We start from the raw sequence: 55,403 nt of genomic DNA on the forward strand, positions 1-55,403 counted from the left end.
ATGGCGTGACGCCGACGGCCTGGGCCAGCACCTGTCCTGCCCGGGTATCGACCGCGTTGTTTTGACCGCTCCGGGTAAAGGCAAGCTGAAGAACATCGTTCACGGCATCAACCACGGTGAAATCACCGCTGATGACAAGATCGTATCCGCCGCTTCCTGCACCACCAACGCCATCGTGCCGGTGCTGAAAGCAGTCAACGACAAGTTCGGCATCGTCAACGGTCACGTTGAAACGGTTCACTCGTACACCAACGACCAGAACCTGATCGACAACTTCCACAAGGGCGATCGCCGTGGCCGTAGCGCCGCGCTGAACATGGTTATCACCGAGACCGGTGCTGCCACCGCTGCTGCCAAGGCCCTGCCTGAGCTGGCCGGCAAGCTGACCGGTAACGCGATCCGCGTTCCGACGCCAAACGTGTCGATGGCCATTCTCAACCTGAACCTTGAGAAAGCCGCCACCCGTGAAGAGATGAACGAGTACCTGCGCTACATGGCGCTGCACTCCGATCTGCACAAGCAAATCGATTTCGTCAATTCGCAGGAAGTGGTGTCCACCGACTTCGTTGGCTCGCGCCACGCAGGCGTTGTCGATGCTGAAGCGACCATCTGCCAGGAAAACCGCGTTGTTCTGTACGTCTGGTACGACAACGAGTTCGGTTACAGCTGCCAGGTTGTTCGCGTGATGGAAGACATGGCTGGTGTAAACCCGCCAGCGTTCCCGCGCTAAGCCTTAGCTGCAAATGAAAACGCCCCGACTTTGGTCGGGGCGTTTTTGTTTGTGCGGTTGCTCAGTTCCAGATGGCGGGCTTCTTCGTCGGATCGCCGCCCGGAGCAGGCCCGCTCCCACATTGGATCTGTGGCGTTCACAAATCCCTGTGGGAGCCGGCTTGCCCGCGAAGGCGGTTTACCGGGTGCCGCCTACGACCGATGCTTGCGCGGTCCGCAGCTCATGACGATTACCTTTGAACAACACCAGCGTCGCAATCAACCCCAGCACTGCCGCACCACTGAGCCAGATCCCCGGCGCAGCCTTGTTGTCCAGCACGTGAATCAGGTAGGTGCAGGCCGCTGGCGTGAAGCCGCCAAAGGTCGCCGTCGCCAGGCTATAGGCCAGAGAGAAACCGGTGGTGCGCACTTCAACCGGCATGATCTCGGTCAGCGCCACGACCATCGCGCCGTTGTACGAGCCATACAGGAACGACAGCCACAACTCGACGATCAGCAGATGGCTGAAGCTCGGGTTTGCCACCAGCCACGACAGCGCAGGATAGGCTGTGAGGATGGCCAGAATGGTCGCGCCCAGCAGCAGGGGTTTACGACCGATCCTGTCGGATAGCGCGCCCATGACCGGCAGCCAGAAGAAGTTCGACAGGCCGATGCACACGGTGACCAGCAATGCGTCCAGGTCCGACAAGTGCAGCTCGGCTTTGCCGAAGGTCGGGGTGTAGGCGGTGATCAGGTAGAAGGACACGGTGGTCATGACCACCAGCGCCATGCCGGCGATGACGACTCCAAAGTTCTGACCGATCGAACGGACGATTTCCTGCAGGGTAGGGCGGTGTTTGCGCGCCTGGAACTCAGGCGTTTCTTCCAGCGAACGGCGAATCACGAAGATCACCGGCACGATCATGCAGCCGATCAGAAACGGCACACGCCAGCCCCAGTCACCCATTTGTTCCGGGCTGAGCCAGTGGTTCAGGCCCACGCCCAGCAAACCGGCGAACACCACGGCGGCTTGTTGGCTGGCGGACTGCCAACTGACGAAGAAACCCTTGCGGCCCGGGGTGGCGATCTCGGCCAGATAGACCGAGACACCGCCCAGCTCCACGCCTGCCGAGAAGCCCTGCAAGAGGCGTCCGAACAGCACGATCAGCGGCGCGGCGACACCCAGCGTGGCATAACCCGGCACACAGGCAATCAACACGGTGCCGGCGGCCATCAACGCAAGGGTGATGATCAGCCCTTTGCGGCGGCCATGACGGTCGATGTAGGCGCCGAGGAAAATCGCACCCAGCGGACGCATCAGGAAGCCGGCACCAAAGGTGGCCAGCGACAGCATCAGAGAGGCGAAAGCGCTGTCGGCCGGGAAGAAGGTCTTCGCAATGGCCGTGGCGTAAAAGCCATAGACCATGAAGTCGAACATCTCGAGAAAGTTACCGCTGACAACGCGAAATATCGCCTTGCCTTTGCCCGTATTCGAGGACATTTGTACGCACTCACTTTGGCTGTCTTATTGGAATTCCCTGCTCATCACGCTTCCTCGCTGTCGGCCTCAAGCACGCAGGCACGCGCCGAACAGTTTTGTAACGATATGTGTATGGGTTAGCGTAGGCAACAATTAGTTGGCTGGCTGCTTAAACGTTATAGCCATTAGCCAGTGCGAATTGCGGTTTGGAGTGAATTAGAAGGGCTGACACGGTGATCTCATGTGGGGCTTGCTCGCGAAAGCGGTGCATCAGGCGACATTGATGTTGAATGGCACGCCGCTTCTGTGAGCAAGCCCACTCCCACATTTGTATCGCATAATGGCCAGCCCTGGCGCTTTGCCAGGGGATTTTCAGGGGATGGACGATTGTTGAACGGGCGGTTGATGAGTCTCGCAATATTGGCCAGCGCCTTGCTTGGCTGCGGCAACGGCGACTCGATGGAGAGCTTCGGCGGCCCGACCATGGGCAGCACCTATTCGATCAAGTACGTGCGCAACAAGGGCCTGCCGGGGCCGAAAGAAGTACAAGTCGAGGTCGAAAAAATCCTCGCCGACGTTGACCGGCAAATGTCCACCTACCGCAGTGACTCGGACATCGAGCATTTCAACGATTTACCCGCCAACCGCTGTCAGACCCTGCCTGCGCCGGTCCTCGAACTGGTTCGCCTCGGTGAGCAGTTGTCAGAACAAAGCGAAGGCTCCTACGACCTGACGGTGGAACCGCTGATGAACCTGTGGGGCTTCGGTCCACAAGGTCGCGAGGAAAAAGTCCCCACCGCTCAGGCTCTGGCCGAGGTGATGCGGCGAGTCGGTTACCACCACTTGCGCATCGACGGCGATCAACTGTGCAAGGACGCCGCCGTCGAAGTTGATTTCAATAGCATCGCCGCCGGCTACACCGTGGACACGATTGCCGCAAAACTGGAAGCCATGGGCATCCACAACTACCTCGCCGAAGCAACCGGCGAGCTCAAGGCTGCCGGCAAAAAACTTGATGGCTCAGCCTGGAAAATCGCTCTGGAAGAACCGCGCGACGACCAGCAAGTCGCCCAGCGCATCATTGATGTCGACGGCTACGGCGTGTCCACTTCCGGCGATTACCGGAATTATTTCGAGCAGGGCGGTCAGCGGTATTCCCACACCTTCGATGCCCGCACCGGCGCGCCGATTACCCACAACCTGGCGTCGGTCACGGTGATTCATCCTTCAACGCTGATGGCCGATGGCTTATCGACGCTGTTACTGATTCTCGGCCCGGAACGGGGTTGGGACTACGCCGAAAAACACGGCATCGGTGCATTCTTCGTGATTCGTGCCGATACAGGTTTCGTCACACGGACCAATCAGGCTTTTGAGCGCCTCAGTGGCGGCAAAACCGAATGATTACGGCGATTCGAGCATAGAAGACTGGCGTTGTAGCGCAGGCAAAAGTAGCCTGTGACGCGACCAAGGGTTAATGTGCGCGACGTTGACGCTTCTATAGACTGTGTCCGGGCGCTGCACTGGCCCAAAATTGTTCCTTCACGCCGCCAATCGACGTGATTTAGCCGCAGGTGCCGAGGGCGCCGCGGCCTGTTCTGAGGAGTATGCATGGCTGTCTACAACTACGACGTGGTGGTACTGGGTTCCGGCCCGGCGGGAGAAGGCGCGGCAATGAACGCCGCCAAGGCAGGACGCAAAGTGGCAATGGTCGACAGCCGTCGCCAGGTCGGCGGCAACTGCACCCACTTGGGCACCATCCCGTCCAAGGCACTGCGTCACTCGGTCCGGCAGATCATGCAGTTCAACACCAACCCGATGTTTCGGGCCATTGGTGAGCCGCGCTGGTTCTCGTTTCCGGACGTGCTGAAAAGCGCGGAAAAAGTCATCTCCAAACAAGTTGCTTCGCGTACCGGCTACTACGCCCGTAACCGCGTCGACGTGTTCTTCGGCACCGGCAGCTTCGCCGACGAACAAACCATCGAAGTGGTCTGCGCCAACGGCGTGGTCGAAAAACTGGTGGCCAAGCACATCATCATTGCCACCGGTTCGCGTCCTTATCGCCCGGCGGACATCGATTTCCATCACCCGCGTATCTACGATAGCGACACCATCCTCAGCCTCGGCCACACCCCGCGCAAACTCATCGTTTACGGTGCCGGCGTGATCGGTTGCGAATACGCGTCGATCTTCAGTGGCCTGGGTGTATTGGTCGAGCTGGTGGATAACCGCGGTCAGTTGCTGAGCTTCCTGGACTCGGAAATTTCCCAGGCGCTGAGTTACCACTTCAGCAACAACAACATCACGGTTCGTCACAACGAAGACTATGACCGCGTCGAAGGCGTGGACAACGGGGTGATCCTGCACCTGAAGTCCGGCAAGAAGATCAAGGCCGACGCCTTGCTCTGGTGCAACGGCCGTACTGGCAACACTGACGCACTGGGTCTGGAAAACATCGGGGTCAAAGTCAACAGCCGTGGCCAGATCGAAGTCGACGAGAACTACCGCACCTGTGTGCCGAACATCTACGGTGCCGGTGATGTGATCGGCTGGCCAAGCCTGGCCAGCGCTGCTCATGACCAGGGTCGTTCGGCCGCTGGCAGCATTGTCGACAACGGCAGTTGGCGTTTCGTCAATGACGTGCCAACCGGTATCTACACGATTCCGGAGATCAGCTCGATCGGCAAGAACGAGCAGGAGCTGACCCAGGCCAAGGTGCCGTACGAAGTGGGCAAGGCGTTTTTCAAGAGCATGGCGCGGGCGCAGATTGCCGGCGAGCCGCAGGGCATGCTGAAGATTCTGTTCCACCGCGAGACGCTGGAAGTGCTGGGCGTTCACTGCTTCGGTTATCAAGCGTCGGAGATCGTGCACATCGGTCAGGCGATCATGAGCCAGCCGGGCGAACTGAACACCCTGAAGTACTTCGTCAACACCACGTTCAACTACCCGACCATGGCTGAAGCCTATCGGGTAGCGGCGTACGATGGCCTCAACCGGCTTTTTTGAGCGGCTCCGGCCGGTGGCCTGAGCCGGCCGGGGAGACCGATTTCAGCAATTCTCGAGGGTGGCAGTGGCCAAACCGGGAAAGTCTGTAATCAGGCTGTCAACGCCGAAGTCGGCGAGTCTGCGCATCAGCGCGGGCTCGTTGACTGTCCACACCGACACATGCAGCCCCTGACGCTGCGCCTTCTGCAGGCGTTCCGGCGTACACAGGGTCCAGTTCAGCGCCAGAATCTCACAGCCATAGCTTTGCGCGACTTTCAGCGGGTCGAGCCAGGCGTATTCGGCCACCAGTCCGCGAGACACGTCCGGCACCAGGTCCAGCGCCGCTTTCAGCACTTCCCGTGAGCTTGAGGTGATGGTCACTTTGTCGAGCAGGCCGAAACGCTGAGCCATTTCACGAATCGCCAGCACGGTGGTCGCGGCGCGGGTGCGTGAAGCGCTTTTGACTTCCAGCTGCCAGTGCTCGAAATCACATTTCTCGAACAATTCTTCCAGCGTCGGAATCGGGCACGGCTTGATCCAGCCCGGGCCGCCCTTGCGTGCGTCGTAGGTCACCAGGTCCCTGGCGGCGTGTTCGACCACCTTGCCGCGCCGGTCGGTGGTGCGCTTGAGGGTCGGGTCGTGAATGACCATCAACTCGCCGTCCATGGACAGGTGCAGGTCCAGTTCGCAGCGGCGAACGCCGTGCTTGAGGCACTCCTGGAAGCTGGTCAGGGTGTTTTCCGGTGCTTCGCCTTTCGCGCCGCGGTGGCCGTAGATAAGGGTCACGGTTCTTCCTTAATTAAATGCCTGATTCGTTTTGTTCGCGGGCCAGGCGTCGTTCCTGGGCCTGCTTCTGCAAGATGTAGCGAGCCAGCAACTGACGCTGGGCGTCGGTCGGGTATTCGAATTCGGTACCGACGTCATAGCCATCGCCCTTGCGGTCGCAATGGGTGACTCTTGCCCGCAGCAGCAAGCCCAGGGCCTGCGGCATCAATACCATTTTGACTGACAGGTGCGCGCCCGGCGAAAAGGCGGTCTGCGACTGGAAATCGATACCCCCCTCGGAAATGATCACCGGTTGCGGCTCGCCAATATGTCCCAGCACCGTCAGCGCGATCACCTGGCTGAGCAGGTCGATGCGTTTGTTCTGGGATTTCAGGAACGCGGCAATGCTGCGGTCGCGCTCACTGATCTGGCGCAGCAAGTGTTGCGACTCGAATTCGCTCAGGTGCAGTTCGCTGAGCAGGTTGAACAGCGGGGAAGCATCCTGCAACACTTCCTGGCCAGCGGCTTCGGGAGCGGACAGGGGCCGAATTTCCAGTGCGATCGTGTCCTCGATACGGTAGTATTCGCGGCGATCTTCTTCATCTAATGTCGACATGGCGAACCCATGGTAGCGGCGGTGGTCTGAGTGTAAAGCTGGTTATCGACCCCCGCCACAAGGACGTTCCTTTTCCCTCCGAACAAGCCCCGACATGTTCAGACCTCTCTTCGTATTTATTGGCACGCGTTATACCCGTGCAAAGCGTCGCAATCATTTTGTGTCGTTCATTTCCCTGACTTCGATGATCGGGCTCGCCTTGGGCGTGGTCGTGATGATCGTGGTGTTGTCGGTGATGAACGGCTTCGATCATGAGATGCGCACCCGCGTGCTGGGCATGGTGCCCCACGCGACCATCGAGTCCGGTGAAGCGATCAGTGACTGGCAAAGCCTGGCCGCCAAGGTCAAGCAGAACCCGCAGGTGATGGCGGTTGCGCCGTTCACCCAGATGCAGGGGCTGCTGACCAACAACGGCAAGGTGTCCAAGGTGCTGCTCAATGGCATCGACCCTGCGCTGGAGCGCAAGGTATCGATCATTGATAACTTCATGCTGCAGGGCAAACTCGACGACCTGGCCCCGGGCAGTTTCGGCATCGTCATTGGCGACAAGGCGGCGGCCAAGCTCGGCGCGGCCATCGGCGACAAGCTGACCTTCGTCGCGCCGGAAGTCACCGTGACCCCGGCCGGGATGTTCCCGCGCATGAAACGCTTCACCGTGGTTGGCATCTTCCATGTCGGCGCCGGCGAGATCGACGGTTACCTGGGCGTCACCAACCTGCAGGATCTGGCTCGGCTGCACCGCTGGAAACCGGATCAGGTGCAGGGCCTGCGCCTGAAGTTCGACGACCTGTTCCAGGCGCCGCGCACCGCGTGGAATATCGCCCAGCAGCTCGGCGAAGACCATTACTACGCCCGCGACTGGACCCGGACCCACGGCAACCTGTATCAGGCCATCCGCATGGAGAAAGCCATGATCGGCCTGCTGTTGTTGCTGATCGTTGCCGTTGCGGCCTTCAACATCATCTCCACACTGGTGATGGTGGTGAACGACAAGAAGGGCGACATCGCGATCCTGCGCACCCTTGGTGCCACGCCGCGCACGATCATGGCGATCTTCATGGTCCAGGGCACGGTCATCGGCGTGGTCGGGACACTGATCGGCGCCGTGGTCGGGATTTTCGCCGCGCTGAACGTCAGCGCCGCGATCTCGGCCCTCGAAGGCGTAATCGGGCATAAATTCCTGAACGCCGACGTATATTTCATCGATTACCTGCCGTCGCAGGTGCAGAGCCAGGACGTGATCATGGTCTGCGCCGCGGCGTTGGTTCTGAGTTTTCTCGCCACCCTGTATCCAGCCTGGCGTGCCGCGCGCACCCAGCCTGCGGAGGCGCTACGTTATGAGTGAGTCGGGCATGAGTGAACAAGCAATCTTGAGCTGCCGTAACCTGGGCAAATCCTACGAGGAAGGCCCGGAGTCGGTAGAAGTGCTGGCCGGTCTGCAACTGGAGTTGCATCCGGGTGAGCGCGTGGCCATCGTCGGCACTTCGGGTTCGGGCAAAAGTACCTTGCTCAACCTGCTGGGCGGCCTCGATACGCCGACCAAGGGCAGCGTCTGGCTGGCCGGTGAAGAGCTGTCGGCACTGAACGAAAAAGCCCGCGGCCAACTGCGTAACCGTTCCCTCGGGTTCGTGTACCAGTTCCACCACTTGCTGGCGGAGTTTACCGCGCTGGAAAACGTCTGCATGCCGCTGTTGATCGGCAAGACCTCCATCCCGGAGGCGCGCCAGCGTGCCACTGCATTGCTGGAGCGGGTCGGGCTGGGCCATCGCCTGGAGCACAAGCCGGCCGAGCTGTCCGGTGGCGAACGTCAGCGCGTGGCCATTGCCCGTGCGCTGGTGAACAAGCCGGGCCTGGTGATGCTCGACGAGCCGACCGGCAACCTCGACTCCCACACCGCGCAAGGCATTCAGGACTTGATGCTGGAACTCAGCACCTCGATGCGCACCGCGTTCCTGGTGGTGACCCACGACATGAACCTGGCTCGCCAGATGGATCGCGTCCTGCACTTGCAGGAAGGTCGCCTGACGCCCATCTGATTGGCCGAAACCCGGTGCCTGAAAAGGCGCCGGGCTTTTTATTTTTTTACGGTGCCCCAGCGAATGTTCAGACCGTTATCGATCTTTATCGGCACGCGCTATACCCGCGCCAAGCGCCGCAATCGCTTTGTTTCCTTCATCTCGATGACCTCGATGATCGGCCTCGCCCTGGGCGTATTGGCGATGATCGTGGTGCTGTCGGTGATGAACGGCTTCCAGCGCGAAATGAGCTCGCGCATCCTCGGCATGGTGCCCCACGCGACTATCGTCGGCGTCAAGCCGATCGACGATTGGCAGCCAGTGGCTGCTGCCGCGTTGAAAAATCCGGAAGTGACCGCCGCCGTGCCGTTCACCGAGATGGAAGGCATGCTGTCTTATAAAGGCGCCATGCAGCCGATCCAGATCAGCGGTATCGATCCGGCTCAGGAGGGCAAAGTCTCCATCGTCGCCCAGCATATCGTTCAGGGCAAACTCGAGGATCTGAAACCCGGCGAGTTCGGCGTGGTGGTCGGCGAGATCACCGCGCGGCGCTTCCGTCTGAACGTTGGCGACAAGATCACCCTGATCGTGCCGGAAGTCAGCACCGCGCCGGGCGGCATCACCCCGCGCATGCAGCGGCTGAACGTGGTGGGCGTGTTCAAGGTCGGTGCCGAGCTGGACGGTTCGATGGCGCTGATTCACATGGCCGATGCGGCGCAGATGCAGCACTGGCAGCCCAATCAGGTGCAGAGCGTGCGTCTGGCGGTGAAGGACTTGTATGCCGCGCCAAAGGTGTCGAACGACATTGCTACCGGGTTGGGCGCCGCTTATACGGCTGACGACTGGACCCACACCCAGGGCAGCCTGTTCAGCGCGATGAAAATGGAAAAAACCATGATCGGCCTGCTGTTGCTGATGATCGTCGCGGTAGCGGCGTTCAACATCATCGCAACCTTGATCATGGTGGTGAACGACAAGGGCGCGGACATCGCGATCCTGCGTACCATCGGCGCTACGCCCCGGCAGATCATGGCGATCTTCATGGTCCAGGGCACCGTGATCGGTATTGTCGGCACCTTGATTGGCGGTGTGCTTGGCGTGATTGCCGCGCTGAATGTCAGTGAACTGGTCGGTTGGCTGGAGCGGGTTACCGGCCAGCATATCTTCAGTTCCGATGTGTATTTTGTCAGCAACCTGCCCTCCGAGTTGCAGGGCGGGGATGTGCTGTTGATCTGCTCCGCCGGATTCATCCTGAGCTTCCTGGCGACGGTGTACCCGGCGTGGCGGGCGGCGAAGATCGAACCGGCGCATGCGTTGCGCTATTCGTAACCGGGTAGACCGCGTTCGCTAGCAGGCTCGCTCCCACAGTTGATTGAGTTGAATCACACATTTGTGAACGACTACGAACCCTGTGGGAGCGGGCTTGCTCGCGAAGAGGCCGCTACTGCTGGCCCCCATCTCCCTGAGGCAACTCGATCACAAACCGCGTCCACCCATCACTCGATTCGCAACGAATCTGCCCGCCATGGGCCCGAATGATCGACTGGGTAATCGCCAGCCCCAACCCCGCATGCTCACTGCTGCCTTCTTGCCGTGCCGGGTCCGCCCGGTAGAAACGGTCGAATAATCGAGGCAGCAAGCCCTCGGCAATCCCGTTCCCTGTATTTTCCACGATCACTTTCAGTCCTTTGGACTGCTCGACAATGCGCACCCGAACCTCGCCATCGACCGGCGCAAAACGCAGCGCATTGTCCAGCAAGTTGGAAAGTGCCCGCCGCAACATGTTGCGATCGCCCTCCATCCGAGCGTTGCCCTCGCGGGTCAATGTCACCTGCGCGTCTTCAGCCAGCGGCGCGAAGAACTCCAGCAACAGATCCACTTCCTCCGCCAGTTCCAGGCGTTCGCGCTTGGGCATCAGCAAGCCGTGATCAGCCTTGGCCAGGTACAGCATGTCGTTGACCAGTTGCGCCATCCATTGCAGCTCTTCGAGGTTGCTGTGCAGCGCCTCGCGATAATCCTCGATGGGCCGTGGCCGGGTGAGGGTGACCTGGGTGTGGGTCAGCAGGTTCGACAGCGGTGTGCGCAGTTCATGGGCGATGTCGGCGGAGAACGCCGAAAGCCGTTGAAAAGAGTCGTCGAGCCGTCCGAGCATGGCATTGAAGCTGTGGGCCAATTCCGCAAGTTCTGGAGGCATTTTCTCTTCAGGCAGCCGCGCATTAAGCGATTGTGCCGACACCCCACGGGCCACCGCGCTCATGCGCCGTAACGGGCGCAAACCACTGCGCGCCGCCCAGGCACCGAGCAGGGCGGTGGCCAGAGCGGACAGGCCGACGGTCAGCCAGATCAGGTGCTGCATGCGTTGCAGAAAGTGTTGGTGATGGGTGATGTCCAGCAGCAAGGTCAGTTGTGGTGAATCGGGTTTATCGGCAAACAGCGGGGCGTTCAGCACGCGGTAGTCCGTGCCGTTCTCGCTGATCGTCGACAGGCCCGGCGCACGAGGTAAATCACTGGGCAGGCGAGTGGCGCTGTCAAACCAGCGCACGCCATCGCTGCCGCTGATGCGCAAAGACAGATCGGCCTGACGGCTCAGCTCATCCTGCAGTTTGACCTCGCTGCCACTGGACTGAATGTCATGCAGGGCCCGGCGCAAACCGATCAGCTTGCTGTCCAGCAATTGCTGATCCAGTTCAATGAAGTGCGCTTCACTGGCGCGGTTGAACAACACCCCGGCGAACAGCGAAACCACGGCGGTGCAGGCTGCAAACAGCAATGCCAGACGATTGCTTAAAGAAAGTCGGCGCATCAGGCGGGGCGCTCTTCGAGGACGTAGCCCATGCCGCGCACCGTATGGATCAATTTGTTGGGGAAATCATCGTCGACTTTCAGGCGCAATCGGCGAATCGCCACTTCGATGACATTGGTGTCGCTGTCGAAATTCATGTCCCAGACCTGGGAGGCGATGAGCGACTTGGGCAGCACTTCACCTTGCCTGCGCAGAAACATTTCCAGCAGGGCGAACTCCTTGGCGGTCAGGTCGATACGTTGACCATCACGCTCGACCCGGCGGCGAATGAGGTCCAGGCGCAGGTCCGCCAGTTGCAGGCTGGTTTCCTGTGGTGAAGTGCTGCCGCGACGTAACAGGCTGCGGACCCTGGCCAGCAGTTCGGAAAAGGCGAATGGCTTGACCAGGTAGTCGTCGGCGCCCAGTTCCAGGCCGTGGACTCTGTCCTCCACCGCGTCGCGCGCGGTCAGAAAAAGTACCGGCACAGTAAGCCCTGCACTGCGCACCGCTTGCAGGATTTGCCAGCCGTCCCGGCCGGGCAACATGACGTCGAGGATCAGCAGCGAGTAATCGCCACTCAGTGCCAGTTGTTGTCCGGTGCTGCCATCGGCCACCAGTTCGGTGTTAAAGCCGGCCTCAGTCAAGCCCTGGCGCAGGTAGTGGCCGGTTTTGGCCTGGTCTTCGACAATCAACAGTTTCATGGATGACTCTGGGTAAATGGAGCGAACGCTTTATACCGTGGCCAGCTGTGGTGCAGGCCAACCTGACAAAGTTGTAATCTGACTGTCAGGTTAAGGGCAGGGATGTCAGTTTAGAGTTTTCCACAGGCTGAACCTCATCTTGTTGGAGTGCGACTATGTTTTTGCGAAATCGTCTGGTATTGGCGGCCTGTTTGCTGGCGCTGAACTCGTCTGTGTGGGCGTCCCCGGCGCAAACCTACAACTTCGGTCAACCTGCTCCGGCAGCGAAGGCAAGCCGCAGCGTTGAAGTGGTGATGGGCGACATGTCCTTCACGCCCAAGGCGATTGATATCAAGGCCGGTGAGACGATTCGTTTTGTGCTGGTGAACAAGGGACAGCTGCTGCACGAATTCAACCTCGGCGACGCGGCGATGCATGCCGAGCATCAGCAGGAAATGTTGAAGATGCAGCAAAGCGGGATGCTGACGCCTACAGCCATGAAGGAAATGGACCACGGTTCGATGGCGGGTATGGAGGACTCATCACAAGGGCATGGCATGAAGCACGATGACCCCAACAGCGTGTTGGTGCCACCGGGCAAAACCGCCGAGCTGACCTGGACTTTCACCAAGGCCGCCAATCTGGAATTTGCCTGCAACATTCCAGGGCACTATGAGGCTGGTATGGTTGGCAAATTGACAGTCAGTCAGTAAGCATTCAAAGGCAGGCGCAAAGGCTGATAGAATCCGCTGATTATTCAGTCAGGTTTCCGCCATGCATCCCGCAGCCGAACACTCGCCGCTGGGCAAATCCAGCGAATACATCGCCACTTACACGCCGTCCTTGCTGTTCCCGATCCCGCGCACCGCGAAATGGGCCGAACTGGGCCTTACAGCGGACACGCTGCCGTACAAGGGCGTGGACTTCTGGAATTGCTTCGAGCTGTCGTGGTTGCTGCCTTCGGGCAAGCCAGTGGTGGCGATCGGTGAGTTCTGCATCCCGGCGGACTCGCCGAACATCATCGAGTCCAAGTCGTTCAAGCTGTACCTCAACTCTTTGAACCAGACGGCATTTGTCGATACGGCAAGCCTCGAAGCGACGCTGGTCAAAGACCTGTCGGCGGCAGCCGGCAAGCCGGTGGGCGTGCGGGTTCGCAGCCTTAAAGATGTGGAAGCCGAAGGCGTCGTGGCCTTGCCGGGTGTGTGCATCGATGATCTGGAGATCAGTGTCAGCAACTACGAGCATCCGCGCCCGGAACTGCTGCGTTGCGATGATTCGCGCATTGTCGAAGAGAGCGTGCACAGCCATTTGCTCAAATCCAATTGCCCGGTGACCAGCCAGCCGGACTGGGGCAGCGTGACGGTCCAATACCGTGGCGCGGCGCTCGATCACGCGAGTTTGCTGGCGTACATCGTCAGCTTCCGCCAGCACTCGGACTTTCATGAACAGTGCGTGGAGCGGATCTTCCTCGACCTGCAACGGTTGCTGAAACCCGAGAAGTTGACCGTGTTTGCGCGGTATGTACGGCGGGGTGGGTTGGATATCAACCCGTATCGCAGTACCGAAGACGCTCAACTGCCGAACCACCGCTTGGTCCGTCAATAAAAATCCAATGTGGAAGCGGGCTTGCTCGCGAAGAGGCCAGCACATTCAATATCAATGCTGACTGACACACCGCTTTCGCGAGCAAGCCCGCTCCCACAGTGGAATGCATTTCAAATCGAAGCTATTAAAAAGCCCCGCTATCACGAGCAGGGCTTTTTTGTATCTGGCTGATTCAGATCCCGATGTTGCCCAGCGTCTGCACAATGTTGCGCAAAGTGCCGGCAATGGCGGGGTGTTCGAGTTCGAAGCGTTCGACGGCCAGGTTTACACCGTCGGCGAGGTTGGAGTCTTTGGTTTTGGTTTCCAGTTCAAGCTCAAGTTCGATCTGTTGCATCAGCGTATGCAGATCGGCGCGCTCGGCTTCGGACAGCGGCGGATTCTGATCCAATTGCTCGCGCAGGGTGTTGAGCTGTTCTTGCAGTTCGCGGGCAGGCATGGCGTTCTTCCTTTTATCGATAGGCACTGGCATAGACCGCAGCAGCACGCCAAAGGTCTATGGCTGACCTCTAGATTAATCCACTCCCGGGTAACCTGCATGATCTCGATCAGGGCTTTTCGCCCTTGAGCCGGCGCAGGCTGATGTCTGCCAGGCAGGTGTCGAGTTCCCCCAGATGATCAATTACCGAATGCACCCCAAGGCCGAACAACTGCACTGTGGCCTTGCCACGCAGATGTTCACGTTCCTTTTGGCTCAAGGCGTGCCATTCACCAGGCGCAAGCCCGCAAAGTGAGCCGCAGGAGGCCAGGCCGATGGTCCACAATCCGGCGTTAAGTCCGGCTTGCAGCAGGCGTGGTTCGCCACTGACCAGCACGCAGCCATCCAGACGCTCGACATTCAGCGCCATCAACGCTTGCCAGCAGGCATTCGGCGCGGGCCATGGATTGTTGGCAGCGGGGCTTTGTGAGGGCTTGATCCAGTCGGGCAGATCGGTCGCCAGTGCATGGCTGAGCGCAGTGGGAAGTTCATCGAGCCAGGCGCAGGGAATTTGTTGGCGCTGCAAGCTGCGCAGGCTATCCAGCGCACCGGGAGTGACTTGCGCATGCTCGGCGTTGGGTATGCCATGCGTGCGCGTGCGGGCACCGAAATCCACCAGGCAACCACTGAGACCGAAGAGCACGGCGGTCAGGCCTGGAGCAGCAATGGGCAAGGCTTCGGCACGCGTCATTTCTACATCCCTGAAATAGTCGCAAGCCTATGGAACGAGAGTGACAATTACGTGACACGAATATGAAATGCCCGGTGACACTACCGTCGACTGTCAGCCGATTCGCAGGATGCTGCCTAAACCTCTCTTTCCGTCTTATACTAGCCAACTTAACGCTTGGGCCGCGCGCCCGCGCCAGTACAATCCAAGGAGTTTTTATATGCGCTGGAGCAATCATCTCGCTCAGCTTTGTGTGTGTGCCAGTGTGTTGCTGGTCCCGTTCGCCGCTCAGGCGGCCTCGGAAGACGATCCTTGGGAAAGCGTTAACCGCCCAATCTACCAGTTCAACGACTTCGTCGACACCTATGCCCTGAAGCCAATTGCTCAGGGTTATGACTATGTGACGCCGCAATTCCTGGAAGACGGCATCCACAACATGTTCCGTAACGTCGGTGACGTGACCAACCTGTTCAACAACGTGTTGCAAGCCAAGCCGCATGCCGCTGGCGTCGACACTGCCCGTATCCTGCTCAACACCACGTTCGGCGTGGCAGGTTTCTTCGACGTGGGCACTAAAATGGGCCTGCAACGCAGCGACGAAGATTTCGGCCAGACCCTCGGCCACTGGGGCGTCGGCAGCGGTCCTTACGTGATGCTGCCGCTGTTGGGCCCAAGCACACTGCGTGATGCGCCCTCCAAGGTGGTTGACAGCTACACCGGCCCGTATCCCTACATCAACGATATTCCGGTACGTAACTCGGTGTTTGGCCTGAACATCGTCGATACGCGCGCCAGCCTGTTGTCTGCCGAGAAGCTGATCAACGGTGACAAATACATCTTCATCCGCAATGCGTATTTGCAGAACCGCGAATTCAAGGTCAAAGACGGCCACGTCGTAGACGATTTTTGATTTAGAACGGTAAAAAACGAAGAAGGCGGCCAATTGGCCGCCTTCTTTCGTTGTGGATTCGTGTTTATTTCATTTTCAGGATTGTAAGCCCGAGTTTTTGGCTGCCAGCGTCCTGTTCCTTCACCCAGACTACTTCGGTGTCGGCCTCAAGCCCTTTGAGTGCCGTGTGCTCGGAGTCGATTCGTACGCTGAGCCGGTCGCCGACCTTGAACAAACGCGGCGCCTCAACCTGCATGCCACTGCTGGAAAGGTCGATACAGACGGCTGGCACCTCATCGCCTTCGTGAATCAGCGAGACATCGGCATCGACCCGCATACGGATGAAATCGCGCTTTTCGCTGTAGTCCCGATCGGTTTGACTCATGCGCTCCATCCTTCCATTGGGTTACGGTTTTGTCTGTTCTTATAACTCCCGGTGATTTGAGAAGTAAAGACGTCAGGCGACCATCGGCGTGAGCTTGAAACGCCCCGCGGATGGGAGTACCGTCTGCGCCTTAGAAGGGCACCTCTGATGTGAATGTGTGTCGGGCAAATGCTCGAAAACAGTGCATCAGAGAGGCTAGAAAGCGAATCCAGTAGTGTGAGTCGGGTCAAAACCCCAGCCTGCTACGCCAACCTAATTCTGGCGCCGTTTGCCCACATGCCAAAAACCAGTGCCACGCTGCTGATAATCGATGATGACGAAGTAGTGCGCGCGAGCCTCGCCGCCTATTTGGAAGACAGTGGTTTCAGCGTCCTGCAGGCCAGCAATGGCCAGCAAGGTCTTCAGGTATTCGAGCAAGACAAGCCCGACTTGGTCATCTGCGATCTGCGCATGCCGCAGATGGGCGGACTCGAGCTCATTCGCCAGGTCACCGAGCTGTCGCCGCAAATCCCGGTCATCGTGGTTTCGGGCGCTGGCGTGATGAACGATGCGGTCGAGGCCCTGCGCCTGGGAGCAGCGGATTACCTGATCAAGCCACTTGAAGATCTGGCTGTGCTCGAGCACTCCGTGCGCCGGGCCCTGGATCGTGCGCGCCTGTTGCTGGAAAACCAGCGCTACCGCGACAAGCTGGAAAAGGCCAATCGCGAGCTCGAAGCCAGCCTGAACCTGCTCCAGGAAGACCAGAACGCTGGTCGCCAGGTGCAGATGAACATGCTGCCGGTCAGTCCGTGGACGATCGACGAGTTCCAGTTTGCGCACCAGATCATCCCGTCGCTGTACCTGTCGGGTGATTTCGTCGACTACTTTCGGGTCGACGAGCGTCGGGTAGCGTTCTACCTGGCGGACGTTTCCGGGCATGGCGCCTCTTCAGCCTTCGTTACGGTACTGTTGAAGTTCATGACCACGCGCTTGCTGTTCGAGTCCAAGCGCAACGGCACCTTGCCCGAATTCAAGCCTTCAGAGGTTCTTGGTCATATCAACCGGGGCCTGATCAGTTGTAAGCTGGGTAAACACGTCACAATGGTCGGTGGAGTCATCGACGAGGAGACAGGTTTGTTGACCTATAGCATCGGTGGCCATCTACCGTTGCCAGTGTTGTACACCCCAGACAGTGTTCGTTATCTGGAAGGGCGCGGTCTGCCGGTGGGCCTCTTCAATGAAGCCACCTACGAAGATCACGTACTGGAATTGCCACCGACGTTCAGCCTGACGCTGATGTCTGATGGCATTTTGGACCTTTTGCCAGAACAGACACTCAAAGAGAAAGAAGCGGCGTTGCCCCAACGGGTCAAGGCTGCGGGCGGCACCCTGGATGGGCTGCGGCAGGTTTTTGGATTGGCCACGCTAGGGGAGATGCCGGATGATATCGCCCTGTTGGTGTTGAGCAGGAATCTTTAATGAGTACCGGTAGAATCCAGTTCGCCGAGCAGGACGGCACCTTCGTCCTCAAGTTCGTCGGTGAAGTTCGCCTGACCCTGTGTTCGGCGTTGGATGCGACTATTGAGCGGATCTTCACGGCGTTGAATTTCAACACGATCGTGATCGACCTGACCGAAACCCGCAGCATCGACAGCACTACCCTTGGCCTGCTGGCCAAACTGTCCATCCTGTCGCGGCAAAAGGTCGGCCTGCTGCCGACCGTCGTGACCACCCACGAAGACATCACCCGGCTGCTGCAGTCCATGGGTTTCGAACAGGTGTTCAACATCGTCAACAAGCCGGTGCCATGCCCGGAATGCCTTGATGACCTGCCAGACCAGGACCAGTCCGAAGAAGTGGTGCGGATCAAGGTGCTCGAAGCGCACAAGATCCTCATGGGCCTGAACGATTCCAATCGTGAAGCGTTCCACGACCTGGTGAATGCACTGGAGCGGCATTGATCCGCTGATCAGGTGGCACCAATCCCCTTGTGGGAGCCGGACTTGCCCGCAATGGCTGTCTGATAGCCACCGAATAAGCCGGGCGAAGCCACAGCGTCCACCGCCGCCAACGCACAAAAAAGGGCGAACCCATTCAGGTTCGCCCTTTTTGCATTGCGCTAAATCAAATCACAGCTTGGCCTGCAACAGCGCCTCAAGCTTCTCCTGATCCCGGGCAAACTGACGAATGCCTTCGGCCAGCTTCTCGGTCGCCATCGCATCTTCGTTGGACAACCAGCGGAACTGCGCTTCATTGAGGTTCAAGCGTGCTTCGCCGGCATGCCCTGGCGCCAGTTTGCGCTCCAGCTTGCCATTATCGGCCGCCAGCTTCTCCAACAGATCCGGGCTGATGGTCAGGCGATCACACCCGGCCAGTTGCTCGATCTGATTCAGGTTACGGAAGCTCGCGCCCATGACCACAGTCTTGTAGTCATTGGCCTTGTAGTAGTTGTAGATGCGGGTCACCGACTGCACGCCCGGATCATCCGCGCCGGTGTAGTCGTTGCCGTTGGCTTTCTTGTACCAGTCGTAGATACGGCCCACGAATGGCGAAATCAGGAACACGCCGGCATCGGCACAGGCCGCTGCCTGAGCGAAGGAGAACAGCAGGGTCAGGTTGCACTGAATGCCTTCCTTTTCCAGTTTCTCGGCAGCGCGGATGCCTTCCCAGGTGGAGGCGATCTTGATCAGTACACGGTCGCGGCCAATACCGGCCTTGTCGTACAGCTCGATCAGACGGTGCGCACGCTTCAATACGGCGTCAGTGTCGAACGACAGGCGCGCATCCACTTCAGTGGAAATACGACCCGGTACAACCTTGAGAATCTCTTGCCCTACAGCAACGCCAAAACGGTCGCTGGCCAGGCCCACATCGCCCTTGCAGTCGTGAACGCAAGCGTTCAGCAACTCGGCGTAACCGGGAATCGCAGCGGCTTTGAGCAGCAGGGAAGGGTTGGTGGTGGCGTCTACCGGCTTGACGCGCGCGATAGCTTCGAAGTCGCCAGTATCGGCAACGACGGTGGTGATCTGTTTGAGTTGTTCCAGCTTGGAAGTCATGAGCGTGCTCTGTCCTATGGGTCTGATGACATTACCCGAGCGCTGACAGCCACTCAAGGGCGGGTGTGCGTATCGATGGCCCCAGGGGCAACATCCTTCAGAACAGGTGTTTGAAAGGTGGGGCGGGTATCGGTAAATAGGATGCTGAAATGGGGTGCAGGTTCAATGCAAGTGATGGTTGACCCGACTTGGCGTTAGGGCACCGAGATTATGTGGCTTTCTTGAAATGCAATGCGATGGAGCTGAGCGTATCAATTCAACTCAGGCGACGCATGCCTGCCGTCTTGGCGGCCTTGCTATCGAAGGTGGCGATGTACTCACAGCCAGCCGCGTTGGCGCTGCGCTCAATAAGGCAATCTGCGAAGTCGGCATTAGCCTGTGAGTAACTGCGCAATGCCTGCCAAACAGTTTCGGAATTTTCCACAGTCAACTCACGTGTTCGTAAAAGCGTTTCGAGCACCGTAAGTATCTCGCTTTTTGCGCTCTCGTAGCAGGACTGCAGTACCCAGACCAGCTCGACTATTGAAACCATCGTGATGAAGCCTGGCGAGGCAATGGTCAATGACTCAATCAGTTCGGAGGCTCTAGCTGACTGCTTCGGATCATCTTGAGCGATATACCTGACCAATACGTTGGTATCCAGACCTATCATATGGCTTTGGATCCTTGTGCTGCGATAGCCAGGTTCATGTCCTCAATGCTTACCGATTTTGATGGTTTGCGAATAAGGCCTTTGAGGTCGCGAGCCGAATGAGTCGCGGCCATGATTGCGAATTTACCGTCACCCAAGGCTACAAATTCAATGCGATCCCCGGTGTCGAGTCCGAGCGAGGCCCTAACCTGTGCCGGAATGGTGATTTGCCCCTTCGAGGTGAGTGTGGCGGTTGCCATTGCGGATGCTCCGTTAAGTCAATATTCCTTACATTATGGTAAGGAATTCTAAAGATCAACGTTCATTGGGACGCAGCGATGTGTGGTAGTCGCGGATAAATCTGAGTGTTCTATACCCGCGCTTTTGAGCTGACCACCTTTAAACGGTCAAACCATCGCTTCAGCCTCCTCCTGATCTTCAAACTCCAGCTGATGGCGTGTCCATTGCTGTTCAATGACAGGATTCTCCAGAATCTGCTGCTCAATACGTATTGTCTCCCGATATTCACGGGCTTCAGCGGCCATGGTCCAGAGTGTTTCGACACCTAGGCTTTCAAGTTCAGTTCGAATCTCAGTCAACTCGAGGCGGAAAAACTCCTTGCGTGGGTTGACCTTATTCATTTGGCGACGGAGGAAATGCTTATGCAGGTTTTTTTCAAGCCCCGGTGTGTCGTCGCTGAAGATCATCGCATGTACATCAAATTCAAATGGAACGCTGGCGTCACCTAGCTCACGGATTCGGTCTTTCGGTTCAAGGCGGCGCGTCATACCGATTTTGAAGACCTCTTCACCGAACGATCCGACATTGGAGATGACGTAGACGTGACCTGCACGAGTCTGTTGAGCCATGGAAAGCGCTCGCTGATTTTTCTCTTCGGCAGCCTCAAGCTTGCCCTCCAGTTCGCGAAGTTTGGCTTCGTATTCTGCACGTTGGGCGTCATTGGCAGTGGCGACTTGTTGCAGCACCTTATCCATCGCTTTTTTGATGGATTCTTCTTCCTTGGCGGCGTCTTTTATCGCGCGCTCGAACTCTCGTCGGGCTTTTTCCTCTTCTCGAATTTGGTCGCGTAGTTGACGTTGCTCTTCACGCTCCTGTTCTTTCAGGGCCCGAGCGATGGCCGCCCATTTGAGTTCTTCCAAGCGTGATGCAAGGTATTGCTCGGTAATACGAGCATTTCTGAATGCGCTGCCATTGTGATTGACCATGGCAAACGCGTCGCAAATTTCTTGCTCCAGTTTTCCATGATTGTCAGCTTTGTTTCTTGAAAGGATCGAGTCGACTTTTCCGTTGAAAGCGTCGATCACGAATCGGATGGCAGTACTTTTGCGGTTGGCTTCGGCGTAATCACAGGTGGCGGCTCTACCGACTTTGACCATGCTTCGAGTCGTATCGCGTGCAGATTTGAGTTTTTGCCCTGCGTCGGTAAACGAAAATTCTTCGGCGAGATCATCAAGCAGGTTATAGGTCGGAACAATGTAAGCGTCACCGTAACCATCGATGATGTTCTTCATTGCTCGAGCAGTATCAGCAAACTCTTTCGCTCGACTCATGGCGGCGTAGGCCTCGCCAGCAATTTCTTCGGCGCGCTTGTTTGCTTGCAGAATGATTTTGTCAGCGTTGGCTCGCGCCTCCTCCAGATTTCGCTCTGATTGCTCAATCCTGGCTTTTGCGGCCTGACTGGCATCCTGGCGCTCGCGGGCTGCATCCTGTTTGGCCCCGAGTAATTCGGCTTCAGCTTCCTCGATCAGCTTTTTTGCCCATCCTTCAGCGTCGATGATGCTTTGATATTTTGCCAACGCGGTGATCCGTTTCAACAGGTCAGCGTGCTCCTGGTTTTGTAGGGAGATAGCCTCGTCTCGCTGACGAAGATCCGCCGCCAGCCTGCTTATGGTTTTTGCAGCTTTGAACCGGAAAATCAAAAGAGCAAGAATGCAAACAGCAGAAACAATGAGCAATAGCTCCATGTGATCCCTCACAGATGTTCGTTTGGTGTACGGGGGCGGAAGCTATCTTTTGGCTACTACGCTGTCCACCTTCATTCTGATGCCACATTTTTCTGTGGTGACTGTCCAGCCCCCTGGCTACCAATCCACGCAACCACAGTTAAGCGCTACCCCAGCAAAAAGAGGCGATTTTCCGAATTCAGCGGTTTCACAGCAGATAGCCGATTACGGCGGGGCGCAGAGATGATCCATCTATGACGCCGCCTTAACAACAGGAAGGACGGCGTCCATCAGCAAAAGAGAAGAGTCCTACAATCAGCGCCCCTCCAACAACTCCGCCGCCTGATCCAGCAAGGCCAAAGGCTCTTTGGCCTTGTGAATATCCACCGACAATAACTGCCGAAACTTGCGAGCCCCCGGAAATCCGGTGCCCAGCCCCAGCACATGCCGGGTGATGTGGTGCATCGAACCACCCGACTCAATGTGCGCAGCGATATAAGGCCGCAACTGCGCCAACGCCTCAGCCCGAGTGATCACCGGCGCCGTGCTGCCGAATAGCTGTTGATCCACCTCGGCCATTACATACGGGTTGTGATACGCCTCGCGGCCCAGCATCACACCGTCGAACGTCTGCAGATGCTCGTGACAGGCTTCCAGCGTCTTGATCCCGCCGTTGAGAATGATCTCCAGCTCCGGGAAATCCTTTTTCAGCTGTGCCGCCACGTCATAACGCAGGGGCGGAATGTCGCGGTTTTCCTTCGGCGACAAGCCCTCCAGAATCGCAATCCGCGCATGCACGGTGAAACTGGTACACCCGGCATCCCGCACCGTGCCGACGAAATCACACAGCTGCTCATAACTGTCGCGCCCATTGATCCCGATACGGTGCTTGACCGTCACCGGAATCGACACCGCATCACGCATCGCCTTCACACAATCGGCCACCAACTGCGGATGCCCCATCAACACCGCGCCGATCATATTGTTCTGCACCCGGTCACTCGGGCAGCCGACGTTCAGATTGACCTCGTCGTAACCGTGCTCCTGCGCCATGCGTGCGCAGGCAGCCAGGTCCAGCGGGACGCTGCCACCGAGTTGCAGGGCGAGTGGGTGCTCGGCCTCGTTGTGACGCAGGAAACGGTCGTGATCGCCGTTGAGCAGCGCGCCGGTGGTGACCATCTCGGTATAGAGAAGGGCGTGCTTGGAGAGCAGGCGCAGGAAGAACCGGCAGTGGCGGTCTGTCCAATCCATCATCGGCGCAACACTGAAGCGACGGGAAAGGGTTTGGGCGGTGAAGGAGGCTTTTGAATAGGGCATGGGTGTCTGAATAAGAAGCGGTGGGGCGAATGCGTGAGTTTATCAGTAATGGGTGGTGGAGGGCTGCGATGATCACGACGTTGGAGGCTAAGACTTGTCCAGACTTTCGTGGGGCGTAACTGGATCAAGCTGCTTTAAGGCAATGGCTTCGCTAAAACCCGCGCTTATGGCTCCAGTATGTTGTTGTCTAAGTCGTAGTCTGTGTCGTCGCCCCATAGAACATCGCAGTTGTAGTTTTTATAGTCAGGTTTGTATTGGGCGTTATTTTCGTTTGCAGCCATTGAGTGAGGTGCTCGTGATGCGTTACTCAGCCCCAGGCACCGCCAGCCACTCCCCCTGAATCTTCTTCAATCCCCCCGTCACCTTCGCCAAATGCAGCCACTGATCCACATACAACTTCCACGTCATATCATCCCGAGGCAGCAAGTAAGCCTTCTCCCCGTACTGCATGAACTGCTTGGGATTGACCGCACACAACTCCGGTTTCAGCTTCTGCTGATACATCGCCTCCGACGCATCGGTGATCATCACGTCGGCCTTTTTATCCAGCAGTTCCTGAAAGATGGTCACGTTGTCATGCAGGCGCAGTTGCGCCTTGGGCAGGAAGGCATGGACAAACATCTCGTTAGTCCCACCGGCCGGTTCAATCAGGCGAACGGAAGGCTGGTTGATGTGTTCGAGGGTCTGGTACTTCGCCTGGTTTTCGCAGCGTACGAGGGGGATTTTGCCGTCGACGTTGAGCATGTTGCTGAAGAAGGCTTTTTTCTGGCGCTCAAGGGTGACGGTGATACCGCCGACGCCAATGTCGCATTTGCCGGCGAGCATGTCGGGCATCAGGGTTTTCCAGGTGGTGGGCACCCATTGCACGTTGACGCCGAGGCTGTCGGCCAGGGAGCGGGCCATGGCGATGTCGATGCCTGAGTATTCGCCGTCTGCGGATTTGTAGGTATAGGGTTTGTAGTCGCCGGTCGTGCAAACGCGCAGTTGGCCTTGTTGCTGGACGCTGTCCAGGTGTGACGGTTCTGCCTGGACGCTGAACGAAAAGGCGAGCAGGCCGCCGAGCATGAGGGTGCTTTTTGTGTTTTTCATGGTGACCGGGCTTTGTTGGAATGGGGGCAATGGCGGTCAGTGTAATGGTAAAAGTTGGACAGGTTTAACCGTCGATGTGTAACGAAAAAAGGGCGCCTGTTGCCGGGCGCCCTTTTTAATCTTCGCGTTTCCAACTGGCAGCGATTACAGATGTTGGCTGAAAAACGCCTCCATCTTCTGTTCCTTGACGCCGCCAAACGGGTGGCTGATCACGATAGCCGGGCGCTGTTCGCCGGGTTGCAGGTCGGCGGGGGTATAGAGGTGGCCGGCGACTTTGAGGCCGTTGCTTTGGAAGCTGACGCTGGTCTTCATGGGGATACTCCACAGGTTCGCTGCAAAGCCGCTGGCTGCGGCTGACGAAGTGAAGATTGAGCCCAAAGGGGGGTGGCAAAAAGAGAGGACGGTTCCCGGGAAAATTGTTCGTATGATAAAGAGGGCCTTCCCCGCCGGACGCGATCGCGCAATGATTCGCCCATGAATACAGACATCGGAAAAAACGACCTCGGCGAGTTTCTCAGGGCCCGTCGTGCAGAACTTGAGCCCACCCAGGTCGGCCTTCCGGCAGCGGTTGGGCGGCCACGCCGGGTGCCCGGTTTGCGTCGCGAAGAAGTCGCGTTGCTGGCCGGCATCAGCGTCGATTACTACACGCGCCTGGAGCAAGGGCGGCTGTCCCCGTCAAAATCCGCGCTGGCCGCGGTCGCCCGAAGCCTGCGGCTGCAAGAGGACGACTCGAATTATCTCTACCGTCTGGCGCGGTTGGGCAGAACCGTTCCCGATGAACAGCGGCGGCAACAGGTCGGCCCGCAAACCCGGCGTTTGCTGGACAGTCTGCAAGGGGTGCCAGCGGTTGTCATTGGTCGGTATATGGATGTGCTGGCGTGGAATCCATTGGCGGCGGCACTTTATACGGATTTTTCCACGGTACCGATCGAGCAGCGCAACCTGATTCGCCTGTCGTTCGTCGACCCTGTGTTTCGCGGTTTGTATGCCGATTGGGAAAGCAACGGCCGCAGCTGCGTGGCGTTTTTGCGCATGGACACCGCTCGCCATCCAGATGACCCAAGACTGGCGTCACTGATCGGCGAGCTGTCCATGCGCGACGCAGATTTTCGGCGTTGGTGGGCAACCCATCTGGTGGCGAGTCCCACCTGCGGCAGCAAGACATTCCTGCATGCCGAGGTGGGGCGCATGACCCTCGACTGGCAGATGCTGTCTTGCACCGAGGAGGCCGAACAGTTCCTGCTGGTCTACACCGCCGAGCCGGACAGTGAAGCCTGGCAACGCTTGAAAGGCCTGGAGGCGAAGAAGTAGTCAGCGCTTGATTTTCGGTTTCGCCGCATCCGCCATGGTGGCGGCGCCGCAGTTGATAAATGCCGATGACTTCAACCAGCGCCGATCCGGGTAGTAGGAAAACAGCAACTGCCCATCCTTCATTGAATCGATCAGCTTGTGCGCAATCGCCGGGCGCACCGCCGGGCAACCCAGGCTGCGACCGATCCGGCCATTGGCCCGGGCCAGCACTGGACTCACGTACGGCGCACCGTGAATCACGATGGCGCGGTCAAACGCGTTGTCGTTGAAACCCGGTTCCAGGCCTTCCATGCGTAGCGAATAACCGTTGTGCCCGAGGTAGCTCGACCGCGTCCGGTACAGCCCCAGGCTTGAGGCGTTGCTTTCATTCTTGTTGGAAAACTGGCTGGCCATGTTTTCGCCACTGTTGCGACCGTGGGCGACCAGTTCGTGAAACAACAATTTGCGTTTCTTTAAATCGAACACCCAGAGCCGTTGTTCGGTCGAAGGTAGGGAATAGTCGATGACGGCAAGGCGTTGGACAGGTTCTGCGCCTTGGGCCAATCTGCATTGAGAGGCGCGGACGGCCAGTGAAATGACCTCGGCGTTGGCGTTGGGGGCCGCTTTGACCAGCGCGGCTTCAAGTGAATCGGCGTAGGCTGCAGGGACGCAAAGTGAACTCAGCAGCAAGGTGACAAGGAGAAAGCCGAAGCGATGTAGCGCCATAAAGTTGTCTCATCATGAATTGATCGAGCCTGGCAATGCGCAGGGTGCCAAGCTTTTTGAATGCGGGAATTAAGGATTATCCATGGGGCAACTATCAAGGTTATTCGTCATAAGCCACGTCTTTATTATGGGCTTTCTGATCAGCGGCACAGTGCTTGCGGAAAATTCGCCGATTGAGCCGACAACGTCAGCCATCAGCGTAGTTGAAGCGGCACCTGACGATAACGTCGCTCAGGCCATCCATGGCGTGCTTGAACCGCTGGTTTCTGCATTTCCACCCCTGATCACTTCGCCGCGCCATCAGCGCGTGGATGTCAGCCGGGTAGTGCTGGACTTTTATGCGCATCGCGGCTTTCGCGCTGCCTGGGCTGACGACAACGATGTCGCCCAACTCCTGAAAAGCCTTGGCGACACCCAGATCGACGGTCTGGACCCTGCGGACTTCCGTATCAATGACCTGGCCGCTGCTCACACTTCGATGCAGACCAGCGAGCCGACGCCGGCGCAACGGGCAAGCTTCGACCTTGCCGCCACCCGTACTTACATCACCGCGCTGTTGCAGTTGCGCCGGGGCAAGGTTGATCCGTCGCGGCTGGACATGCACTGGAATTTCGATCCGTCTGGTGTCGATCCCCGTGAAGACGTGAATGTCTTTTTTGCAGCCCTCGATGATCACGACGTCGCACGCGCTTTCGCCCAGGCACCGCCGCAAGAGGCCGTGTATGGCGGCTTGCGCGCAGCGTTGGCGCACCTGCGTGCGGTGCGCGGTCGTGGCGGTTGGCCGAGAGTGGCGGACAGTCAGTCGCTCAAGCCGGGCATGGACAACGTGGCCATTGGTCAACTGCGCGCTCGTTTGGCGGCCGGTGGTTATCTTGATCCGCGCCTGGTCAAGCGCACCGACTACGATGGCGCGTTGATTGCTGCGGTGAAGAAATATCAAACCGAACAGTATCTGGGCGCAGACGGTGTCGCCGGTGCCACGACGCTGGCGGCGCTGAACGTGCCGGTTCAGGCGCGTATCGATCAGGTGCGGGTCAACATGGAGCGGGCGCGTTGGCTGCTGTACAAACTCAAGGGCACGTTCGTCATCGTTGACATTGCCGGGTACAAAGTCGCGATGTACCGCGACGGCAGTCCGATCTGGCGTTCTCGGGTACAGGTCGGCAAGCCGTTTCGCAGCACGCCGATTTTCCAGTCGGAGATCACCTACATCACGTTCAATCCGACCTGGACGGTGCCGCCGACGATTCTCAAGCAGGATATGTTGCCGAAGATTTTGAGCAATCCGGGCTACCTCAGTGCCAATCGGATTCGCGCGCTGGATCGCGAAGGCAAGACGCTGAACCCGTCGACCATTGACTGGAATAACCCGCGTGGCATTACCTTGCGTCAGGACGCAGGGCCGGAGAATTCGCTGGGGCAGGTGGTGATTCGCTTCCCCAACGACTACGCGATTTACCTGCACGACACGCCGCACCGCGATTTGTTTGCCAAGAATAACCGGGCGACCAGTTCCGGCTGCATCCGGGTGGAGAATCCATTGCAGTTGGTTGAGTTGCTGTTCAACGATCCGGTTCGTTGGAGCAATGCCGGGATTCAAAGACAGCTGGCCAATGGCCGAACCGAGAACATCCGGCTGCCGGTGAAGGTGCCGGTGTTGCTGGCCTACTGGACGGTGGACATGAGCAGTGACGGGCGGGTGGTATTTAAACCGGATGTGTATGGGTATGACGATCCGGTGTTGAAGGCGTTGAATCGGCCTTCGCCGGTGCCGGTGATGGATTTGCAGGCAAAGGCACTGTAGGCGCTGTCGGAGGCTCGGGCCGCGCTCGGATGATCAAGATCAAAAGATCGCCGCGTTCGGCAGCTCCTGTGGGGAACCTTTGTTGAGCAATTGACTAAACGCCTCCAACTCACCTTTCTCCAGATCGGAGACCAGCACGAACCGCATGTGATTTTCCTGCCAGTACACCACGTTGAACCCGCGTATCGACTGACTCTGCCGGGCCTTGTCCGCGTCGGGGGTGGGCAGGATAAACACGTTGATCACATGCTTGGCCCGCCCATACGCCAGTGCCGCGGTGGTCTGGTGTTGCAGATAATCCAGGCGTCCGCCCAGCAATGGAAAGCCCTGCGCCGAGTAGTCGAACACCGGAGGGGCGAAGTCGAGTTTGCCAGTGAACCAGGGTTTGACGGTGTGGCGGTCGGACGACACCACGTCATTCAGATGTTCGCCCATCAACGAGCGCACATGGCTCGACACGGCTTCTTCAAGTAATGGCTGTTCGCTGGATGGCGTCGCGATATACAGCACCGCTGCCAGCGCCAGCGCCGTTGCGGAAAAGGCCGGTGCCAGCCATTGGCGCACGCGCTCGAAAGTGCTGCTGCGAGGTGTTGCGTGACGGATCAGCGATGCCGGTGCCGGGTAGTAAAGCACATGCCGCTTCACGGCTGTTTTCATTAGCCGGATCTCATCGTGCAGTCGCGCGCACTCGGCACACCCGGCCAGGTGCTCGGTCACGGTTCTGGCCTGGGCCGAATCCAGTTCCTGGTCCAGATAGCCGTGAATCAGCGTCTGGCAAATGGTGCAGTCGTGGTCATTCATGGCGGTGCAACTTCAGTAGTTCCAGCTTGAGCATGGCCCGGGCGCGGGCCAGTCGCGACATCACCGTGCCGATGGGAATATCGACCACCAGGGCGATGTCCTTGTAGGGCATGTCTTCCAGCTCCTTGAGAATAATCACCTCGCGAAACGCCGGGGGCAGGGCGGCCAGGGCTTGCTGGATCAGCGCGGCATCTTCGGTGTGGATGGCCAGCAGTTCCGGGGTCTGGCTGTGGCTCAGGGCAATGTCGTCTTCGGCCAGTTCATCGCCGATAGCGACCCAATGCTGGCCGCCCGAAGCCTTGAGCCAGGTGTAGCTTTCGTTACGCACGATGGTCAGGAACCAGGCCTTGGGGTTGCCATCGGTGAAACGGTGCAAAAATCTGAAGGCGCGCAGGGCGCTTTCCTGCACGACATCACGGGCGGCGCTGTCGTTACCGGTCAGCCAACGTGCGAGGTTGTAGGCCGCGTCCATGTGGGGCGCAAACAATTCCTCAAATCGCTTCATCGTGATTTCCGCATCGTGTCACCCGTATAACTGCGATCCGTCGGGTTTTATTCCCGGGAAAAAACTTCTTTTTCGCTGTGGAATAAAGCGGCGTCCTGTCCGGTTGTACTCGTGTCAGCTACTTCACTGTAGTCCGCCAGCGAGGGCACACCGATGGACATTCACACCCAACAGCAACGCCGTACCGATGGCCCGTTGAATCCTGATCGCCGAACGTTGCTCAAGTGCTCCGCATGGGCCGGCGCCGGGGTTATCTGGGCCTTGAGTGGCGGCATTCCCCGGGCTTTTGCGCTGGATGATGACGGCAAGGTGTCTGATCCCAAGGCGCTGGCCAGCAGCTTCCACTTCGTGCAGATCAGCGACTCGCACATCGGCTTCAACAAGGAGGCTAACCCGGACCCGGTGAAGACCTTGCAGGTGGCCATCGACAAGGTCATCGCGCTGCCGAAACCGCCTTCGCTGATTCTCCATACCGGCGACATCACTCACCTGTCGAAACCGGAAGAGTTCGACACCGCTGCGCAACTGCTCAAAGGCCTGCCGTCGACCATTCACTACATACCGGGGGAACACGACACGCTCGACGAGGGCGGCGGCCAGCTCTATTTGCAGCGTTACGGCAAGGGCACCAAGGGCAATGGCTGGTACAGCTTCGACGACCATGGCGTGCACTTCATCGCTTTGGTCAATGTCTTCAACTTTCAGGCCGGGCACGAGGCCACGTTGGGCGCCGATCAACTGGCATGGCTGGCCGATGACCTGCGTGCGGTGGCAACCAGCACGCCGGTGGTGGTGTTTACCCATATTCCGCTGTGGACGATTTATCAGCCTTGGGGCTGGGGCACCGAGGACGGCGATCAGGCCATCGCCCTGTTGCGCAAGTACGGCTCGGTGACGGTACTCAATGGCCATATTCATCAGGTCATTCAAAAGGTCGAAGGCAACATCACTTTCCATACCGCACGCGGTACGGCGTATCCGCAGCCTGCACCGGGAGCGGCACCCGCTCCGGGACCCATGACGGTGGCTGCCGATCAACTGCGTAATTACCTGGGAATTACCGACGTGAAGGCGACACAGGGCGATCATCCATTGGCGCTGATTGATTCGACGCTGGTCTAGGGGAGGGCATTGAGATGAACAGGCTGCTGATGATGACTGGCTGTTTGATGCTGTCGGTGCCGGTGTGGGCCCAGGACGTGAACGTCGACATCAAGGAATTCATGTTCGGCCCCAAGGACCTGACGGTGGCGGTGGGGACCAAGGTGACGTGGGTCAATGATGACCAGATCCCCCACACCGTGTCGGAAACCCACAAGGTGTTCCGCTCCGGGGCACTGGACACCCATGACAGCTTTTCCTATGTATTCAATACGCCGGGGGAATATGAGTATTTTTGCGTGCTGCATCCGCAGATGATTGGCCGGATTGTGGTCACGCAGTGAACTGATCAACACCGATAACCTGTGGGAGCGAGCCTGCTCGCGAAGGGGTCGTCAGCTTCGACATCAATGTTGACTGACACACCGCTATCGCGAGCAGGCTCGCTCCCACAATGGATCCATTCGGGTCCGGGAATAGGATCAGAGCTCCAACCCATCCTGAATCACCGACAGCAGATTCACCTCTGTCAGCGCCACCGCATCCGGTTGTTGCCCCGACTGCTCGATCGATTGCAGCCACCATTGCGATTCGCCGTGTGCATTCACGGTGCGTAGTAGTGGGATCTCCTTGTCCTTGAGGCGGATCTCGATGCGTCCCTGGCCATCGCTGGTGAAGCGGGCTATCGGGTCGAAGGTGATGCTGTGATGATTGCCTTCGATCTGCAACTGATCGATGGCGTAGTCATAGGCCACACCTTCCGGGTGGCTTTCAATGACATGGGTGGCAATGCGCTTGAGGGTCAGCCCCGCCTCCGTCAGCGGGTGCAGCCACGCTTCAATGCGGTGATACAGTTCGTAAACCTGTCCTGGCCAGCTGTCGATCGCCTGCTCGGCGCCAATGTGCCGGGTCTGTTTCAATTTAGCGGCGAGCTCGTCTGCCTTACTCATGTCGGTTCCTTCTCGTGATGTAAGAATGATCGTAGCCCTTTCAAGGTACTGCACGTTTTGTCTCGCGTCATGTGCTTGCAACACAAGCGTGGCAAAACCATCCCTTGGCCAATCACGGGCCATCACCATCATCCCCAAGGAGTGGGTTATGAAAAAGCTTTACACAGTGGTCGCGCTCATCGCGCTGACATTCGGCAGTATCGGTCTGAGCACGGCTCGTCAATCCCAGAGCGCCAAACCCCAGGCCGAATCGGTGGCCGGCGTATTCGACTACTACCTGCTGACGCTGTCCTGGTCGCCAACGTTCTGCCTCACTCACAAAGACGATGCCCAGTGTTCCGCCAAGGGCTACGGCTTTGTGCTTCACGGTCTGTGGCCGCAGTACGCCGGTGGCGGCTGGCCGGAATCGTGCCCGCCGATCACAACCCTGTCCCCGGCGGAAAATGCCAAGGGCCTGACGCTGTTTCCGACCCAGAAACTGCTGGACCACGAATGGGCCAAACACGGCACCTGCAGCGGTCTTGGCGCGATGGGTTATATGGACGCAGCGGACAAGGCCGTCGGTGCGGTCAACATTCCGCAGAAGTTGCAGCCGTTCAGCAACTCGTATTACTTCGAGGCACAGGAAATCGCCAACATGTTTCGCCAGGCTAACCCCGGTATTCCGGCTGACGGGATTGCGATTATCTGCAGCGGCCCGGAACTGTCGGAGGTGCGGGTGTGCATGGGCAAGGACCTGGGGTTCGGGGCTTGCGGCAAGGGCGTGAAAACCCAGTGTCGCACGGGTGATATCCGGGTTCCGCCTTCGCGCTGATTTCGGGGCGCATACGTTATGCTCGCGATAGCGCAGTTGCATTCAACACTGGGGTTGAATGGGCGACCGTTATCGCGAGCAGTCTCGATCCCACAAGGGGCTTTGGTGTTCAGACGGTTACATCACTGGCATCGATCAAGCCGAATTTCGACAGATCCTCGCGTAATTGCCCCGCATTGAAAAACTGAATGGCATGAAAGCCCATCCGCCGTGCTCCTTCGATGTTCGGTAAATGGTCATCGATGAACACCGCCCGACGGCTGTCCACGTCGTAGCGTGACTGAAGCAACTGGAAGATTTCCGGTGAAGGCTTGATCAGCCCCTCGACACCCGATACCACAATCCCTTCGAACCGTTGCAGGAACTCGAACCGCTCAAGCGCAATCGGGAACGTTTCGGCGGACCAGTTGGTCAGTGCCAGCAGCCGGACACCCTTGCCGTGCAGTTCGTCGAGAATCTCCACGGTTTCCTCGATGGCACCGTCGAGCGTTTCTTCCCAACGCTCCTGATAGGCGCGGATAAAGGTCTCCTGAGCCGGGTGGCGGGCAATGGCTTCTGCAACCCCGGCCTGCCACGTCCGACCCCGGTCCTGCTCTTCGTTCCAGGCGCTGTTACACACCTCACTGAGGAACGTTTCCATGGCCCTTACGTCGGCGCCAAACAATTTTCGGTAAAGGTTTCTGGGGTTCCAGCGGATAAGTACATTGCCGAGATCAAATACCACGGTGTCGACAGGGGGTTGATGATGCTGAGTACGCATGTGTTTCCTCCATGGGTAAACCGGTTGTACAAGGCTTGAGGTCGATGAGACTAGCAGAGAGGCTTTTCCCTTTAGTCATGAACTTGCCCGTAGACTTGGGGGCGTTCTCAATTAGTTTCGCGGCGTGAAAACTAATTGAGAACGCCCCCTAGGCTCACAAAAATAAGGGTTTTGGGTTTTCGCCCACGACTGACCCTCCAGGACGCGCCTTTGCCTATCCCCATTTACGACCCGTTGCACGCCCCCGGTGGCGCTTTGAAACGCTTGCCACTGCTCAAGGCAGCGGTGCTGTTTATCGCGACGGTGTGCCTGTGCCTCTGTGGTTTGTTGTACCTGCAACTGGAGCAGTCGCGCCGTCATGATCTGGAGCTGGCTGAAGCGGCGTCGTCAAACCTGACCCGGGCGATGGCCCAGCAGGCTGAAGACACCTTCATGAAGGCCGATCTGGTGCTGACGAGCCTGGCGGACTGGATCCAGGTCGAAGGATTTGGCCCGACCCAACTGGCGCGCCTGCAAAAAACCTTTGCCCGACGGGTGCTGACGCTGGATCAATTGCACGGGATTTTTCTGTTCGACAAGCAGGGGCAGTGGGTCATTACGTCTTACTCGGACCTGCCCCGTGGTTTGGGTGTGTCGGATCGCGAGTACTTCAAGTTTCACCAGCAAAACGTATCGTCCTTAGCGCATATCGGCCCGGCGATTCGTAGTCGGGAAAATGGTGACTGGATCATTCCGGTGTCCAAGCGGGTCAATGACAAGAACGGCAATTTCCAGGGCGTCTTGATGGCCGGTATCAAGATGTCGTACTTCGATCAGTTCTTCAAAAGCTTCAGCATCGATGGCAATGGCTCAATGTTTCTGGCTTTGACCGACGGCACTTTGCTGGCGCGGCGGCCGTTCGTTGAATCACAGATCGGCACGTCGCTGGCTCAAGGAACGATTTTCCAGAAGCACCTGCCGAGTGCACGCTCCGGCAACGCGATGATCGGCTCGGTAGTCGACGGCACCGTGCGTTTGTATGGCTATCGGCAACTCGACGCCTATCCGCTGGTGGTCTCGGCGGCGTCGTCCAGGGATGCGATTCTCAAGAGCTGGTACGCGACGGCGTTTCAATCCAGTGTGATCGTGGCCATGGTGGTACTCGGGGTGGGGTTGTTTGGCTGGGTGTTCATTCATCAGGTGCGCGATGGCGAGCGGATCGAGGCCGATTTGCGCAAGGCCCAGGAGGCCCTGGAACTGATCGCGACGCACGACAGCCTGACCGGACTGGCGAACCGGCGGCTGTTCGAGCGGGCACTGGAAATCGAGTTCGGGCGGGGTGCCAGGCAGTCCAGCCCGCTGAGTCTGGTGATGCTCGACATTGATTTTTTCAAGCGTTACAACGATACGTATGGCCATGTGGCAGGGGATCACTGCCTGGCCGAAGTCGCGAAAGCGTTGAAAAGTTGCTGTCATCGCAAGTCCGATCTGGCGGTTCGCTATGGCGGCGAGGAGTTTGCGGTGCTGCTGCCCGACACGGATATTCATGGCGCGCTGGCGATTGCCGAGCAGGTCCGGCGCGCTGTCATGGACAAGAACATCACCCACAGCGGTTCACCGACCGGTTATGTCACGGTCAGCCTTGGTTGCTATTCGTTTGTACCCACGGGTCGTGACGACATCGAAGTGTTCATTCAGCGCGCCGACGCAGCGCTGTATCAGGCCAAACATTCGGGGCGAAACCGTTCGGCTGTGCTCTCGCTGGAAGGTGGTGTCGAGGCCTTGATGCGTTCGGACCGGTAATACGGCAGGCGATCAGGCCAAGACTTGTGTCATGGCCCGATGCGAGAGGGTCAACCGCCCGAAGGGCCTGTGCCGATCGGTGTACCGGATCCACCAGTGGTGCCGGCCCCGGAGCCGGTGCTGCCACCATTGACCCCCGTGCCGGGGCTGTCGTTGTCTGACGCGGGGCCGCCAGTCGGTGTGCTGGGAGTGTTGGTGTTATCGGGGGCCATGGTCGAGCCGCCGTTGGGGCCAGTCTGGCCGGTCTGGGCGCCTCCGTTTCCGCTGCCGCTGCCACTTCCACCGCTGCCACTGCCACTGCCGCCACCGGCCGCGAAAGACGCCGCAGATGTGGCAGACAACAGGCCGGCCAGCAATAGCGCGGCAATTCTGGTATTCATCATGTTGAGTCTCCAAAGATGAGTGGTTACATGATGTTGGTGGGACATGGGGGCGGCTTGGTGCCGTTTAGATGACGAGCGGTAGGTAATCAGTGTGCGCGGCCGGCTGCCAGCGTTTTATTGAACACCCGGTATTCACGGGCATTGCGGCCGAATTCCTGGCAGGTAGGCGAATTCGTCAACGCGGGCGCGTATTGCGCCAGTTTGCTTTCCAGGTGTTGCCGCACCTGACGCAACCCTCTGCGCGCGCGGCAGTCACATATCAAGTCCCTCGCTATCCGGAGTCGGCTCGATGAAAAATCTGCGAATCGCGACCTTCAATGTCAACGGCATGCGTGCCCGGTTGCCGAACCTGCTGGCCTGGCTGGCGCGGGAAAAACCGGACATCGTCTGCCTGCAGGAACTCAAGTCAGCGGACAGCGCCTTTCCGGCCGGCGAACTGGAGGCTGCTGGCTACGGCGCGCTCTGGCAAGGCCAGGCATCGTGGAATGGCGTGGCGATTCTGGCCCGGGATGCGCAACCGCTGGAGAGTCGGCGCGGCTTGCCCGGTGACGACTCCGATACCCAGAGTCGCTATCTGGAAGCGGCAGTCCACGGGGTGCTGGTGGGATGTCTGTACCTGCCCAACGGCAACCCGCAGCCAGGGCCGAAGTTCGATTACAAACTGGCATGGTTCGAGCGGCTGATCAGCTACGCACAGGCGCTCCAGAGCAGTGAACACCCTGTGGTGCTGGCAGGGGATTTCAATGTGGTGCCGACTGACCTGGACATCTACAACCCGCGATCCTGGCTCAAGGATGCGCTGCTGCAACCCGAGAGTCGCGAGTGCTATCAGCGGCTTCTGGATCAGGGCTGGACCGATTCGCTGCGACACCTTTACCCGCAAGACCGGCTCTACACGTTCTGGGATTACTTCCGTCAGCATTGGCAGAAAAACTCCGGGTTGCGCATCGATCATCTGCTGCTCAATCCGGCGCTGAGTCCTTATCTGCATGAGGCCGGCGTCGATGCCTGGGTGCGTAACGAGCCCCATGCCAGCGATCACGCACCCACCTGGATTCGCCTGGGCTCACGCAAGCGGCGTTGATTTTTTTGGGGCGTCGATTGGCTAAATCAATTGTCGGTCAACGCGCGTTATCCCTTATACATGGCGGCCATTAGCGGATTGATCCGCGAGCCCGTGCATAAGGACCGAGCGATGAGTGAACCACGTCTGACGAATACCGCGATCTATCTCCAGCGTCTTGGGTTCGACACGCCCCCAGCGCCCACTTTGGCGACCCTGCAACACCTTCAACTGCACCATACCGGGGCATTCGCGTTCGAAAACCTGACCACGTTATCGGGTGAGCCCGTGTTCATCGACTTGCCTTCGGTAGAGCGCAAAATCCTGCACGAGGGGCGGGGCGGCTACTGCTATGAACTCAATGCGATGTTTCTGGCGCTGCTTCAAGCGTTGGGGTTCGATGCTCGGGCCATCAGCGGTCGTGTGGTGCTGGGGCAACCTGAAGGTGCGTGGACCGCCCGCACGCACCGCTTGAGCCTGGTGACGCTGGACGGTGTGCGCTATATCACCGACGTCGGCTTCGGCGGCATGGTGCCCACCGCGCCGCTGCTGCTCGATACGACGGCCGAGCAGCTCACGCCTCATGAACCGTATCGCATCGAGCAACACGAAGATGGCTACACCTTGCGGGCCAACGTCGGCGGTGAATGGCGAGCGATGTACATCTTCGATTTGCAGCGCCAGGAAGACATCGATTTCGCCCTTGGCAACTGGTATGTCTCGACACACCCCGAATCGCCGTTTCTCCAGCGTTTGATGGTGGCGCGCACCGGGCAGGGCGTGCGCCGCACCTTGAATAACGGCAGCTTTGCGATTCATCACCTGGGTCAGGAGAGCGAGCGGCGCGAGGTCGTTGATGTGGATGAACTGCTGGCGTTGCTGCACAGTGAGTTCGCCATTCAGGTGCCCGTGCATGCCGGTTTGAGGCGCACGCTCGCAGCGTTGATCAGTACTGCCGCACCTTGACGGCCTAGGGTCGGGCATCGGGCTCCATCATTCGATGGATATCACTGGCCAGCTCTGACAGTTTCTTTTCCAGGTTTTTCAGCTCGCTGGCGGACAGGCCTTTTTTCAACTGGCCGTGTCCGCTGGCCGTCGCTTTGCCCTTCTTTGCCAGCAGGACCTGCCGCAGGGTGTTGTTGATCACGGTCTGATAACCAAATCCCTCATTCTCGGCGAGGTCGCGTGCGGCTTCGATCACGGCATCATCGAGCATGATGGTGATGCGGGTTTTACCTTTGCCTGCAGCCACTGCCCCACGCTCGGCGTTGGTGAAGTCATATTCGTCTTTCATCGGTTAAATCTCCAGATACTGGCGACGCTCGTTTTTTGTGGCGAGACGCGCGGAAATAATTCGAACGAAATTCGGATCACGCCAGGTGTAGGCCACCACCAGCAAGCGATCTTTGGCATCGCGCCCCATGATGATCCACCGCTGCTCGTCATGGTCGTTGTCGTGCAGCCGCAACGCCTGCTCGTCGTCAAACACCGGTTCCGTGTCGGCCAGGCTGATACCCCGGTGCTTGAGTTTGTTGGCCGCATTCTTTGCCTTGTCGTACTGAATTTCGAATGGCTTCATTATGCATACTTTATATGTATAAAAAAGAGAACGACCGTACCGATGGTCGCCTGGAAAACAAAAGACTAGCGGGGTAGGGGCAAGGCACTCGGCGCATGTATTGCAAGGTTTTTAGTGCGGCAGCAGGCGCACGCCATCGGCCGGAATGGATATGTGTCCAGAATATGACCGGTGAGTTGTATACAACTCTATAGACATTTGTACCGAGTCTTGAATACAGTGTGCGCATAACAAAAACCAGGGAACCCCCCAACCATGAAAACGCCCCATGTTTCACACCCACGGCCTGAGGATGAAAACCTCGGGGTCGGCGCGAATATGGCTTATGGCCTGCAACATGTTCTGACCATGTACGGCGGCATCGTCGCGGTGCCCTTGATCATCGGCCAGGCGGCCGGGTTGTCGCCGGCAGATATCGGTTTGTTGATTGCTGCTTCATTGTTTGCAGGTGGTTTGGCGACGTTGTTGCAAACGCTGGGCCTGCCGTTTTTCGGCTGTCAGTTGCCGCTGGTTCAGGGTGTATCGTTTTCCGGTGTCGCGACCATGGTGGCGATTGTCACCAGTGGCGGGGAGGGCGGCTTCCAGTCGATTCTCGGCGCGGTGATTGCGGCGTCACTGATCGGTTTGCTGATCACGCCAGTGTTCTCGCGCATCACCAAATTTTTCCCGCCGCTGGTCACCGGCATTGTCATCACCACCATTGGCCTGACGCTGATGCCGGTGGCCGCCCGTTGGGCCATGGGTGGCAACAGTCATGCCCCGGACTTTGGCAGCATGGCGAATATCGGTCTGGCGGCGCTGACCCTGGTGCTGGTGTTGTTGCTGAGCAAGGTTGGCAGCGCAACCATCTCTCGCCTGTCGATCCTGCTGGCCATGGTCATCGGCACTGTCATCGCCGTGTTCCTCGGCATGGCGGACTTCTCGTCTGTCACCCAAGGGCCGATGTTTGGCTTCCCGACGCCGTTTCACTTCGGCATGCCGATCTTCCATTTCGCCGCGATCCTGTCGATGTGCATCGTGGTCATGGTGACGCTGGTGGAAACCTCGGCCGATATTCTCGCCGTCGGTGAAATCATCGGCACCAAGGTCGACTCAAAGCGTCTGGGCAACGGCCTGCGTGCAGACATGCTGTCGAGCATGATCGCGCCGATCTTTGGTTCCTTTACCCAGAGTGCCTTTGCCCAGAACGTCGGTCTGGTGGCGGTCACCGGGATCAAGAGCCGCTTTGTGGTGGCAACCGGTGGTGTGTTTCTGGTGATCCTCGGCCTGCTGCCGTTCATGGGCCGGGTGATTGCCGCCGTGCCAACGTCGGTCCTCGGTGGTGCGGGCATTGTGTTGTTCGGCACCGTAGCGGCCAGCGGCATTCGTACGCTGTCCAAGGTCGACTACCGCAATAACGTCAACCTGATCATCGTCGCCACCTCCATAGGCTTCGGCATGATCCCCATCGCCGCGCCGAACTTCTATGATCACTTCCCGAGCTGGTTCGCGACCATCTTCCATTCGGGCATCAGTTCCTCGGCAATCATGGCTATTTTGCTGAACCTGACCTTCAACCACTTCACTGCCGGCAACTCGGATCAGCAGTCGGTGTTTGCCGCTGCCGCTGAACGCGTGCTGCGCTATCAGGATCTGGCGGCGTTGCGTGAAGGGGATTATTTCAGCGACGGTAAACTGCATGACTGCGACGGGAACGAGATCCCGGTGGTCGAGGCGGCGCATGGGGCGGCCGAGCCGCGGGCGGTGCAGGTGAAAAGCAGTGAGCATGTCTGAGGGCTAAAAGGCGGTTGAATCAAAAGATCGCAGCCTGCGATCTTTTGACTTTCCAAGGCCCACAAAAAAGCCCCTGGATCTTTCGATTCAGGGGCTTTTTCAATATTGCTGTCTGGCTCCACGACCTGGACTCGAACCAGGGACCCAGTGATTAACAGTCACTTGCTCTACCAACTGAGCTATCGCGGAATGGCGTGTATGTTACTGATTCGAAAAGAGAAGTCAAGCATCAATTGGCAATTTCATGGATTTGCCACGTCGGGCATTGGTTTAACACGCATTGGCGGTTACCAGAAGTGCCTCAGGGGTCTACCATGGCGGCCCGGAAGTGGTTTCACGCGCTACCGGCCATTCGCCGAAAAGGTATGTGCCATGAATCACCCAGTTTCTACACTGCAAAACAGCGGGGTGTTCGCATGAGCATCGCCCAGATCAGCCTGCCAAAAGGCGTAGGTCCTCACGCCGAGAAACTGTTCGACGCCATTACCCAGGCCAGCACCGCCGACGATCTGAATCGCGCCGGTGGCAAGGCCGAGGGTTTTGTTCTGGGCCTGGAAAGCGCCAAGGCGATCAAGAGCCAGGTTGCCGAATCGCTGTACGTCGCCTATGACGATGCAGCCAGTCAACGTGCATCCGAACTGGCCTAACCGCCGAACGTGAAAGTGCCGAGCATCAGCTTGGCATACAACGAGGTGGCAGCCAGTTGCACCAGCCACAAGGCGAGGCCGCCGAGAAACACGCCTGCCGCTATCTGCAGCACCAGGCTGTTGCCACGTTTGGCCGGGGTGCGCGGGACGAAGTGGTCCAGATCGTTGGGATCGGCGCGTAGGTCATCGTTTTTCATGTGGGTTCTCGCAGTCTCAAGGTGTACACAAAAACCTGTGGGGGCGGGCTTGCTCGTGAAAGCATCCGGGCAGTGACATCAATGCCGTCTGGCACACCGCTTTCGCGAGCAAGCCCGCTCCCACCGTTTGATTGGTGTGCAGTCTAGAGGTTGCGCAGGCTTTTCCAGCACAAATAAAAACGGGAAGCCCTATGGCTTCCCGTTTTTCGTATCACACAGTGACTCAGATCACCGCAACGATGGCCTTGGTTACCGCGTCGATGTTGCTCTGGTTCAACGCAGCCACGCAGATGCGGCCGGTGTCCAGGGCGTAGATGCCGAACTCGTTGCGCAGACGGGTGACTTGCTCAACCGTCAGGCCGGAGTACGAGAACATGCCACGCTGACGACCAACGAAGCTGAAATCGCGCTGCGGAGCGTTTTTCGCCAGCAGATCGACCATTTGCGTGCGCATGCCGCGAATCCGCAGGCGCATTTCGGCCAGCTCGGTTTCCCACTGGGCGCGCAGTTCCGGGCTGTTCAGCACGGCGGCGACGATGCTTGCACCGTGGGTCGGCGGGTTGGAGTAGTTGGTGCGGATCACGCGTTTGACTTGCGACAGCACGCGCGCGCTTTCTTCTTTCGATTCGCTGACGATCGACAGGGCGCCAACGCGCTCGCCGTACAGCGAGAAGGATTTGGAGAACGAGCTGGAGACAAAGAACGTCAGGCCCGATTCTGCGAACAGGCGCACAGCCGCGGCGTCTTCGTCGATGCCATCGCCAAAACCCTGGTAGGCCATGTCGAGGAACGGCACGTGGCCCTTGGCTTTGACCACTTGCAGCACGTCGTTCCAGTCCGCCGGGCTCAGGTCCACGCCGGTCGGGTTGTGGCAGCAGGCGTGCAGCACGACGATGGAACCGGACGGCAGCGCGTTCAGGTCTTCGAGCAGGCCGGCGCGGTTGACGTCGTGGGTGGCGGCGTCGTAGTAGCGATAGTTCTGCACCGGGAAACCGGCGGTTTCGAACAGCGCGCGGTGGTTTTCCCAGCTCGGGTCGCTGATGGCGACGACGGCGTTCGGCAGCAGTTGCTTGAGGAAGTCGGCACCGATTTTCAGCGCGCCCGTACCGCCAACGGCTTGTGTGGTGATGACGCGGCCAGCGGCGATCAGTGGCGAGTCATTGCCAAACAATAGTTTTTGCACGGCCTGATCGTAGGCGGCGATGCCGTCGATCGGCAGGTAGCCACGGGACGCGTGCTGAGCGACGCGAATCGTCTCGGCTTCGACAACGGCGCGCAGGAGTGGAATTCGCCCCTCCTCGTTGCAATAAACACCGACCCCCAGGTTGACCTTGGTGGTTCGAGTATCGGCGTTGAATGCTTCGTTGAGGCCCAGGATTGGATCGCGTGGTGCCATTTCGACAGCGGAGAACAGGCTCATTTTTGCGGCGGCTCTGAATGGAGTGTGGAGGGACGTGTGGCGCTCCAGCCGAATGCACTAGAGCGGTGCACAAACGGGGAGCTAGTATAGAGGCCATCTGCAATCGATGGCGACAGACGATTCGGGATTTTTCCCAGATTTTTCCGATTATTTTTCGACCGTTAGTCGAATGCCGTCGTCAAAGACTTCGAGGGATGTAGGACGTTTGCCTTGAAAGCGCGGGCAATCGGCTCCACATTGAGCACAATCCAGTTTTTTCCCTCGGGCGACATCGGTCGTTTGCGGTCTTTCTCGTTCGTGTCGGTTCGCCCGGCAAGAGTGATCCCAGAGGTAGTTCATGTCTGAATTCCAGCTAGTTACCCGCTTCGAGCCCGCCGGCGACCAGCCGGAAGCCATCCGCCTGATGGTCGAGGGCATCGACGCCGGGCTGGCGCACCAGACGTTGCTCGGTGTGACCGGTTCGGGCAAGACCTTCAGCATTGCCAATGTGATCGCCCAGGTGCAGCGCCCGACATTGGTGCTGGCGCCGAACAAGACCCTGGCGGCGCAGTTGTACGGCGAGTTCAAGGCGTTTTTTCCGAACAATGCCGTTGAGTATTTCGTTTCCTACTACGACTACTACCAGCCCGAAGCCTATGTGCCGTCGTCCGACACCTTCATCGAGAAGGACGCCTCGATCAACGATCACATCGAACAGATGCGGCTCTCGGCGACCAAGGCCTTGCTGGAGCGCAAGGACGCGATCATCGTCACCACGGTGTCATGCATCTACGGTCTGGGCAGCCCGGAAACCTATCTGAAAATGGTGTTGCATGTGGATCGCGGCGACAAGCTCGACCAGCGTGCGTTGCTGCGTCGTCTCGCCGATCTGCAATACACCCGCAACGACATGGATTTCGCCCGTGCCACCTTCCGCGTGCGCGGCGATGTGATCGACATCTACCCGGCGGAATCCGACCTCGAAGCGATCCGCATCGAGTTGTTCGACGATGAAGTCGAGAGCCTGTCGGCCTTCGACCCGCTGACCGGCGAAGTCATCCGCAAGCTGCCGCGCTTCACCTTCTACCCGAAAAGCCACTACGTGACGCCGCGAGAAACCCTGCTCGGTGCCATCGACGGAATCAAGGCCGAGTTGCAGGAACGCCTGGACTATCTGCGCTCCAACAACAAACTGGTGGAAGCGCAGCGACTGGAGCAGCGCACCCGTTTCGACCTGGAGATGATCCTCGAACTGGGTTACTGCAACGGTATCGAAAACTACTCGCGCTACTTGTCGGGCCGTGAATCCGGCCAGGCGCCGCCTACCTTGTTTGACTACCTGCCGGCCGATGCCTTGCTGGTGATCGACGAATCCCACGTCAGCGTGCCGCAGGTCGGCGCGATGTATAAGGGCGACCGCTCCCGTAAAGAGACGCTGGTGGAATACGGTTTCCGCCTGCCATCGGCGCTGGACAACCGGCCGATGCGCTTCGACGAGTTCGAAAACATCAGTCCGCAGACGATTTTTGTCTCGGCCACACCGGGCAATTACGAAGCCGAGCACGCCGGTCGCGTGGTCGAGCAACTGGTGCGCCCGACCGGTCTGGTGGACCCGCAAATCGAAATCCGTCCGGCGCTGACGCAGGTTGACGATTTGCTGTCGGAAATCGGCAAGCGCGTTGCTCTCGAAGAGCGGGTGCTGGTCACCACGCTGACCAAGCGTATGTCCGAAGACCTGACTGATTACCTGGCCGACCACGGCGTGCGGGTGCGTTATCTGCACTCGGACATCGACACGGTGGAGCGGGTCGAGATCATTCGCGACTTGCGCCTCGGCACGTTCGACGTGCTGGTGGGGATCAACCTGTTGCGTGAAGGTCTGGACATGCCCGAGGTGTCGCTGGTGGCGATCCTTGATGCGGACAAGGAAGGCTTTTTGCGTTCCGAGCGCTCGCTGATCCAGACCATTGGCCGGGCGGCGCGTAACCTCAATGGTCGGGCGATTTTGTACGCCGACCGGATTACCGGCTCGATGGAGCGGGCGATTGGCGAGACCGAACGCCGTCGCGACAAGCAGATTGCGTTCAACCTGGCCAACGGCATCACGCCAAAAGGCGTGTTCAAGGATGTCGCCGACATCATGGAAGGCGCCACCGTGCCGGGTTCGCGCAGCAAGAAGCGCAAAGGCATGGCCAAGGCCGCCGAGGAAAACGCCAGGTACGAAGCCGAACTGCGCTCACCGAGCGAGATCACCAAACGCATTCGTCAGTTGGAAGAGAAGATGTACCAGCTCGCTCGCGACCTGGAATTCGAAGCGGCGGCGCAGATGCGCGACGAGATTGGCAAGTTGCGGGAGCGGTTGTTGGCTGTTTGATTCTTGGGCTGAATGTGCCGGCCTCTTCGCGAGCAGGCTCGCTCCCGCCATTGACCGAGTTGTCTGGACTGACGCGGTCCAATGTGGGAGCGAGCCTGCTCGCGAAGGCGTCTGGAGGAGCGCTGCAATAAATTGCTAGTGCGCCTCCCCAGCCTTGATCCCCGCCGGCAGCGCCTTGGTCAGCAAAATCGCCACCATGCTGATCCCCAGCGCAATCCCGACAAAATGAAACGCATCGTTGTAGGCCATGATCGACGCCTGCTGATGCACAATTTCGCTCATCTTGCCCAGCGCCGCCGTGTCGCTGCCAAACCGGTCCGTCATCGATGCCATGCGTTCGGCCACTTGCGGATTGCCCGGCACAATCGACTCGCGCAAATAATCGAAGTAGGTCTTGGTCCGTGCGTCCAGCAGGGTGGCGAGGAGGGCGATGCCGATTGCGCCGCCCAGGTTACGCAGGATATTGAACAGACTCGATGCCGAGCCCGCGTCCTGCGGCAGGATGTAGGCGGTGGCGATCAGCGAAATAGTGACCATGATCAGCGGCTGGCCCAGTGCGCGGATGATCTGGATCTGATTGAACTGCGGTCCGGCAAAGTCCGGGTTCAGCACCCCCGATGAAAAGCTCGCCAGCCCGAACAGGCCGAACCCCAGCGTGCACAGCCACTTCGGCGAGACAATTTTCATCAGTTTCGGCACCAGCGGAATCAGGAACAGTTGGGGCACGCCCATCCACATGATCACTTCGCCGATCTGCAACGCGTTGTAGTTCTGGATCTGCGCCAGGTACAACGGCAGCAGATAGATCGAACCGTACAGCCCGACCCCCATGCCCAGACTGGCAATGCTTGATAAGCCGAAGTTTCGATTGCGCAGGATGCCGAGGTTGATCAGAGGATTGGGTTTGGAAACCTGCACAATGACAAAGGTGATCAGACTGATCAGCGCAATGCTGCCCAGGGTCACGATCAGGTCCGATTCCAGCCAGTCCTTGCGATGGCCTTCCTCAAGAAACACCTGCAAACAGCCGAGGCCCAGGGCCATGGTGAGAATCCCGGCGTAGTCGGTGCTCTTGAGCAGTTCCCAGTGTGCTTCCTTCTTCTCCAGGCCGTAGAGCAGGCCGGCGATCATGATCAGGCCCGGCGGGATGTTGATATAGAAGATGTACTGCCAGCCCCAGTTTTCCGTGAGCCAGCCGCCAATGGTCGGGCCGATGGACGGGGCGAACGTTGCGGTCATGGCGAACATGGCCATGCCTTTGGCGCGGTGGTGATCGGGCAGTTTGATCAGCGTCAGGGTGAACGCCAGCGGGATCAGCGCGCCACCGGTAAAGCCCTGCATGGCGCGGAACACGATCATGCTTTCCAGGCTCCAGGCCATGGAGCAGAGCAGGGACGAGGCGAGAAACCCCAGCGATACCCACACCGCCAGCCGGCGTGCTGACAGTAGCTGCACCAGCCACGCGGTCAGCGGAATCATGATGATTTCCGCTACCAGGTACGAAGTGGAAATCCACGAGCCTTCTTCCAGGGTCGCCGACAGCGCGCCCTGGATGTCCTTGAGTGAAGAGTTGGTGATCTGGATGTCGAGCACTGCCATGAAGGCGCCGAGCATCACACTCATCACCGCAATCCAGTCGCGCCGGGTCGGTTCGCCGACCGGGCGGATCAGTTGATCACCGGCCATCGCCAGGGGCGTCTTTGATGTTCACGGTAACGGTGACGGACATGCCGGGGCGGATCTTGCCATGCAAGGGGTTGTCCGCCGCGATGGTCAGCTTGACCGGAATCCGTTGCACGACCTTGGTGAAGTTGCCCGTGGCATTGTCCGGGGGCAGCAGGCTGAACTGCGCGCCGGACGCCGCGAACAGACTGTCGACCCGGGCTTCGATGGGCGTGTCGCCATAGGCGTCAAAAGTCACCTCGGCTTTTTGGCCGGGTTGCATGTGGCCGATCTGGGTTTCCTTGAAGTTAGCCTGAATCCAGATGTCCTGGTCCGGGACGATCGACAACAGATAGGCGCCAGCCTGCACGTACTGGCCGTTGCGAGCGGCGCGTTGGCCGATCAGGCCGCTGATGGGCGCGTGGATTTCGCTGCGGGTCAGGTTCAGTTCGGCTTGGGCGAGGTCGGTTCTGGCGTTGGCGATCATCGCGTCGAGGCGTTTGATCTCGGCGCTCAGGGCATTGACCTGCTGGCGCTGACTTTGCGCATCGGCCTGGGCCTTGGTCACTTGCGAGCGCGCGATGTGATTGTCGGCGGAGAGGGTGGTCACCCGTTCTTCCGAGATATAGCCGGGCTTGCGCAGGGTTTCGGCGCGGGACAAGTCGATCTGCGAGCGGCTCAGGCTGGCCTGACTGGAAGCGACTTGCGCATCGCTGGCGGCGATCAGGCTGGCCTGCTGAGTGAGTTTGCTCTGGGCTTGCAGGCGTTCGGCTTCGCGGGTGGCGAGGGCGGCATTGGCGCGCTCCACGGCGAGATGAAAGTCGTCGCCTTCGAGCTTGATCAGCAACTGGCCCTTCTCGACGTGCTGGTTGTCCTGCACCAAAACCTGATCGATGCGCGCGCCCAGTTGACTGGAGACACGGGTGATCTCGCCCTGCACGTAGGCGTTGTCGGTGCTTTCATAAAACCGTCCCTTGAAAAACCAGTGGGCGAAAAAGCCCCCGGCAATCAGCAGGACGATCACAAGGAAGATGAACAGGCGACGCTTGAGTTGGGCAGGCATGGGGCAAACTTTAGTTGAGAAAGTGTAAGAAAAATTATCAGTAGCAGAATCTGGCACACAGCCGATGAACGGTAAATGGCATCCGCTATTCATCGAGGCTTACAGGCGTTGTAGGCGCAACCTTGGCTTAAATGCCCTGCTCACTGGAGCCGGGCGGGCAACGCCTGTTACCATTCGCCCTTTGTTTTATCTTCATTTCGAGACTTGCCATGACCACCGTCCGCACTCGCATCGCGCCATCGCCTACCGGGGACCCCCACGTAGGTACCGCTTACATCGCTTTGTTCAACTACTGCTTTGCCAAGCAGCATGGCGGTGAGTTCATCCTGCGGATCGAAGACACCGACCAGTTGCGTTCGACCCGCGAGTCCGAACAGCAGATTTTCGACGCCCTGCGCTGGTTGGGTATCGACTGGAGCGAAGGCCCGGATGTCGGCGGCCCGCACGGTCCTTATCGTCAGAGCGAGCGTGGCGAGATTTATCAGAAGTACTGCCAGCAACTGGTCGAAATGGGCCATGCCTTCCCGTGCTTCTGCACCGCCGAAGAGCTGGACCAGATGCGCGCCGAGCAAATGGCCCGCGGCGAAACCCCGCGTTACGACGGCCGTGCGCTATTGCTGTCCAAGGAAGAAGTCGCTGCCCGTCTGGCCGCTGGCGAACCGCACGTGATCCGCATGAAGGTGCCGAGCGAAGGCGTGTGCGTGGTGCCGGACATGCTGCGTGGCGACGTCGAGATCCCGTGGGATCGCATGGACATGCAAGTACTGATGAAGACCGACGGCCTGCCGACCTACTTCCTGGCCAACGTGGTCGATGACCATCTGATGGGCATCACCCACGTGCTGCGTGGCGAAGAGTGGCTGCCATCGGCGCCGAAACTGATCCTGCTGTACGAGTACTTCGGCTGGGAACAACCGGAGCTGTGCTACATGCCGCTGCTGCGTAACCCGGACAAGAGCAAGCTGTCCAAGCGCAAGAACCCGACGTCGGTGACGTTCTACGAGCGCATGGGCTTCATGCCCGAAGCGATGCTCAACTACCTGGGTCGCATGGGCTGGTCGATGCCGGACGAGCGCGAGAAGTTCTCGTTGCAGGAAATGGTCGATCACTTCGATCTCAAGCGCGTGTCCCTCGGCGGGCCGATTTTCGACATTGAGAAACTGTCGTGGCTCAACGGCCAGTGGCTGCGTGACCTGCCGGTGGAAGAGTTCGCCAGCCGCTTGCAGACCTGGGCGCTGAACCCTGAATACATGATGAAGATCGCGCCTCACGTTCAGGGCCGGGTCGAGACGTTCAGCCAGGTTGCACCGCTGGCCGGGTTCTTCTTTGCCGGTGGCGTGAATCCGGATGCCAAGCTGTTCGAATCGAAGAAGCTGTCGGGTGATCAGGTGCGTCAGTTGATGCAGTTGATCCTGTGGAAGCTGGAAAGCCTGCGTCAGTGGGAGAAGGACAGCATCACCGCGACCATCCAGGCCGTGGTCGAATCCCTGGAGTTGAAGCTGCGTGACGCCATGCCGCTGATGTTTGCCGCGATCACCGGGCAGGCGAGCTCGGTATCGGTGCTTGATGCGATGGAAATCCTCGGTCCGGACCTGACGCGCTTCCGTCTGCGCCAGGCCATCGACCTGCTGGGTGGCGTGTCGAAGAAGGAAAACAAGGAGTGGGAAAAACTCCTGGGCAACATCGCCTGATCGAGTTTGACCCTGCAGGAGCTGCCAAAGGCTGTGATCTTTTGATCTCGCTCTTTGGCGGTTTCCCCCGAATTTACGGGGGAAGGGCGGTAAGTGATTGTTATGTCGGCAAAAAATTTTAATTTATTTGCAAAATAAGTTTGACAGACTTTCGAAGCGCCATTAAGATTCGCCCCGTCCTCAGCGATGAGGGGCTATAGCTCAGCTGGGAGAGCGCTTGCATGGCATGCAAGAGGTCGACGGTTCGATCCCGTCTAGCTCCACCAATTTACACTTCAAGGTCTGGCCACACCGGCCTTGAAGCGATCAGCACTCAGCGTTGATCTGTTGTATAGAAGGGTTTGCGTCCCCTTCGTCTAGTGGCCTAGGACACCGCCCTTTCACGGCGGTAACAGGGGTTCGAGTCCCCTAGGGGACGCCAGTTTTACAGAAGTAGTGTCGCAAGATGCTACTCCGCCGCCAGGCGATAAATCGGGGCTATAGCTCAGCTGGGAGAGCGCTTGCATGGCATGCAAGAGGTCAACGGTTCGATCCCGTTTAGCTCCACCAATTTTACACGTTCAAGGTCTGGCCACACCGGCCTTGAATCGATCAGCTCTCAGCACTGATCAGTTGTATAGAAGGGTTTGTGTCCCCTTCGTCTAGTGGCCTAGGACACCGCCCTTTCACGGCGGTAACAGGGGTTCGAGTCCCCTAGGGGACGCCACGATTACCCGCACTGCGGGATTTATAAGGGTCATTCAATTATTGAATGGCCCTTTTGTTTGTCTGGCGTTTGGCCAACTCTCCTTTTTCTCCAACTCTGTTCTTCAGACCAGCGGTCACACCCTTGACTTGCGGAATATTATTATGAGAATAATATTCTACTCGTAATATTCGGAGGCAACGATGAACGATAAAAAAGCTCAAACCCGCGAACGCATCCTCAAGGCTGCCAGCAGCGCACTGATTCAGCGTGGCCCGGCTGAGCCGAGCGTGGGTGAAGTCATGGGGGCGGCTGGCCTGACGGTCGGCGGCTTCTATGCACACTTCGAAAGCAAAGACGCGTTGATGCTCGAAGCGTTCAAGCAACTGCTTGGCCAGCGCCGGGGCTTGATCGCTGACATGGATGCCGAATTGACCGGCGAAGAGCGCCGCGCGCTGGTCGCTGCGTTCTACCTGTCGCGTAAACACCGTGATTCCACCGACCACGCTTGCCCGATCCCGGCGTCCATCGGTGAGTTGGGGCGCCTGCCGGACGAGTTTCGCCAAGCGTTGAATGAGCACGTGGAACTGATGGTCGCGCAACTGGCGGCCAGCCCTGAAGACACCGACAAAGCCTTGGCCGACATGGCCTTGATGATTGGTGGCCTGGCAATGGCACGGGCGCTGGGGCCGGGCGAGTTATCCGATCGATTGCTGCGCGCTGCCAAGTCGGCAGTGCTGTGACCTGAAGGCGTAAGCCTGGGGAGATGAGCGATGAACGCGTTGAGCTGGGTACGAGGTGTCAACGGTACGTTGGGCTGGTTTGCACCGAAACTGGTGGCCAGCAAAATGCGTGTGTTGTTCATGACGCCCCGCGAGCTTCCCCCTCGGGATTGGGAATTGCCGCTGCTGGCGAAAGCCGAGCGGATCACGTTGCGCTTCGGCCTCTCGGCGTTGCGTTGGGGGCAGGGGCCGGCCGTTCTGCTGATGCACGGTTGGGAAGGCCGTCCAACCCAGTTCGCCAGTTTGATCACTGCGCTCGTTGCAGGCGGGTACACCGTGGTCGCGCTCGACGGGCCGGCGCACGGCCGCTCTCCCGGCAGCGAGGCCAATCTGGTGCTGTTCGCCCGCGCCATGCTCGAAGCGGCTGCCGAGTTGCCGCCGCTGCAAGCGGTCATCGGTCACTCCATGGGCGGCGCCAGCGCGATGCTCGCGGTGCAACTGGGCCTGCGCACCGAAACCCTGGTGACCATCGCCGCCCCGGCACGCATTCTCGGTGTATTGCGTGGTTTTGCGCGAAGGGTGAAATTGCCGCCCAGAGCGCGCTCCGCGTTTATCCGTCAGGTCGAGCAAGATGTCGGCATGCGTGCCGCGACCCTCGATGTCGCACACTATCAACTCGACATGCCTGGCCTGATTGTCCATGCCGAAGACGACACCTTTGTCTCGGTCAAGGAATCACAACTGATCCATGAGGCCTGGTTCGACAGCTGCCTGCTGCGCCTGGAAGAGGGCGGTCATCAGCGAGTGCTGGCAGACCCAAGGGTCATTGATGGCGTGCTATCACTGCTGGCCGGCCGCAGCCTTCGGGCACGGCAATCGGCCTGAGCATCCGTTACACTGCCTCGGTTGAAATTATCTGACCGGGAGTGGGGCATGGGCTGGGATCGGGCAACGCCATTTATCATTGATCTGGAAGTGGGTGCCGAGGACATCGACGGCCTGGGTCACGCGAACAACGCGGTGTACGTCACCTGGCTTGAGCGTTGTGCCTGGCGCCACTCTCAGCGCCTGGGTCTGGACCTGGTCGAGTACCGGCGGCTGGATCGGGCGATGGCGGTGGTGCGGCACGAGATCGACTATCTGGCGGCGGCTTACGAAGGCGATGAGTTGCAACTGGCGACCTGGATCGTCGATTGGGACCAGCGTTTGAAGATGACCCGGCATTTTCAGCTGATCCGTCCCAGCGACAACACCACGCTGCTGCGAGCGCAGACCACCTTTGTCTGTATCGAACTGTCCACCGGCAAGCCCAAGCGCATGCCGACGGAGTTCATCGAAGGCTATGGCCCGGCGTTGCAACTCCCGGTTTGACACCATCCTGTGGCGAGGGAGCTTGCTCCCGCTGGACGGCGCAGCAGGCCTGTTTTTTTGGCGGGAGAGGGTCGTTGCGCGACCTAGCGGGAGCAAGCTCCCTCGCCACAAAAGCATGCGCAAGTCTTCAGATCAATAATCCAGTAAACTGCCGCACGTTTTTCGTTGAGTGTGTTTTTCATGCAAATTGCCTTGGCACCCATGGAGGGGTTGGTCGACAACATCCTGCGGGACGTGCTTACCCGCGTCGGCGGTATCGATTGGTGCGTTACCGAGTTCATCCGGATCAACGACCAGTTGCTCACGCCTGCCTATTATCACAAGTTCGGCCCTGAACTGCTGACCGGCGCCCGCACCGCCTCGGGCGTGCCACTGCGCGTGCAACTGCTGGGTTCCGATCCGGTGTGCCTGGCGGAAAACGCCGCGCTGGCCTGCGAACTGGGCTCCGAGGTCATCGACCTGAACTTCGGTTGCCCGGCCAAGACCGTCAACAAGTCGCGCGGCGGCGCCGTCCTGCTTAAAGAGCCTGAACTGCTCAACGAAATCGTCGAACATGTCCGTCGCGCTGTGCCTGCGCATATCCCGGTCACCGCCAAGATGCGCCTGGGCTTCGACAGCCCGGACGGCGCGCTGGTCTGCGCCACGGCCTTGGCCGAAGGTGGCGCGGCGCACATCGTGGTCCATGCACGCACCAAGACCGATGGCTACAAGCCGCCAGCGCACTGGGAATGGATTCCGCGCGTGCAGGAGGTGGTCAAGGTCCCGGTATTCGCCAATGGCGACATCTGGAGCGTCGAAGACTGGCGTCGCTGCCGCGAAATCAGCGGCGTGGAAGACATCATGCTCGGTCGCGGCCTGGTCTCGCGCCCGGATCTGGCGCGACAAATCGCGGCGGCAAGGGCTGGCGAGGAAGTCGTCGAGATGACCTGGACCGAGCTGCTGCCGCTGATTCAGGACTTCTGGCTGCAAGCCAAGGCACAAATGACGGCGCGCCAATCGCCGGGCCGCTTGAAGCAGTGGCTGGCGATGCTGACCCGAAATTACCCGCAAGCGGTGGAGCTGTTTACCGTGCTGCGCAGGGAGACCGAGCTGGATCAGGTTTCGCGGTTGCTGGGTTTGCAGGTGGCTGAAGCAGCCTGAAAAAAATCTGAAAAAAGTCTCTTGAAATGCAATCAGCGGTCCCTATCTAAGGGATACGCGATGCCGAATTCGGGTCGCGGAGATAAAAAAACTTGCTGATTGTTTTCAGGAGATTTGAACCATGAGTACTGCATTTTCCCTCGCACCCCTGTTCCGTTCCTCGGTAGGTTTCGACCGTTTCAACGACCTGTTCGAAACCGCCCTGCGCAACGAACCAGGCAGCACCTACCCACCTTACAACGTCGAAAAACACGGTGACGATCAATACCGCATCGTTGTGGCGGCAGCCGGTTTCCAGGAAGAAGACCTGGACCTGCAAGTGGAGAAGGGTGTACTGACCGTCAGTGGCGGCAAGCGCGACACCAGCGAAGGCGTGACGTTCCTGCATCAAGGCATCGCCCAGCGCGCGTTCAAACTGTCATTCCGCTTGGCCGATCACATTGAGATCAAAGCCGCTGATTTGCGCAACGGCTTGCTCAGCATCGACCTGCTGCGTGTGGTGCCGGAAGAGGCAAAAGCCAAACGCATCCCGATCAACGGGGCGCAGAAGCCGGCTTTGCAACATTGAGTCATGTATGAAAAAAGCGCCACTCCAACTGGCTGTAGAGCGCTAAAACAGAGGCCCCGATCTGTCGGGGCCTTTTCATATGTGCTGTAAAATACGCCGCTCAGTTTGCCCGCCCAATCACGGCTCTTTACAATCCGCGCCAGCACGGCCAGCCCTCTCTTATTTCTGCTGGCCCCGGAGCCTTTTTCATGGACGAGATAGAACAGCGCTGGCTGTATGCGCTTTCTGCACCTTTGGTCGCGCTTAACCCCGATGCCGATTACACCGCCCCTACGTATTGCTTCGATCTCCAGCATGTCGATGTCGAGGACGGCTGGGGTATCACCACGCGGCCGCAACTGCTGGAGATGCTGCGCACTGCCGATAACGGCCACGCCAAGCAGTTGAACGAGGCCTACCGACAATGGGAGCGCTGCCTGCCGTCCGAATGGCAAGCGCTGGTCGAGACGCTCGATACCCGTCAGCGAGCTTTTCATGAGCTGGCCAGTCGCACCTTTGGTGAATGTGGCCCCGGCGGTATTCGTGCCTGGGACATAGGACGCATGGGCTTTCTATTGCGCGCCGCGGTGCTTCACGGCTGGATCGATCTGACTGAAAGCCTCTGGCTGCACGGCCGCATGGCGGCGCGCGCGCGGTATTACTACGACGACTGGACCACTTACCTCAACGCTTTCGTTATCGGCAAGGCGTTCTGGAGTTGCCTGGGCAACAGCGATGAACAACTGGCCCACGAATATGACCGCCAAGGCGCTTACGTGGGAAATACGGTCATCACCCGAAAAATTGACCGGGACGCCAAAGTGTTCTTCTCCGAGCTGCCATGGGACATGGCTCTGCACCTGCCGGAGCGTCCCGACACGTTAGGGGAGTTCGACTGGTCATGAGCTGCTGGATTCGCTTGGGCATCGAGCCCACCCAAGACAATGACGCCATTCGCAGCGCCTATCGTGCGCGTTTGCCGCAGCATCACCCCGAGACCGATCCGCAAGGCTTCCAGGCGCTGCGTGAAGCCTATGAAGTGGCGCTGCGCTACGCTCGCGAAGAGGACCTCGAAGAGACAGATGCCGGGGCAAGCGCCGCTGATCAGCTACTGGCTCATTTCGAAGCGCTGTTGCTCGACTCGACGCGACGCTTCAATCCAGATGCATGGCACGCTTTCAATCTGGAACTGGATCAGCAGTCGCTGGAAACACTGGATGAGGTGTGTTGGGCGCTGTTAAGGCAGTTGCTCGACGCCGGACCGGTTTCCCATACCTGCGTCCGGTTGCTGGCGCAGCGAATGGGCTGGGCGAACCGCATGCTCGATCTGGCGTTCGAGCATGCCCGGCAAGTCGATGAATTTCTTCAGCGAATCGCCGTGCCAGACCCGTTCGACACGTCGCTGATGACACATTGGCCGGTGGCCGCGCAACTGGAGTCGCTCTGGTACGTTCGCACGCTCGATTACCTGCATCGCAATGAACCGCTGGCTGATTTCCAGTACTTCGCCAGTCTTCATACCTGCGTGCCACTGCCCGCCGATGATGCGCTGCTACAACGGTTGGCCGTGCAGTTCACTCAGGCCTCAATTGCCAGCAAGTCCTTTCTCGAGCTGGTCTCCGAGCAGCATCGTCTGGCCCCTGACGACGTTGACTGGCTGTATCTGCTGGCGTGCCAGCGCAGCGCCTTGGGACTTGAAGAGCTGGCACTGCAAGCCTGGGTGCGACTGTGGCTGGAACACCAGCATCCGAAGGCCGCGACCTGGTTGCTGGAATTGTGTGCCCGTCATCAACCACTGCGTCTGCCTTTGTTGATTCAAGCTTTCGATCGTCTGGAAAATTTCCGGGCCTGGTCCGATGACCTCAATGATGTCTCTCAGGAATACGGCAGTCCATCACAACGTCCGGAAACCCTCGCCCGCTGGTTCAACGCCCGGCAACTCGATCTGGTGGGCATTGCCGACGCTTTTGTCGAGTGGCGCATCAATGGCGACGAATTGCCTTTGCTCGCGTGGCTGATGATCGAAGGTGAAGATCCGCAGCTGCAAACGCTGTATCAACATGCCTGGGCGCTGCACCGGGGCGACGTGCCGCTGTTGCAGCGTGTGATGGATGCGCCGCAAGCGTCTGATGTGCTCGATGAGTTGGTGCTGCAAGGGTTCAAATATCAGGCTGAACAGCAGCTCTGCTGGTTGACCCATGCGCCGATTCCATTGGCCCTGAAGGCCTTTCTCGACAGTCAAGCCGCGCAGCCGCTACTCGCACCCGAACTGCAAAAAGGTGAGCCCCGCGAACTTGCTCTGCTGTGGATGCGCCGTTTGCGGCCCTACGATGTGCTTGCGTTAACGCGGCTGGATGAGGCATTTGCGCCGGGCAAGCAGGGCGCGATGCTGGGTGGTGTACACCTGCAGGTCCAACTTGCTGAGCAAGGTTTGTTGTTACCGGCGATGACGGCGGACCTCGACGTCTGGGAATGGCATCGCC

The 55,403-nt window shown here is 58.9% G+C and carries 57 protein-coding genes and 5 tRNA genes (2 of these 62 running past the window's edge); 34 read left to right on the top strand and 28 right to left on the bottom strand.

Translation table 11 applies throughout. The annotated features are described in order from the left end of the window. Positions 1–730 carry the end of a glyceraldehyde-3-phosphate dehydrogenase gene (locus tag POF45_RS26050; RefSeq protein WP_282317038.1) on the top strand. Its footprint begins 734 nt before the window's first position, so only the last 730 of its 1,464 coding nucleotides appear in the window; the start codon falls outside the window, past its left edge; the stop codon is at positions 728–730. Between the two features lie 177 nt (positions 731–907). Here the strand turns inward: POF45_RS26050 and POF45_RS26055 are convergent, their stop codons facing one another. Continuing rightward, the gene (locus POF45_RS26055) at positions 908–2,209 is read right to left on the bottom strand and encodes an MFS transporter (protein WP_282317039.1); all 1,302 of its coding nucleotides are present in this window, start codon (positions 2,207–2,209) and stop codon (positions 908–910) included. A gap of 384 nt (positions 2,210–2,593) precedes the next feature. Here POF45_RS26055 and POF45_RS26060 point away from each other — a divergent pair, with 384 nt between their 5' ends. Both POF45_RS26060 and sthA read left to right on the top strand, forming a co-directional pair. Further along, positions 2,594–3,592, top strand: a complete 999-nt coding sequence (locus POF45_RS26060) for an FAD:protein FMN transferase (RefSeq protein WP_282317040.1) — start codon at positions 2,594–2,596, stop codon at positions 3,590–3,592. A 207-nt stretch (positions 3,593–3,799) separates the two neighbouring features. Then, positions 3,800–5,194, top strand: coding sequence for a Si-specific NAD(P)(+) transhydrogenase (sthA, locus tag POF45_RS26065; protein ID WP_259501606.1), 1,395 nt, complete (start codon positions 3,800–3,802; stop codon positions 5,192–5,194). A gap of 42 nt (positions 5,195–5,236) precedes the next feature. Here the strand turns inward: sthA and POF45_RS26070 are convergent, their stop codons facing one another. Both POF45_RS26070 and POF45_RS26075 read right to left on the bottom strand, forming a co-directional pair. Then, entirely contained in the window at positions 5,237–5,959 is a 723-nt protein-coding gene (locus POF45_RS26070) for a glycerophosphodiester phosphodiesterase (RefSeq protein WP_259501607.1), read from the bottom strand. A gap of 13 nt (positions 5,960–5,972) precedes the next feature. Next, positions 5,973–6,554 carry a PilZ domain-containing protein gene (locus POF45_RS26075; protein WP_259501608.1) on the bottom strand — a complete coding sequence of 194 codons (582 nt, stop codon included), beginning with the start codon at positions 6,552–6,554 and terminating at the stop codon, positions 5,973–5,975. Between the two features lie 94 nt (positions 6,555–6,648). On the opposite strand from POF45_RS26075, the gene POF45_RS26080 reads away from it, so the two are divergent. The 3 genes from POF45_RS26080 (at position 6,649) to POF45_RS26090 (ending at position 9,898) form a co-directional block, all read left to right on the top strand. Further along, complete coding sequence (locus POF45_RS26080) at positions 6,649–7,899, top strand: lipoprotein-releasing ABC transporter permease subunit (protein ID WP_259501611.1); 1,251 nt, start codon at positions 6,649–6,651, stop codon at positions 7,897–7,899. Next, entirely contained in the window at positions 7,892–8,590 is a 699-nt protein-coding gene (gene lolD, locus POF45_RS26085; protein WP_409077926.1) for a lipoprotein-releasing ABC transporter ATP-binding protein LolD, read from the top strand. The genes POF45_RS26080 and lolD overlap by 8 nt, the downstream gene beginning before the upstream one ends. Positions 8,591–8,653: 63 nt before the next feature. Further along, positions 8,654–9,898: a lipoprotein-releasing ABC transporter permease subunit gene (locus POF45_RS26090; protein WP_259501616.1), complete on the top strand. Its 1,245-nt coding sequence runs from the start codon at positions 8,654–8,656 to the stop codon at positions 9,896–9,898. A 112-nt stretch (positions 9,899–10,010) separates the two neighbouring features. On the opposite strand, the gene POF45_RS26095 is transcribed toward POF45_RS26090, so the two are convergent. Continuing rightward, positions 10,011–11,372 carry a heavy metal sensor histidine kinase gene (locus POF45_RS26095; RefSeq protein WP_282317041.1) on the bottom strand — a complete coding sequence of 454 codons (1,362 nt, stop codon included), beginning with the start codon at positions 11,370–11,372 and terminating at the stop codon, positions 10,011–10,013. Next, positions 11,372–12,052 (bottom strand): heavy metal response regulator transcription factor, encoded by a 681-nt coding sequence (locus POF45_RS26100; RefSeq protein ID WP_282317042.1) that lies wholly within the window; start codon positions 12,050–12,052, stop codon positions 11,372–11,374. The genes POF45_RS26095 and POF45_RS26100 overlap by 1 nt, the downstream gene beginning before the upstream one ends. A gap of 155 nt (positions 12,053–12,207) precedes the next feature. Between POF45_RS26100 and copI the strand changes: the two genes are divergently transcribed. Together copI and queF are read left to right on the top strand one after the other, a co-directional pair. Next, on the top strand, positions 12,208–12,744 hold the full coding sequence (copI, locus tag POF45_RS26105) for a copper-resistant cuproprotein CopI (RefSeq protein WP_282317043.1): 537 nt from the start codon (positions 12,208–12,210) through the stop codon (positions 12,742–12,744). Positions 12,745–12,805: 61 nt separating this feature from the next. Beyond that, entirely contained in the window at positions 12,806–13,636 is an 831-nt protein-coding gene (queF, locus tag POF45_RS26110; protein ID WP_259501627.1) for an NADPH-dependent 7-cyano-7-deazaguanine reductase QueF, read from the top strand. Between the two features lie 172 nt (positions 13,637–13,808). Here the strand turns inward: queF and POF45_RS26115 are convergent, their stop codons facing one another. After that, positions 13,809–14,072: a DUF4404 family protein gene (locus POF45_RS26115; protein WP_259501629.1), complete on the bottom strand. Its 264-nt coding sequence runs from the start codon at positions 14,070–14,072 to the stop codon at positions 13,809–13,811. A gap of 109 nt (positions 14,073–14,181) precedes the next feature. Then, entirely contained in the window at positions 14,182–14,802 is a 621-nt protein-coding gene (gene pcrP / locus POF45_RS26120; RefSeq protein WP_282317044.1) for an HAD superfamily inactivated hydrolase PcrP, read from the bottom strand. A 199-nt stretch (positions 14,803–15,001) separates the two neighbouring features. Between pcrP and POF45_RS26125 the strand changes: the two genes are divergently transcribed. Next, complete coding sequence (locus tag POF45_RS26125; protein WP_259501636.1) at positions 15,002–15,691, top strand: MlaA family lipoprotein; 690 nt, start codon at positions 15,002–15,004, stop codon at positions 15,689–15,691. Positions 15,692–15,755: 64 nt separating this feature from the next. Here the strand turns inward: POF45_RS26125 and POF45_RS26130 are convergent, their stop codons facing one another. Beyond that, entirely contained in the window at positions 15,756–16,055 is a 300-nt protein-coding gene (locus POF45_RS26130) for a PilZ domain-containing protein (RefSeq protein ID WP_259501638.1), read from the bottom strand. 276 nt (positions 16,056–16,331) lie between these two features. Here POF45_RS26130 and rssB point away from each other — a divergent pair, with 276 nt between their 5' ends. After that, positions 16,332–17,513: a two-component system response regulator RssB gene (gene rssB, locus POF45_RS26135; protein ID WP_259501640.1), complete on the top strand. Its 1,182-nt coding sequence runs from the start codon at positions 16,332–16,334 to the stop codon at positions 17,511–17,513. Further along, the gene (gene rssC / locus POF45_RS26140; RefSeq protein WP_259501641.1) at positions 17,513–17,995 is read left to right on the top strand and encodes an anti-sigma factor antagonist RssC; all 483 of its coding nucleotides are present in this window, start codon (positions 17,513–17,515) and stop codon (positions 17,993–17,995) included. Before rssB ends, rssC begins: the two co-directional genes overlap by 1 nt. Before the next feature lie 168 nt (positions 17,996–18,163). Here the strand turns inward: rssC and tal are convergent, their stop codons facing one another. The 7 genes from tal to POF45_RS26175 form a co-directional block, all read right to left on the bottom strand. Continuing rightward, positions 18,164–19,090, bottom strand: coding sequence for a transaldolase (gene tal / locus POF45_RS26145; RefSeq protein WP_259501643.1), 927 nt, complete (start codon positions 19,088–19,090; stop codon positions 18,164–18,166). A gap of 256 nt (positions 19,091–19,346) precedes the next feature. Then, entirely contained in the window at positions 19,347–19,742 is a 396-nt protein-coding gene (locus POF45_RS26150; protein WP_259501644.1) for a type II toxin-antitoxin system VapC family toxin, read from the bottom strand. Beyond that, positions 19,739–19,981, bottom strand: coding sequence for an AbrB/MazE/SpoVT family DNA-binding domain-containing protein (locus POF45_RS26155; protein WP_259501646.1), 243 nt, complete (start codon positions 19,979–19,981; stop codon positions 19,739–19,741). The genes POF45_RS26150 and POF45_RS26155 overlap by 4 nt, the downstream gene beginning before the upstream one ends. A gap of 147 nt (positions 19,982–20,128) precedes the next feature. Continuing rightward, entirely contained in the window at positions 20,129–21,706 is a 1,578-nt protein-coding gene (locus POF45_RS26160) for an SNIPE associated domain-containing protein (protein ID WP_282317045.1), read from the bottom strand. Between the two features lie 294 nt (positions 21,707–22,000). Continuing rightward, positions 22,001–23,002 (bottom strand): tRNA dihydrouridine(20/20a) synthase DusA, encoded by a 1,002-nt coding sequence (dusA, locus tag POF45_RS26165; RefSeq protein ID WP_259501650.1) that lies wholly within the window; start codon positions 23,000–23,002, stop codon positions 22,001–22,003. Positions 23,003–23,305: 303 nt separating this feature from the next. Further along, a complete protein-coding gene (locus POF45_RS26170) occupies positions 23,306–24,091 on the bottom strand; it encodes a transporter substrate-binding domain-containing protein (protein WP_282317046.1) in 786 nt (261 codons plus the stop codon). Positions 24,092–24,235: 144 nt separating this feature from the next. Beyond that, positions 24,236–24,403 (bottom strand): hypothetical protein, encoded by a 168-nt coding sequence (locus POF45_RS26175; RefSeq protein WP_259501653.1) that lies wholly within the window; start codon positions 24,401–24,403, stop codon positions 24,236–24,238. Positions 24,404–24,565: 162 nt separating this feature from the next. Between POF45_RS26175 and POF45_RS26180 the strand changes: the two genes are divergently transcribed. Next, on the top strand, positions 24,566–25,402 hold the full coding sequence (locus POF45_RS26180; RefSeq protein ID WP_282317047.1) for a helix-turn-helix domain-containing protein: 837 nt from the start codon (positions 24,566–24,568) through the stop codon (positions 25,400–25,402). Here the strand turns inward: POF45_RS26180 and POF45_RS26185 are convergent, their stop codons facing one another. Next, positions 25,403–26,107: a murein L,D-transpeptidase catalytic domain family protein gene (locus POF45_RS26185; RefSeq protein WP_259501657.1), complete on the bottom strand. Its 705-nt coding sequence runs from the start codon at positions 26,105–26,107 to the stop codon at positions 25,403–25,405. Positions 26,108–26,189: 82 nt separating this feature from the next. Between POF45_RS26185 and POF45_RS26190 the strand changes: the two genes are divergently transcribed. Beyond that, the gene (locus POF45_RS26190; RefSeq protein WP_259501659.1) at positions 26,190–27,911 is read left to right on the top strand and encodes a L,D-transpeptidase family protein; all 1,722 of its coding nucleotides are present in this window, start codon (positions 26,190–26,192) and stop codon (positions 27,909–27,911) included. A 39-nt stretch (positions 27,912–27,950) separates the two neighbouring features. Here the strand turns inward: POF45_RS26190 and POF45_RS26195 are convergent, their stop codons facing one another. Both POF45_RS26195 and POF45_RS26200 read right to left on the bottom strand, forming a co-directional pair. Beyond that, positions 27,951–28,712, bottom strand: coding sequence for an anti-sigma factor family protein (locus tag POF45_RS26195; protein ID WP_259501661.1), 762 nt, complete (start codon positions 28,710–28,712; stop codon positions 27,951–27,953). After that, positions 28,705–29,217, bottom strand: a complete 513-nt coding sequence (locus POF45_RS26200) for a sigma-70 family RNA polymerase sigma factor (protein ID WP_259501662.1) — start codon at positions 29,215–29,217, stop codon at positions 28,705–28,707. Before POF45_RS26200 ends, POF45_RS26195 begins: the two co-directional genes overlap by 8 nt. Positions 29,218–29,370: 153 nt before the next feature. Between POF45_RS26200 and POF45_RS26205 the strand changes: the two genes are divergently transcribed. Further along, positions 29,371–30,339: a metallophosphoesterase family protein gene (locus POF45_RS26205; protein ID WP_259501663.1), complete on the top strand. Its 969-nt coding sequence runs from the start codon at positions 29,371–29,373 to the stop codon at positions 30,337–30,339. 14 nt (positions 30,340–30,353) lie between these two features. Continuing rightward, positions 30,354–30,662, top strand: a complete 309-nt coding sequence (locus tag POF45_RS26210; RefSeq protein WP_259501666.1) for a cupredoxin domain-containing protein — start codon at positions 30,354–30,356, stop codon at positions 30,660–30,662. A 138-nt stretch (positions 30,663–30,800) separates the two neighbouring features. Here the strand turns inward: POF45_RS26210 and POF45_RS26215 are convergent, their stop codons facing one another. Then, entirely contained in the window at positions 30,801–31,268 is a 468-nt protein-coding gene (locus tag POF45_RS26215; RefSeq protein WP_259501668.1) for a hypothetical protein, read from the bottom strand. A gap of 148 nt (positions 31,269–31,416) precedes the next feature. On the opposite strand from POF45_RS26215, the gene POF45_RS26220 reads away from it, so the two are divergent. Beyond that, complete coding sequence (locus POF45_RS26220) at positions 31,417–32,082, top strand: ribonuclease T2 family protein (protein WP_282317049.1); 666 nt, start codon at positions 31,417–31,419, stop codon at positions 32,080–32,082. A gap of 109 nt (positions 32,083–32,191) precedes the next feature. Here the strand turns inward: POF45_RS26220 and POF45_RS26225 are convergent, their stop codons facing one another. Next, on the bottom strand, positions 32,192–32,842 hold the full coding sequence (locus tag POF45_RS26225) for an HAD family hydrolase (protein WP_282317050.1): 651 nt from the start codon (positions 32,840–32,842) through the stop codon (positions 32,192–32,194). 210 nt (positions 32,843–33,052) lie between these two features. On the opposite strand from POF45_RS26225, the gene POF45_RS26230 reads away from it, so the two are divergent. Continuing rightward, positions 33,053–34,624 (top strand): sensor domain-containing diguanylate cyclase, encoded by a 1,572-nt coding sequence (locus POF45_RS26230; protein ID WP_259501679.1) that lies wholly within the window; start codon positions 33,053–33,055, stop codon positions 34,622–34,624. Between the two features lie 50 nt (positions 34,625–34,674). On the opposite strand, the gene POF45_RS26235 is transcribed toward POF45_RS26230, so the two are convergent. Next, positions 34,675–35,007, bottom strand: coding sequence for a hypothetical protein (locus POF45_RS26235; protein ID WP_282317051.1), 333 nt, complete (start codon positions 35,005–35,007; stop codon positions 34,675–34,677). Positions 35,008–35,296: 289 nt separating this feature from the next. On the opposite strand from POF45_RS26235, the gene xth reads away from it, so the two are divergent. Beyond that, positions 35,297–36,091, top strand: coding sequence for an exodeoxyribonuclease III (gene xth / locus POF45_RS26240; protein WP_282317052.1), 795 nt, complete (start codon positions 35,297–35,299; stop codon positions 36,089–36,091). A 111-nt stretch (positions 36,092–36,202) separates the two neighbouring features. After that, complete coding sequence (locus POF45_RS26245) at positions 36,203–37,036, top strand: arylamine N-acetyltransferase family protein (protein ID WP_282317053.1); 834 nt, start codon at positions 36,203–36,205, stop codon at positions 37,034–37,036. Positions 37,037–37,040: 4 nt separating this feature from the next. On the opposite strand, the gene POF45_RS26250 is transcribed toward POF45_RS26245, so the two are convergent. Together POF45_RS26250 and POF45_RS26255 are read right to left on the bottom strand one after the other, a co-directional pair. After that, positions 37,041–37,364, bottom strand: coding sequence for a BrnA antitoxin family protein (locus tag POF45_RS26250; protein ID WP_259501687.1), 324 nt, complete (start codon positions 37,362–37,364; stop codon positions 37,041–37,043). 3 nt (positions 37,365–37,367) lie between these two features. Then, positions 37,368–37,649, bottom strand: coding sequence for a BrnT family toxin (locus POF45_RS26255; protein WP_282317054.1), 282 nt, complete (start codon positions 37,647–37,649; stop codon positions 37,368–37,370). Between the two features lie 255 nt (positions 37,650–37,904). Between POF45_RS26255 and POF45_RS26260 the strand changes: the two genes are divergently transcribed. Then, a complete protein-coding gene (locus POF45_RS26260) occupies positions 37,905–39,422 on the top strand; it encodes a nucleobase:cation symporter-2 family protein (RefSeq protein ID WP_259501688.1) in 1,518 nt (505 codons plus the stop codon). 113 nt (positions 39,423–39,535) lie between these two features. Here the strand turns inward: POF45_RS26260 and POF45_RS26265 are convergent. After that, positions 39,536–39,611, bottom strand: a tRNA-Asn gene (locus POF45_RS26265). Positions 39,612–39,838: 227 nt separating this feature from the next. On the opposite strand from POF45_RS26265, the gene POF45_RS26270 reads away from it, so the two are divergent. Then, the gene (locus tag POF45_RS26270; protein ID WP_208672134.1) at positions 39,839–40,069 is read left to right on the top strand and encodes a hypothetical protein; all 231 of its coding nucleotides are present in this window, start codon (positions 39,839–39,841) and stop codon (positions 40,067–40,069) included. Here the strand turns inward: POF45_RS26270 and POF45_RS26275 are convergent. Both POF45_RS26275 and POF45_RS26280 read right to left on the bottom strand, forming a co-directional pair. Then, positions 40,066–40,266 (bottom strand): hypothetical protein, encoded by a 201-nt coding sequence (locus POF45_RS26275; protein WP_282317055.1) that lies wholly within the window; start codon positions 40,264–40,266, stop codon positions 40,066–40,068. The two genes, POF45_RS26270 and POF45_RS26275, sit on opposite strands and share 4 nt — an antisense overlap. 223 nt (positions 40,267–40,489) lie before the next feature. Continuing rightward, positions 40,490–41,686 (bottom strand): amino acid aminotransferase, encoded by a 1,197-nt coding sequence (locus POF45_RS26280; protein WP_282317057.1) that lies wholly within the window; start codon positions 41,684–41,686, stop codon positions 40,490–40,492. Positions 41,687–42,023: 337 nt separating this feature from the next. Between POF45_RS26280 and uvrB the strand changes: the two genes are divergently transcribed. Beyond that, on the top strand, positions 42,024–44,039 hold the full coding sequence (uvrB, locus tag POF45_RS26285; RefSeq protein ID WP_259501692.1) for an excinuclease ABC subunit UvrB: 2,016 nt from the start codon (positions 42,024–42,026) through the stop codon (positions 44,037–44,039). Positions 44,040–44,174: 135 nt separating this feature from the next. Here the strand turns inward: uvrB and POF45_RS26290 are convergent, their stop codons facing one another. Both POF45_RS26290 and POF45_RS26295 read right to left on the bottom strand, forming a co-directional pair. Beyond that, positions 44,175–45,725, bottom strand: coding sequence for an MDR family MFS transporter (locus POF45_RS26290; protein ID WP_489739888.1), 1,551 nt, complete (start codon positions 45,723–45,725; stop codon positions 44,175–44,177). Next, positions 45,715–46,764 (bottom strand): HlyD family secretion protein, encoded by a 1,050-nt coding sequence (locus tag POF45_RS26295; RefSeq protein WP_259501698.1) that lies wholly within the window; start codon positions 46,762–46,764, stop codon positions 45,715–45,717. The genes POF45_RS26290 and POF45_RS26295 overlap by 11 nt, the downstream gene beginning before the upstream one ends. A gap of 209 nt (positions 46,765–46,973) precedes the next feature. On the opposite strand from POF45_RS26295, the gene gltX reads away from it, so the two are divergent. The 12 genes from gltX to POF45_RS26355 all read left to right on the top strand — a co-directional run. Then, positions 46,974–48,455, top strand: a complete 1,482-nt coding sequence (gene gltX / locus POF45_RS26300) for a glutamate--tRNA ligase (RefSeq protein ID WP_259501700.1) — start codon at positions 46,974–46,976, stop codon at positions 48,453–48,455. Between the two features lie 190 nt (positions 48,456–48,645). Further along, positions 48,646–48,721, top strand: a tRNA-Ala gene (locus POF45_RS26305). Positions 48,722–48,800: 79 nt separating this feature from the next. Next, positions 48,801–48,876, top strand: a tRNA-Glu gene (locus tag POF45_RS26310). Between the two features lie 52 nt (positions 48,877–48,928). Continuing rightward, positions 48,929–49,004 (top strand) — tRNA-Ala (locus POF45_RS26315). An 81-nt stretch (positions 49,005–49,085) separates the two neighbouring features. Then, positions 49,086–49,161, top strand: a tRNA-Glu gene (locus POF45_RS26320). Between the two features lie 182 nt (positions 49,162–49,343). Then, entirely contained in the window at positions 49,344–49,883 is a 540-nt protein-coding gene (locus POF45_RS26325; protein ID WP_259501702.1) for a TetR/AcrR family transcriptional regulator, read from the top strand. 30 nt (positions 49,884–49,913) lie between these two features. Further along, complete coding sequence (locus POF45_RS26330; protein WP_282317058.1) at positions 49,914–50,747, top strand: alpha/beta fold hydrolase; 834 nt, start codon at positions 49,914–49,916, stop codon at positions 50,745–50,747. Between the two features lie 48 nt (positions 50,748–50,795). Then, a complete protein-coding gene (locus POF45_RS26335; protein WP_259501706.1) occupies positions 50,796–51,233 on the top strand; it encodes an acyl-CoA thioesterase in 438 nt (145 codons plus the stop codon). Positions 51,234–51,413: 180 nt separating this feature from the next. After that, positions 51,414–52,373, top strand: coding sequence for a tRNA dihydrouridine synthase (locus POF45_RS26340; RefSeq protein WP_282317059.1), 960 nt, complete (start codon positions 51,414–51,416; stop codon positions 52,371–52,373). 121 nt (positions 52,374–52,494) lie between these two features. After that, a complete protein-coding gene (locus tag POF45_RS26345) occupies positions 52,495–52,941 on the top strand; it encodes an Hsp20 family protein (protein WP_259501713.1) in 447 nt (148 codons plus the stop codon). A gap of 188 nt (positions 52,942–53,129) precedes the next feature. Continuing rightward, the gene (locus POF45_RS26350; RefSeq protein WP_282317060.1) at positions 53,130–53,825 is read left to right on the top strand and encodes a DUF1266 domain-containing protein; all 696 of its coding nucleotides are present in this window, start codon (positions 53,130–53,132) and stop codon (positions 53,823–53,825) included. Beyond that, positions 53,822–55,403, top strand: partial view of a J domain-containing protein gene (locus tag POF45_RS26355; protein WP_282317061.1) — the 5' portion only. 1,088 nt of this gene lie beyond the right edge of the window; the window shows 1,582 of its 2,670 coding nt (coding positions 1–1,582); its start codon is at positions 53,822–53,824; the stop codon falls past the right edge of the window. Before POF45_RS26350 ends, POF45_RS26355 begins: the two co-directional genes overlap by 4 nt.

The organism is Pseudomonas fungipugnans (assembly GCF_029955235.1).
In the GTDB taxonomy this organism is placed as follows: Bacteria; Pseudomonadota; Gammaproteobacteria; order Pseudomonadales; family Pseudomonadaceae; genus Aquipseudomonas; species Aquipseudomonas fungipugnans.

Bases quoted from the DNA above. Each gene is read 5' to 3' on its own strand.
- rssB (WP_259501640.1), top strand. From the start codon at position 16,332: ATGCCAAAAACCAGTGCCACGCTGCTGATAATCGATGATGACGAAGTA.
- pcrP (WP_282317044.1), bottom strand. From the start codon at position 14,802: ATGACGCGTGCCGAAGCCTTGCCCATTGCTGCTCCAGGCCTGACCGCC.
- POF45_RS26270 (WP_208672134.1), top strand. From the start codon at position 39,839: ATGAGCATCGCCCAGATCAGCCTGCCAAAAGGCGTAGGTCCTCACGCC.
- POF45_RS26350 (WP_282317060.1), top strand. From the start codon at position 53,130: ATGGACGAGATAGAACAGCGCTGGCTGTATGCGCTTTCTGCACCTTTG.
- POF45_RS26180 (WP_282317047.1), top strand. From the start codon at position 24,566: ATGAATACAGACATCGGAAAAAACGACCTCGGCGAGTTTCTCAGGGCC.
- dusA (WP_259501650.1), bottom strand. From the start codon at position 23,002: ATGCCCTATTCAAAAGCCTCCTTCACCGCCCAAACCCTTTCCCGTCGC.
- copI (WP_282317043.1), top strand. From the start codon at position 12,208: ATGTTTTTGCGAAATCGTCTGGTATTGGCGGCCTGTTTGCTGGCGCTG.
- POF45_RS26220 (WP_282317049.1), top strand. From the start codon at position 31,417: ATGAAAAAGCTTTACACAGTGGTCGCGCTCATCGCGCTGACATTCGGC.
- POF45_RS26225 (WP_282317050.1), bottom strand. From the start codon at position 32,842: ATGCGTACTCAGCATCATCAACCCCCTGTCGACACCGTGGTATTTGAT.
- POF45_RS26345 (WP_259501713.1), top strand. From the start codon at position 52,495: ATGAGTACTGCATTTTCCCTCGCACCCCTGTTCCGTTCCTCGGTAGGT.
- POF45_RS26215 (WP_259501668.1), bottom strand. From the start codon at position 31,268: ATGAGTAAGGCAGACGAGCTCGCCGCTAAATTGAAACAGACCCGGCAC.
- POF45_RS26200 (WP_259501662.1), bottom strand. From the start codon at position 29,217: ATGAAGCGATTTGAGGAATTGTTTGCGCCCCACATGGACGCGGCCTAC.
- rssC (WP_259501641.1), top strand. From the start codon at position 17,513: ATGAGTACCGGTAGAATCCAGTTCGCCGAGCAGGACGGCACCTTCGTC.
- POF45_RS26280 (WP_282317057.1), bottom strand. From the start codon at position 41,686: ATGAGCCTGTTCTCCGCTGTCGAAATGGCACCACGCGATCCAATCCTG.
- POF45_RS26185 (WP_259501657.1), bottom strand. From the start codon at position 26,107: ATGGCGCTACATCGCTTCGGCTTTCTCCTTGTCACCTTGCTGCTGAGT.
- POF45_RS26245 (WP_282317053.1), top strand. From the start codon at position 36,203: ATGAGTGAACCACGTCTGACGAATACCGCGATCTATCTCCAGCGTCTT.
- POF45_RS26115 (WP_259501629.1), bottom strand. From the start codon at position 14,072: ATGCCTGCCCGCGAACTGCAAGAACAGCTCAACACCCTGCGCGAGCAA.
- POF45_RS26155 (WP_259501646.1), bottom strand. From the start codon at position 19,981: ATGGCAACCGCCACACTCACCTCGAAGGGGCAAATCACCATTCCGGCA.
- POF45_RS26055 (WP_282317039.1), bottom strand. From the start codon at position 2,209: ATGTCCTCGAATACGGGCAAAGGCAAGGCGATATTTCGCGTTGTCAGC.
- POF45_RS26325 (WP_259501702.1), top strand. From the start codon at position 49,344: ATGAACGATAAAAAAGCTCAAACCCGCGAACGCATCCTCAAGGCTGCC.
- POF45_RS26210 (WP_259501666.1), top strand. From the start codon at position 30,354: ATGAACAGGCTGCTGATGATGACTGGCTGTTTGATGCTGTCGGTGCCG.
- POF45_RS26075 (WP_259501608.1), bottom strand. From the start codon at position 6,554: ATGTCGACATTAGATGAAGAAGATCGCCGCGAATACTACCGTATCGAG.
- POF45_RS26080 (WP_259501611.1), top strand. From the start codon at position 6,649: ATGTTCAGACCTCTCTTCGTATTTATTGGCACGCGTTATACCCGTGCA.
- gltX (WP_259501700.1), top strand. From the start codon at position 46,974: ATGACCACCGTCCGCACTCGCATCGCGCCATCGCCTACCGGGGACCCC.
- POF45_RS26250 (WP_259501687.1), bottom strand. From the start codon at position 37,364: ATGAAAGACGAATATGACTTCACCAACGCCGAGCGTGGGGCAGTGGCT.
- POF45_RS26335 (WP_259501706.1), top strand. From the start codon at position 50,796: ATGGGCTGGGATCGGGCAACGCCATTTATCATTGATCTGGAAGTGGGT.
- tal (WP_259501643.1), bottom strand. From the start codon at position 19,090: ATGACTTCCAAGCTGGAACAACTCAAACAGATCACCACCGTCGTTGCC.
- POF45_RS26190 (WP_259501659.1), top strand. From the start codon at position 26,190: ATGGGGCAACTATCAAGGTTATTCGTCATAAGCCACGTCTTTATTATG.
- POF45_RS26125 (WP_259501636.1), top strand. From the start codon at position 15,002: ATGCGCTGGAGCAATCATCTCGCTCAGCTTTGTGTGTGTGCCAGTGTG.
- sthA (WP_259501606.1), top strand. From the start codon at position 3,800: ATGGCTGTCTACAACTACGACGTGGTGGTACTGGGTTCCGGCCCGGCG.
- POF45_RS26205 (WP_259501663.1), top strand. From the start codon at position 29,371: ATGGACATTCACACCCAACAGCAACGCCGTACCGATGGCCCGTTGAAT.
- xth (WP_282317052.1), top strand. From the start codon at position 35,297: ATGAAAAATCTGCGAATCGCGACCTTCAATGTCAACGGCATGCGTGCC.
- uvrB (WP_259501692.1), top strand. From the start codon at position 42,024: ATGTCTGAATTCCAGCTAGTTACCCGCTTCGAGCCCGCCGGCGACCAG.
- POF45_RS26295 (WP_259501698.1), bottom strand. From the start codon at position 46,764: ATGCCTGCCCAACTCAAGCGTCGCCTGTTCATCTTCCTTGTGATCGTC.
- POF45_RS26235 (WP_282317051.1), bottom strand. From the start codon at position 35,007: ATGATGAATACCAGAATTGCCGCGCTATTGCTGGCCGGCCTGTTGTCT.
- POF45_RS26195 (WP_259501661.1), bottom strand. From the start codon at position 28,712: ATGAATGACCACGACTGCACCATTTGCCAGACGCTGATTCACGGCTAT.
- POF45_RS26095 (WP_282317041.1), bottom strand. From the start codon at position 11,372: ATGCGCCGACTTTCTTTAAGCAATCGTCTGGCATTGCTGTTTGCAGCC.
- POF45_RS26160 (WP_282317045.1), bottom strand. From the start codon at position 21,706: ATGGAGCTATTGCTCATTGTTTCTGCTGTTTGCATTCTTGCTCTTTTG.
- POF45_RS26060 (WP_282317040.1), top strand. From the start codon at position 2,594: ATGAGTCTCGCAATATTGGCCAGCGCCTTGCTTGGCTGCGGCAACGGC.
- POF45_RS26150 (WP_259501644.1), bottom strand. From the start codon at position 19,742: ATGATAGGTCTGGATACCAACGTATTGGTCAGGTATATCGCTCAAGAT.
- POF45_RS26330 (WP_282317058.1), top strand. From the start codon at position 49,914: ATGAACGCGTTGAGCTGGGTACGAGGTGTCAACGGTACGTTGGGCTGG.
- POF45_RS26130 (WP_259501638.1), bottom strand. From the start codon at position 16,055: ATGAGTCAAACCGATCGGGACTACAGCGAAAAGCGCGATTTCATCCGT.
- POF45_RS26275 (WP_282317055.1), bottom strand. From the start codon at position 40,266: ATGAAAAACGATGACCTACGCGCCGATCCCAACGATCTGGACCACTTC.
- POF45_RS26170 (WP_282317046.1), bottom strand. From the start codon at position 24,091: ATGAAAAACACAAAAAGCACCCTCATGCTCGGCGGCCTGCTCGCCTTT.
- POF45_RS26090 (WP_259501616.1), top strand. From the start codon at position 8,654: ATGTTCAGACCGTTATCGATCTTTATCGGCACGCGCTATACCCGCGCC.
- POF45_RS26100 (WP_282317042.1), bottom strand. From the start codon at position 12,052: ATGAAACTGTTGATTGTCGAAGACCAGGCCAAAACCGGCCACTACCTG.
- POF45_RS26175 (WP_259501653.1), bottom strand. From the start codon at position 24,403: ATGAAGACCAGCGTCAGCTTCCAAAGCAACGGCCTCAAAGTCGCCGGC.
- queF (WP_259501627.1), top strand. From the start codon at position 12,806: ATGCATCCCGCAGCCGAACACTCGCCGCTGGGCAAATCCAGCGAATAC.
- POF45_RS26290 (WP_489739888.1), bottom strand. From the start codon at position 45,725: ATGGCCGGTGATCAACTGATCCGCCCGGTCGGCGAACCGACCCGGCGC.
- POF45_RS26255 (WP_282317054.1), bottom strand. From the start codon at position 37,649: ATGAAGCCATTCGAAATTCAGTACGACAAGGCAAAGAATGCGGCCAAC.
- POF45_RS26260 (WP_259501688.1), top strand. From the start codon at position 37,905: ATGAAAACGCCCCATGTTTCACACCCACGGCCTGAGGATGAAAACCTC.
- POF45_RS26340 (WP_282317059.1), top strand. From the start codon at position 51,414: ATGCAAATTGCCTTGGCACCCATGGAGGGGTTGGTCGACAACATCCTG.
- lolD (WP_409077926.1), top strand. From the start codon at position 7,892: ATGAGTGAGTCGGGCATGAGTGAACAAGCAATCTTGAGCTGCCGTAAC.